The sequence below is a fragment of the Streptomyces sp. NPDC001515 genome (assembly GCF_053597115.1).
On the sequence record NZ_JBSFHN010000017.1, the window covers coordinates 56,273 to 111,950 of the forward strand.

Annotated in this window: 53 protein-coding genes (1 of these 53 only partly in view); 21 read left to right on the top strand and 32 right to left on the bottom strand. The window is 72.9% G+C overall.

Going from position 1 to position 55,678, the window contains the following annotated elements:
• The 10 genes from ACWCXC_RS19260 to ACWCXC_RS19305 all read left to right on the top strand — a co-directional run.
• Positions 1-333 carry the final stretch of a DegT/DnrJ/EryC1/StrS family aminotransferase gene (locus tag ACWCXC_RS19260; protein WP_450682551.1) on the top strand. 828 nt of this gene lie to the left of the window's left edge, so 333 of the gene's 1,161 nt are visible here — the last part of the coding sequence; the start codon falls outside the window, past its left edge; its stop codon occupies positions 331-333.
• A complete protein-coding gene (locus tag ACWCXC_RS19265) occupies positions 330-1,454 on the top strand; it encodes a DegT/DnrJ/EryC1/StrS family aminotransferase (protein WP_450682552.1) in 1,125 nt (374 codons plus the stop codon). The genes ACWCXC_RS19260 and ACWCXC_RS19265 overlap by 4 nt, the downstream gene beginning before the upstream one ends.
• Before the next feature lie 5 nt (positions 1,455-1,459).
• A complete protein-coding gene (locus ACWCXC_RS19270; protein ID WP_450890032.1) occupies positions 1,460-2,362 on the top strand; it encodes a sugar phosphate isomerase/epimerase family protein in 903 nt (300 codons plus the stop codon).
• Positions 2,355-3,662: a M20/M25/M40 family metallo-hydrolase gene (locus ACWCXC_RS19275; protein WP_450682554.1), complete on the top strand. Its 1,308-nt coding sequence runs from the start codon at positions 2,355-2,357 to the stop codon at positions 3,660-3,662. Before ACWCXC_RS19270 ends, ACWCXC_RS19275 begins: the two co-directional genes overlap by 8 nt.
• Positions 3,663-3,737: 75 nt before the next feature.
• On the top strand, positions 3,738-4,859 hold the full coding sequence (locus ACWCXC_RS19280) for an Ldh family oxidoreductase (RefSeq protein WP_450682555.1): 1,122 nt from the start codon (positions 3,738-3,740) through the stop codon (positions 4,857-4,859).
• A gap of 87 nt (positions 4,860-4,946) precedes the next feature.
• Positions 4,947-6,260, top strand: a complete 1,314-nt coding sequence (locus ACWCXC_RS19285) for a Gfo/Idh/MocA family protein (RefSeq protein WP_450682556.1) — start codon at positions 4,947-4,949, stop codon at positions 6,258-6,260.
• Entirely contained in the window at positions 6,257-6,934 is a 678-nt protein-coding gene (locus ACWCXC_RS19290; protein WP_450890033.1) for a phenylalanine--tRNA ligase beta subunit-related protein, read from the top strand. The genes ACWCXC_RS19285 and ACWCXC_RS19290 overlap by 4 nt, the downstream gene beginning before the upstream one ends.
• Before the next feature lie 142 nt (positions 6,935-7,076).
• The gene (locus tag ACWCXC_RS19295) at positions 7,077-8,567 is read left to right on the top strand and encodes an anthranilate synthase component I family protein (RefSeq protein WP_450890034.1); all 1,491 of its coding nucleotides are present in this window, start codon (positions 7,077-7,079) and stop codon (positions 8,565-8,567) included.
• The gene (locus tag ACWCXC_RS19300) at positions 8,564-9,163 is read left to right on the top strand and encodes an anthranilate synthase component II (RefSeq protein ID WP_450890035.1); all 600 of its coding nucleotides are present in this window, start codon (positions 8,564-8,566) and stop codon (positions 9,161-9,163) included. The genes ACWCXC_RS19295 and ACWCXC_RS19300 overlap by 4 nt, the downstream gene beginning before the upstream one ends.
• Positions 9,133-9,798: a flavodoxin family protein gene (locus ACWCXC_RS19305; protein ID WP_450682560.1), complete on the top strand. Its 666-nt coding sequence runs from the start codon at positions 9,133-9,135 to the stop codon at positions 9,796-9,798. The genes ACWCXC_RS19300 and ACWCXC_RS19305 overlap by 31 nt, the downstream gene beginning before the upstream one ends.
• Before the next feature lie 40 nt (positions 9,799-9,838).
• On the opposite strand, the gene ACWCXC_RS19310 is transcribed toward ACWCXC_RS19305, so the two are convergent.
• The 8 genes from ACWCXC_RS19310 to ACWCXC_RS19345 all read right to left on the bottom strand — a co-directional run bounded on the left by ACWCXC_RS19310 (position 9,839) and on the right by ACWCXC_RS19345 (position 18,922).
• Positions 9,839-11,110: an amidohydrolase family protein gene (locus ACWCXC_RS19310; RefSeq protein WP_450890036.1), complete on the bottom strand. Its 1,272-nt coding sequence runs from the start codon at positions 11,108-11,110 to the stop codon at positions 9,839-9,841.
• Positions 11,100-11,810 (bottom strand): hypothetical protein, encoded by a 711-nt coding sequence (locus ACWCXC_RS19315; RefSeq protein ID WP_450682562.1) that lies wholly within the window; start codon positions 11,808-11,810, stop codon positions 11,100-11,102. The genes ACWCXC_RS19310 and ACWCXC_RS19315 overlap by 11 nt, the downstream gene beginning before the upstream one ends.
• Positions 11,807-13,219 (bottom strand): phenylacetate--CoA ligase family protein, encoded by a 1,413-nt coding sequence (locus ACWCXC_RS19320; RefSeq protein ID WP_450890037.1) that lies wholly within the window; start codon positions 13,217-13,219, stop codon positions 11,807-11,809. Before ACWCXC_RS19320 ends, ACWCXC_RS19315 begins: the two co-directional genes overlap by 4 nt.
• Positions 13,220-13,398: 179 nt before the next feature.
• Positions 13,399-13,998, bottom strand: a complete 600-nt coding sequence (locus ACWCXC_RS19325; RefSeq protein WP_450682564.1) for a phosphoribosylanthranilate isomerase — start codon at positions 13,996-13,998, stop codon at positions 13,399-13,401.
• 86 nt (positions 13,999-14,084) lie between these two features.
• Positions 14,085-15,356, bottom strand: a complete 1,272-nt coding sequence (locus ACWCXC_RS19330) for an MFS transporter (RefSeq protein WP_450682565.1) — start codon at positions 15,354-15,356, stop codon at positions 14,085-14,087.
• The gene (locus ACWCXC_RS19335; RefSeq protein ID WP_450682566.1) at positions 15,343-16,626 is read right to left on the bottom strand and encodes an ATP-grasp domain-containing protein; all 1,284 of its coding nucleotides are present in this window, start codon (positions 16,624-16,626) and stop codon (positions 15,343-15,345) included. The genes ACWCXC_RS19330 and ACWCXC_RS19335 overlap by 14 nt, the downstream gene beginning before the upstream one ends.
• Before the next feature lie 71 nt (positions 16,627-16,697).
• Complete coding sequence (locus ACWCXC_RS19340; RefSeq protein ID WP_450890038.1) at positions 16,698-17,909, bottom strand: ATP-grasp domain-containing protein; 1,212 nt, start codon at positions 17,907-17,909, stop codon at positions 16,698-16,700.
• Positions 17,906-18,922: a Gfo/Idh/MocA family protein gene (locus tag ACWCXC_RS19345; RefSeq protein ID WP_450890039.1), complete on the bottom strand. Its 1,017-nt coding sequence runs from the start codon at positions 18,920-18,922 to the stop codon at positions 17,906-17,908. The genes ACWCXC_RS19340 and ACWCXC_RS19345 overlap by 4 nt, the downstream gene beginning before the upstream one ends.
• A gap of 259 nt (positions 18,923-19,181) precedes the next feature.
• Here ACWCXC_RS19345 and ACWCXC_RS19350 point away from each other — a divergent pair, with 259 nt between their 5' ends.
• Positions 19,182-19,952 carry a 3-oxoacyl-ACP reductase family protein gene (locus ACWCXC_RS19350; protein WP_450682569.1) on the top strand — a complete coding sequence of 257 codons (771 nt, stop codon included), beginning with the start codon at positions 19,182-19,184 and terminating at the stop codon, positions 19,950-19,952.
• A gap of 188 nt (positions 19,953-20,140) precedes the next feature.
• Here the strand turns inward: ACWCXC_RS19350 and ACWCXC_RS19355 are convergent, their stop codons facing one another.
• The 13 genes from ACWCXC_RS19355 to ACWCXC_RS19415 all read right to left on the bottom strand — a co-directional run bounded on the left by ACWCXC_RS19355 (position 20,141) and on the right by ACWCXC_RS19415 (position 34,083).
• Entirely contained in the window at positions 20,141-21,817 is a 1,677-nt protein-coding gene (locus ACWCXC_RS19355) for a phytoene desaturase family protein (protein WP_450682570.1), read from the bottom strand.
• An 88-nt stretch (positions 21,818-21,905) separates the two neighbouring features.
• The gene (locus ACWCXC_RS19360) at positions 21,906-23,024 is read right to left on the bottom strand and encodes a beta-ketoacyl synthase N-terminal-like domain-containing protein (RefSeq protein WP_450682571.1); all 1,119 of its coding nucleotides are present in this window, start codon (positions 23,022-23,024) and stop codon (positions 21,906-21,908) included.
• A complete protein-coding gene (locus ACWCXC_RS19365; protein ID WP_450682572.1) occupies positions 23,021-24,244 on the bottom strand; it encodes a beta-ketoacyl-[acyl-carrier-protein] synthase family protein in 1,224 nt (407 codons plus the stop codon). Before ACWCXC_RS19365 ends, ACWCXC_RS19360 begins: the two co-directional genes overlap by 4 nt.
• Positions 24,237-24,503 (bottom strand): phosphopantetheine-binding protein, encoded by a 267-nt coding sequence (locus ACWCXC_RS19370; RefSeq protein WP_450890040.1) that lies wholly within the window; start codon positions 24,501-24,503, stop codon positions 24,237-24,239. The genes ACWCXC_RS19365 and ACWCXC_RS19370 overlap by 8 nt, the downstream gene beginning before the upstream one ends.
• Positions 24,504-24,578: 75 nt before the next feature.
• Positions 24,579-25,013 (bottom strand): ester cyclase, encoded by a 435-nt coding sequence (locus ACWCXC_RS19375; protein WP_450682574.1) that lies wholly within the window; start codon positions 25,011-25,013, stop codon positions 24,579-24,581.
• Positions 25,014-25,114: 101 nt separating this feature from the next.
• Positions 25,115-25,819 (bottom strand): 3-oxoacyl-ACP reductase FabG, encoded by a 705-nt coding sequence (gene fabG, locus ACWCXC_RS19380; protein WP_450682575.1) that lies wholly within the window; start codon positions 25,817-25,819, stop codon positions 25,115-25,117.
• Between the two features lie 91 nt (positions 25,820-25,910).
• The gene (locus ACWCXC_RS19385) at positions 25,911-26,570 is read right to left on the bottom strand and encodes an HAD-IA family hydrolase (protein ID WP_450682576.1); all 660 of its coding nucleotides are present in this window, start codon (positions 26,568-26,570) and stop codon (positions 25,911-25,913) included.
• Between the two features lie 6 nt (positions 26,571-26,576).
• The gene (locus ACWCXC_RS19390; protein WP_450682577.1) at positions 26,577-27,623 is read right to left on the bottom strand and encodes an AfsA-related hotdog domain-containing protein; all 1,047 of its coding nucleotides are present in this window, start codon (positions 27,621-27,623) and stop codon (positions 26,577-26,579) included.
• 84 nt (positions 27,624-27,707) lie between these two features.
• Positions 27,708-29,150: an MFS transporter gene (locus ACWCXC_RS19395; protein ID WP_450682578.1), complete on the bottom strand. Its 1,443-nt coding sequence runs from the start codon at positions 29,148-29,150 to the stop codon at positions 27,708-27,710.
• Positions 29,147-30,226, bottom strand: a complete 1,080-nt coding sequence (locus ACWCXC_RS19400) for an SMP-30/gluconolactonase/LRE family protein (RefSeq protein WP_450890041.1) — start codon at positions 30,224-30,226, stop codon at positions 29,147-29,149. The genes ACWCXC_RS19395 and ACWCXC_RS19400 overlap by 4 nt, the downstream gene beginning before the upstream one ends.
• 424 nt (positions 30,227-30,650) lie before the next feature.
• On the bottom strand, positions 30,651-32,186 hold the full coding sequence (locus ACWCXC_RS19405) for a DUF2637 domain-containing protein (protein ID WP_450890099.1): 1,536 nt from the start codon (positions 32,184-32,186) through the stop codon (positions 30,651-30,653).
• 166 nt (positions 32,187-32,352) lie between these two features.
• Positions 32,353-33,126: a DUF3558 family protein gene (locus ACWCXC_RS19410; protein ID WP_450890042.1), complete on the bottom strand. Its 774-nt coding sequence runs from the start codon at positions 33,124-33,126 to the stop codon at positions 32,353-32,355.
• Between the two features lie 156 nt (positions 33,127-33,282).
• The gene (locus ACWCXC_RS19415) at positions 33,283-34,083 is read right to left on the bottom strand and encodes a DUF3558 domain-containing protein (RefSeq protein ID WP_450682581.1); all 801 of its coding nucleotides are present in this window, start codon (positions 34,081-34,083) and stop codon (positions 33,283-33,285) included.
• Between the two features lie 170 nt (positions 34,084-34,253).
• Here ACWCXC_RS19415 and ACWCXC_RS19420 point away from each other — a divergent pair, with 170 nt between their 5' ends.
• Positions 34,254-35,447, top strand: coding sequence for an RtcB family protein (locus tag ACWCXC_RS19420; RefSeq protein ID WP_450682582.1), 1,194 nt, complete (start codon positions 34,254-34,256; stop codon positions 35,445-35,447).
• 55 nt (positions 35,448-35,502) lie between these two features.
• Here the strand turns inward: ACWCXC_RS19420 and ACWCXC_RS19425 are convergent, their stop codons facing one another.
• The 3 genes from ACWCXC_RS19425 to ACWCXC_RS19435 form a co-directional block, all read right to left on the bottom strand.
• Positions 35,503-36,387: a hypothetical protein gene (locus ACWCXC_RS19425; protein ID WP_450890043.1), complete on the bottom strand. Its 885-nt coding sequence runs from the start codon at positions 36,385-36,387 to the stop codon at positions 35,503-35,505.
• Positions 36,388-36,560: 173 nt separating this feature from the next.
• The gene (locus ACWCXC_RS19430) at positions 36,561-37,319 is read right to left on the bottom strand and encodes an SDR family NAD(P)-dependent oxidoreductase (RefSeq protein WP_450682584.1); all 759 of its coding nucleotides are present in this window, start codon (positions 37,317-37,319) and stop codon (positions 36,561-36,563) included.
• A 54-nt stretch (positions 37,320-37,373) separates the two neighbouring features.
• Positions 37,374-37,709, bottom strand: a complete 336-nt coding sequence (locus ACWCXC_RS19435) for a YnfA family protein (RefSeq protein ID WP_450682585.1) — start codon at positions 37,707-37,709, stop codon at positions 37,374-37,376.
• Positions 37,710-37,769: 60 nt separating this feature from the next.
• Here ACWCXC_RS19435 and ACWCXC_RS19440 point away from each other — a divergent pair, with 60 nt between their 5' ends.
• A complete protein-coding gene (locus tag ACWCXC_RS19440) occupies positions 37,770-38,252 on the top strand; it encodes a MarR family winged helix-turn-helix transcriptional regulator (RefSeq protein WP_450682586.1) in 483 nt (160 codons plus the stop codon).
• 37 nt (positions 38,253-38,289) lie between these two features.
• Here ACWCXC_RS19440 and ACWCXC_RS19445 read toward each other — a convergent pair whose 3' ends face one another.
• From ACWCXC_RS19445 to ACWCXC_RS19465, 5 genes are all read right to left on the bottom strand, one after another.
• Positions 38,290-39,048 (bottom strand): Mut7-C RNAse domain-containing protein, encoded by a 759-nt coding sequence (locus tag ACWCXC_RS19445; protein WP_450890044.1) that lies wholly within the window; start codon positions 39,046-39,048, stop codon positions 38,290-38,292.
• A 71-nt stretch (positions 39,049-39,119) separates the two neighbouring features.
• Positions 39,120-39,959 carry an SDR family oxidoreductase gene (locus tag ACWCXC_RS19450; RefSeq protein WP_450890045.1) on the bottom strand — a complete coding sequence of 280 codons (840 nt, stop codon included), beginning with the start codon at positions 39,957-39,959 and terminating at the stop codon, positions 39,120-39,122.
• Between the two features lie 103 nt (positions 39,960-40,062).
• Positions 40,063-40,923, bottom strand: coding sequence for an AraC family transcriptional regulator (locus ACWCXC_RS19455; protein ID WP_450682589.1), 861 nt, complete (start codon positions 40,921-40,923; stop codon positions 40,063-40,065).
• 84 nt (positions 40,924-41,007) lie between these two features.
• Positions 41,008-41,289, bottom strand: coding sequence for a hypothetical protein (locus ACWCXC_RS19460; RefSeq protein ID WP_450682590.1), 282 nt, complete (start codon positions 41,287-41,289; stop codon positions 41,008-41,010).
• Positions 41,290-41,537: 248 nt separating this feature from the next.
• Complete coding sequence (locus ACWCXC_RS19465; protein ID WP_450682591.1) at positions 41,538-42,119, bottom strand: hypothetical protein; 582 nt, start codon at positions 42,117-42,119, stop codon at positions 41,538-41,540.
• Positions 42,120-42,249: 130 nt separating this feature from the next.
• On the opposite strand from ACWCXC_RS19465, the gene hemL reads away from it, so the two are divergent.
• From hemL to ccsB, 7 genes are all read left to right on the top strand, one after another.
• The gene (gene hemL / locus ACWCXC_RS19470) at positions 42,250-43,566 is read left to right on the top strand and encodes a glutamate-1-semialdehyde 2,1-aminomutase (RefSeq protein ID WP_450682592.1); all 1,317 of its coding nucleotides are present in this window, start codon (positions 42,250-42,252) and stop codon (positions 43,564-43,566) included.
• Entirely contained in the window at positions 43,563-44,252 is a 690-nt protein-coding gene (locus tag ACWCXC_RS19475) for a histidine phosphatase family protein (protein WP_450682593.1), read from the top strand. The genes hemL and ACWCXC_RS19475 overlap by 4 nt, the downstream gene beginning before the upstream one ends.
• Positions 44,253-44,537: 285 nt before the next feature.
• Positions 44,538-45,800, top strand: a complete 1,263-nt coding sequence (locus ACWCXC_RS19480) for a hypothetical protein (RefSeq protein WP_450890046.1) — start codon at positions 44,538-44,540, stop codon at positions 45,798-45,800.
• Positions 45,801-45,867: 67 nt separating this feature from the next.
• Positions 45,868-46,476, top strand: coding sequence for a TlpA family protein disulfide reductase (locus tag ACWCXC_RS19485; protein ID WP_450682595.1), 609 nt, complete (start codon positions 45,868-45,870; stop codon positions 46,474-46,476).
• A gap of 4 nt (positions 46,477-46,480) precedes the next feature.
• Entirely contained in the window at positions 46,481-47,242 is a 762-nt protein-coding gene (locus tag ACWCXC_RS19490; RefSeq protein WP_450682596.1) for a cytochrome c biogenesis CcdA family protein, read from the top strand.
• A 6-nt stretch (positions 47,243-47,248) separates the two neighbouring features.
• A complete protein-coding gene (gene resB, locus ACWCXC_RS19495) occupies positions 47,249-48,973 on the top strand; it encodes a cytochrome c biogenesis protein ResB (protein WP_450682597.1) in 1,725 nt (574 codons plus the stop codon).
• Positions 48,970-50,052, top strand: a complete 1,083-nt coding sequence (ccsB, locus tag ACWCXC_RS19500; RefSeq protein WP_450682598.1) for a c-type cytochrome biogenesis protein CcsB — start codon at positions 48,970-48,972, stop codon at positions 50,050-50,052. Before resB ends, ccsB begins: the two co-directional genes overlap by 4 nt.
• A gap of 60 nt (positions 50,053-50,112) precedes the next feature.
• Here the strand turns inward: ccsB and ACWCXC_RS19505 are convergent, their stop codons facing one another.
• From ACWCXC_RS19505 to ACWCXC_RS19515, 3 genes are all read right to left on the bottom strand, one after another.
• On the bottom strand, positions 50,113-51,678 hold the full coding sequence (locus tag ACWCXC_RS19505) for an ABC transporter substrate-binding protein (RefSeq protein ID WP_450682599.1): 1,566 nt from the start codon (positions 51,676-51,678) through the stop codon (positions 50,113-50,115).
• Positions 51,671-53,761 (bottom strand): hypothetical protein, encoded by a 2,091-nt coding sequence (locus ACWCXC_RS19510; protein ID WP_450890047.1) that lies wholly within the window; start codon positions 53,759-53,761, stop codon positions 51,671-51,673. The genes ACWCXC_RS19505 and ACWCXC_RS19510 overlap by 8 nt, the downstream gene beginning before the upstream one ends.
• Positions 53,762-53,880: 119 nt before the next feature.
• Positions 53,881-54,282, bottom strand: a complete 402-nt coding sequence (locus ACWCXC_RS19515; protein WP_450682601.1) for a PLD nuclease N-terminal domain-containing protein — start codon at positions 54,280-54,282, stop codon at positions 53,881-53,883.
• A 262-nt stretch (positions 54,283-54,544) separates the two neighbouring features.
• Here ACWCXC_RS19515 and ACWCXC_RS19520 point away from each other — a divergent pair, with 262 nt between their 5' ends.
• A complete protein-coding gene (locus ACWCXC_RS19520; protein ID WP_450890048.1) occupies positions 54,545-55,387 on the top strand; it encodes an MHYT domain-containing protein in 843 nt (280 codons plus the stop codon).
• Positions 55,388-55,678 lie beyond the last annotated feature (291 nt).

Sequence of the window (55,678 nt, forward strand, 5' to 3'; positions counted from 1 at the left end):
GCCCCGCTCGCCGGGACCGTCACCACCCCGTGGATGGCCCCGGCCAAGAACCCGAGCAACCAGGTCTACTACGTCTACCTCATCGAGTGCGACCGCCGCGACGAGCTGGCCGCCTACCTGGAGGAGCACGGCGTCGGCACCGAGGCGTACTACCCGCGCCCGCTGACCGAGCAGCCGCTGCTCGCCCCGCTGCCCGGCTCCCGCCACCCCGTCCCCGTCTCCGAGGCCGCATCGCGGCGCGCCCTGGCGCTGCCCCTCTACCCCGACCTCACCGACCAGCAGGCCGACCGCGTCGCCGCCCTGGTCCACGCCTTCTACGGAGCCGCATCGTGAGCACCGCCATCCCCTACTTCGACTGGTCCGCCCGCTCGGCCGACTGGGTCGACGACATCGTGGAGGTCTTCCAGGAGGTCGCGGAGAGCGACGAGTTCATCCTCAAGTCGCGCGTGGAGCGGCTGGAGGCGGAGATCGCCGCCCGCACCGGCGCCGCCCACGCCGTCGCCGTCGCCAGCGGCACCGGGGCGCTCACCGTGGTCCTGGCCGCGCTCGGCATCGGCGAGGGCGACGAGGTCGTCACCCCCGCGTTCTCCTTCGTCTCCACCGCCTCCACCGTCGCCCTGCGCGGCGCCCGCCCGGTCTTCGCGGACGTGGAGTACGGGACCGGGCTGCTGGACCCGGCCGCCGCCGAGGCCGCCGTCACGGACCGCACCCGGGCCCTGCTGCCCGCCTACCTCTTCTCCGGCTCCCCGGACATGGCCGCCTTCACCGAGCTGGCCGGCCGGCGCGGGCTGCGGCTGATCGAGGACAGCGCGGTCGCGCTCGGCGCCGAGGTGGACGGCAGGCCCGCCGGCCGGCACGGCGACGCCGGGGTCTACTCCTTCTTCCCCGCGAAGCCCGCCGGAGGCATCGGCGATGCCGGGATGATCGTCACGGACGACCCCGAGATCGCCCGCGTCGCCCGGATGCTCCGCAACCACGGCCAGCCCGCCGGAAAGCGCTTCTACCACGAACTCCTCGGCTTCAACTGCCGGATGGACGAGCTGACCGCAGGCTTCCTGCTGCGCAAGCTGCCGCACCTGGACGGTCTGCTGGAGCGCCGCCGCGCGATCGCCGCCGTGTACGAGGAGGGGCTGCGCCCGCTCGCCCCGGCCCTGCTGCCGCCCCCGGCCGGCTTCGGGGGACGCGCGGTCTACACGTACGTGATCCGCTCCCAGGAACGCGACGCGCTGCGCTCCTACCTCGCCGGGGAGGGCATCGAGACCGCCGTCTACTACCCCCGCCCGCTCCACCTCCAGCCCGCCTTCGCCCACCTCGGCCACGGTCCCGGCGACTTCCCGGTCGCCGAGCGGCTGTCCCGCGAGGCGCTGGCGCTCCCGCTCCACCCCGACATGGCCCCGGGCGCCGCCGAGCGCGTCGTCGCCGCCGTCCACCGCTTCCACACCGCCGGGAGGTGACCACGATGTCCGCGCACGAGCCCCTGACCATCACCCCCGACCGGCTGTGCGGCATCGGCGACGAGGCCGCCGCCGATCTGGCCGGCCAGCTCGCGATCCACCACGAACTGGGCATGGAAGCCATCGAGTTGCGCACCGTCGACGGACTCGGCCTGCACGAGCTGTCCGTCGGCGACGCCGCCGACCTCGCCCGGCGCACCATCGTCGCCGGACTGCGGGTGCCGGTCGTCGACACCCCCGTCGGCTCCTGGTCCACCACCGTCGCCACCTCCATGGACGACGAACTCGCGGTCCTGGAGCGCTCCGCCCGCGCGGCGGCGCTCGTCGGCTGCGACCGGCTGCGCGTCATGTCGTACCCCAACGACGGCCGCCGGGACCGCGAATGGCGCACCGAGGCGCTGCGCCGGATGCGGCTGCTGGCCCGGGAGGCCGAGCGGCTGGGCGTCACCCTGCTGCACGAGAACTGCCAGGGCTGGGGAGGCCGGAGCGCCGAGCACACCGTGCGGATGCTGGAGGAGGTCGCCAGCCCCCGGCTGCGGCTGCTCTTCGACACCGGCAACGGCCTCGCCTACGGCTACGAGTCGCTGCCCTTCCTGCGGCGGGTGCTGCCCTGGGTGGAGCACGTCCACATCAAGGACGGCGTCCGGACGTCCGCCGGGGCGGAGTTCACGCTGCCCGGCGAGGGCACCGCCGAGGTCGCCGCCTGCGTACGGCTCCTGGAGGAGCACGGCTACCGGGGCCACTACAGCCTGGAGCCGCATCTGGCCCACATCCCGCACCTCGGCGTCGAGGGCGACCCGGCCGCCCTGGCCGACGGCTACCGGGCCTACGCGCGGCGCTGCGCCGCCCTGCTCGGCATCGACACCACCGGCATCCACACCTACTGGGAGGGCAGCCACCATGGCTGAGACGGCCCGCACGATCCGCACCGAGGACGGACTGGCCCCCGCCGACCTGGAGTGGCTGACCGATCTGATGGCCGTGGACACGGTCTCCCCGCTGGAGGGCGGGCCGCTGGACGGCACCGCCCGCGCCCAGCAGGTCTTCCTGGCGGGGGCGCGGGCGCGCGGATTCCGCACCGCCCTGCACCGCTCGCCCGCCCCCGAGCTGCTGGACCGCCCCGAGGTCCCGGCCCCGGTGCGCGAGGCCGCCGCCCGGGACCTGCCGGCCTTCCTGGCCGGGCAGCCCGCGGTCGTGGTGGCGTACGGCTCGCCGCAGCCGCAGGAGCGGCGGATGGTCGTCAACTTCCACATGGACACCGTCGGCCCGCACGTGCCGCCGCGCCTGGAGGGCCGGGTGCTGCACGGCCGGGGCGCCGTGGACGACAAGGGCCCCGGGGTCGCCGCCGCCGTCGGGGTGGCCGCCGCCTTCGCCGAGGACCCCGGTCTCGACGGCCGGATCGAGGTGCAGATCGCCTCGGTGCCCGGCGAGGAGGGCGGCGCGATGGGCACGTACGGCACCCGGGCCCTGATCGACGCCGGATACACCGGCCGGCTGATGGTGTTCGCGGAGCCGACCGGGAACACCTTCATGGACGGCTGCACGGCCGCGATGACCCCCCGGATCACCGTGCTCGGCCAGGACTCCACCGACGACCACCCCGCCGACGGCCACAACGCCACCGTGCTGCTGGGCTTCCTCGCGGACTTCCTCGCCCGCCGGCTGGGCCCGCTGGCCCACGGCATGGGCGCCAAGCTCTGCGTCTCCGGCCTGCACACCGGCACCGCCCACAACCGGGTGTACGGCGGCGGCCAGTTGCTGATCAACATCGCCTACCCGGCGACCGAGCAGGCCGAACTGCTCGCCGCCTCGCTGGAGGTGCTGATCGAGGAGGCCCGTACCGAGTTCGCCCATCTGCACGCCCACGACCCGTTCAGCCGGCGCACCGTCAAGGACTGGCGGCGGATCGTCCGCCTGGACTGGCTGAAGCAGGGGCTGCCGACGCTGAACAACCGGGACGCCGACGCCGAACGGATGCTGCACACGGCCGGGTTCGTCCGCCACGACGGCCTCGCCGACGGCTCCGCCTTCACCTGCGACGCCATCTGGGCCCCGGGCCCCGGCCGGTACGTCGTGGCCTGCGGCCCCGGCCGGCTGGACGCCAACGGGGCGCACACCGCCGACGAGTTCGTCGACCTCGACGACCTGGACAGCTACGCCCGGCGCGTCAAGGACCTGGTCCACGCCTTCGCCGCCCGCACCGCCTGAACCGCCCTCACCGCCCGAACCACCCCGCACCGCCCTCTTCCCGCGCCGCCCGACCCCAGACCCGAAGGATCCGCCATGACCAGCACCGTCCGCGTCCCGCTCACCGAGCTCACCTCCTTCGTCCGCGACGTCCTCGCCCGGTGCGGGCTGAACGCCGACGCCGCGCGGACCGCCGCCGACGTCATCACGTACGCCGACGCGCACGGCTTCACCACGCACGGCACGAACGGGCTGGTGAACATCTACGCCCCCCGGCTGCTCGACGGCCGGATCGACCCCGACGCCGTGCCGCACGTCGTGCAGGAGACCGCCGGGGCCGCCCTGCTCGACGGCGACCGGGGGCTCGGCCTGGTCACCATGGACCTGGCCATGGACATCGCGATGGCCAAGGCGCGCCAGACCGGCATCGGCATGGTCGCCGTTCGCAACAGCACCCACTTCGGGAGCGCCGGCTACTACACGCAGAAGGCCGCCGCCGCCGGGCTGATCGGGCTGGCCATGACGAACTGCGGCGCCCAGGGCGTCGCCCCGCCGCTCGGCGGCACCGTGCGGATGCTGGGCACCAACCCGCTGAGCGCCGCCGTCCCGGTGACCGAGGGCGCCCCGTTCGTCCTCGACATGTCCACCACCGTCGTCGCCACCGGCAAGATCAAGGCCGCCCACCGCGAGGGCCAGCAGGTGCCGCAGGAGTGGCTGGTGCGCCACGACGGGACCCCGACCTCGGACCCGGCCGACTTCATGGCCGAGGAGGCGGACGTCGCCTGGCTCGGCGGGCCCGCCGCCACCGGAGGCGCCAAGGGCTTCGGACTCGCGCTGCTGGTCGACCTGTTGTGCGGTCCGCTCTCCGGCGCCGCCTACGGCCCGCGCCCCGGGGTCCTGAAGGGCGAGCCGGCCGGGGACGACAACGTCGGCCACACGGCGATCGTCATCGACCCCTCGGCGTTCGGCTCCGCGCACGCCATAGCCGCCGAGAACCGGACCCTGCTCGACACCGTCGTGAACTCCCCGGCCGCCGCCTACGCCACGCGCGGGGTCACCTACCCGGGCGCGCCCGAGGCCGAGCGGTACGCGCAGTCGCGGCAGGAGGGCGTGCTGCTGCCCGGCCCGGTGGCCGAGGGGCTGGCCGTGCTCGCCGGTGAACTGGCCGTGGCCGCGCCCGCCGCGCTGACCGGCCGGGTCCTGGAGCCCGTGGCCTGACGGCCCGTACGCCCCCTTCCCCGAACCCGTACCACCCCTCCCCGCCCCACCCGCCCCAGCTCAGCGACCGGAAAGGACCGGACCGTCATGCGTATCGGAGTCATCGGCGTCGGCGTCATCGCCCCCTTCTTCCTCCAGGCCATCGAGGACGACCCGCACCTGCGGCTGTCCGCGGTCTGCGACCTCGACCCGGCCAAGCTCACCGGATTCGACGCGGGCGTGGCCCTCTACACCGACCACCGCGAACTGCTCGCCTCCGGGCGGGTGGACGGCGTCGTCGTCACCCTGCCCAACCACGCGCACGCCCCCGTCGTGGCCGACGCCCTGCGGGCCGGGGTGCACGTCTGCTGCGAGAAGCCGCTGACCGTCGCCGCCGAGGACGCCCGGCATCTGACCGCGCTGGCCGAGGAGTACGACACCACGCTGTTCACCGCCTTCCACCGCCGCTACAACACCCACGTGCGCCGGCTGGCCGACCTGCTGCCCGACCGCGCGCTCATCAGCCACGTCACCAGCCGCTACCAGGAGCGGATCGAGGAGCACACCGGCTCCGACCGCTGGTACCAGGACCTCGACCGGTGCGGCGGCGGCTGCGTCATCGACAACGGCCCCAACGCGCTGGACGCCCTGGAGACCGTCCTCGGCCCGCTCACCCTGACCGACGCCGTCATCGGGGACGTCCGCTCCGGAGTCGAGTTCTGCGCCGAACTCTCCCTGGCCACCGCCGACGGCATCCCCGTCGCCGTCGATCTGGACTGGGCGCTGGAGACCGGTGAGCGCAAGGACATCACCGTGCACCTCAAGGACGGCCGGGAGCTGCGCGCCGACATGCTGGACGGCTTCGAGGCGTTCAAGTCCTCCCTCGACCACGAGTACGCCGGCATCATGGCGGACTTCCACCACACCGTCCGCGAGGGGCGCGAGGGCCCGGACCGGGGCCCGCACATCGTCGATCTCGTGGAGGAGGCGTACGCCATCGGCCGCACCCGGGAGGAGCGGCTGCGGATGTCCGCCAAGGAGCCGGTCTCGGCCAACCTGGTGAAACTGCTGTTCCACCGGCGCACCGACCGGGGCATGCGGCTGTCGCCGTGGCGGTCGCGCTGTGTGCGCGCCGGTGACGTGCACGAACTGGTCACCACCACCGACCGGCCCACCGACACCGGCGACCGCGTCGACCACGTCGGCTTCCTCGGCTTCGCGGAATTCCCCGTGGGGGTGGTCATCGACCGGGGCGACCTCGTGGTGGGCCCGGCCGGGCCGATCGGACGGGTGGCCGGATTCGACGAGTGCCACGCCCCGAACCACTACAACATCCTCATCGACACCGAACGGGTTCTGACCGCCGAGGACCTGAACCTGCACGCGCTGGACACCCTGACCTTCTCCGGAGGAACCCGATGACCGTCACGCACGGCACCCCGACCTTCCGCAAGGCGGACGTCACCCCCGAGGCCCGCGCCCTCGTCCCGGGCGTCCACGTCCTGACCCTGGAGGCGGACATCGGCCCGGCCGGCCCCGCCCCGGCCGAGGACGTCTGGACCGAGGCGCACACCCGGTGGACCGGAGCCAGCCGCGCCGAGGTGCGCAACGCGCCGCACGTCGCCGCCTACCGGGAGCTGAGCCGGCTGATCGGCGCCCACCCCGACAAGCGGCCCCCGTCCGTGCAGGCGCTGATCGACCGGGGCCTGCGGGCCAAGCCGCTCGGCGCCTGGCCGCGGATCAACCCGGCCGTGGACGCCGTCAACGCGGTGGCCGTCCGCACCCTGGTCGCGCTCGGCCTCTTCGACCGGGACATGCTCGACGGCGAGGTGACGCTGCGGCTCACCGACGGCACGGAGGAGTTCATCGCGCTCGGCGCGGACGGCCCGGTGACCCTGGAGGCGGGCGGGCTGGTCCTCGCCGACCGGGCGCGGGTCCTCTCGCAGTTCGCCCACCGCGACGGCGTGCACCAGGCCGTGACCGGCGGGACCCGCCGCGTCCTGCTGCTGGCCTGCGCGGTCCCCGGGGTCAGCGAGGACGCCTGCCGGGACGCGCTGCTGGAGGCCGCCGCGCTGCTGCGCGGCACCGCCGGGTAGGGGCCCGCGGTGACGTCCCGGGCCGGGCGGGCAAGTGGTCCGCCCCCGCCCCGGGACAGTGGACTGCCGGGCGCACCGGTGCGATTGGTTGGCTGGCGGTACGCCGCTGACGGACCCACGCACCGGAAAGAGACCGCCCACGATGACCATGACCGCAGTCGAGCCCGCCGCCCCGCCCCGGGCGGTCCCCGCACCGCTGCGGGTGACCGTGGAGCGGACCCCGCTGCCACCGCACACCCCGCTCGCCCTGGGCACCGCGCTGCGCCGGCTGCTCGGCGAGGACCAGGTCTTCCTCTTCGAGAGCCTGGCCGGTCCCGACGAGGACTGCCGGGTCGCCGCCGTCGGCGCCGAGGCCCTGGCCCGGTTCACGGTCCGGGAGGGGAACGTCGCCCTGGACGGGGTGCCGGAGCTGGTGGAGCGGCTGAGCCCGCTCGCCGCGCGCGGCGCGGGCAGCGTGCGCGCCCTGCTGGACGGGCTGAACGGCGCCTTCGCCGTGGACACCGACGTGCCCCCCGACCGCCACGCCTTCGGCTTCCTCGCGGTCCTCGGCTACGAGGCCGCCTGGCACCTCGAAGAGCTGCCGCCGCTCGCCCCCGGCCACGACCCGGAGATCACCCTCACCCTCTTCCGGTACGTCGTCACCTACGACCTGGAGACCGGCGAGCAGCACCAACTCCTGGCGCGTGCACCTGAGTTCGGGGAGCGCGGGCTGCTGGGCGACGATCTGACCGCGCTGGTGCGCTCCCTGCCCGACGGCGATCCGGGCCCCCTGCCGCCGGCTCCCCGGGCGCACGCCGTGCGCGGCACCGTACGCCGCGAGGAGTTCACCGCGCGCGTTGAGCGCTGCCTGGAGCACATCCGGGCCGGCGACGTCTACCAGATCCAGATCGGCCACCGCATCGAGGTGACCACCCCGCTGGACCCCGTCGACGCCTACCGCAGGCTCCGGGCCGGCAACCCCTCGCCGTACATGTACCTGGTGCCGTGGGCCGGGCGCACCCTGATCGGGGCCAGCCCCGAGCTGCTGCTGCGGATCGAGGGCCGGACCCTGGCCATGCGGCCCATCGCCGGGACCGCCGCGCGGTCCGTCGACCCCGCCGAGGACGCCCGCCGGGTGGAGGCGCTGCGCGCCGACGAGAAGGAGCGCGCCGAGCACATCATGCTCGTCGACCTCTGCCGCAACGACGTGGCCCGGGTCTGCGTCCCCGGCAGCCTCGCCGTCGAACGGATGATGGCCGTCGAGCACTTCGCCCACGTCCACCACCTGGTCTCCACCGTCCGGGGCGAGCTGGCCGAGGGCGAGGACGTCTGGTCCGCGCTGCGCGCCACCTTCCCCGCGGGCACCATGACCGGGGCGCCCAAGGTGCGCGCCATGGAGCTGATCCAGGAGATCGAGGGCCGGCCGCGAGGCGCCTACGCCGGCGCGCTGGGCCTCATCGACGTACGCGGCCGGGCCGCGACGCTCGCCCTGTGCATCCGCACCGCCGTCCACGACCCCGCGAGCGGGTCCTACGCCCTCCAGGCGTCCGCCGGGGTCGTCGCCGACTCCTCGGCCGAGGGCGAATGGCGCGAGACGCTGATCAAGATGGGCGCCGTGTACACCGCCCTGACCGGTGAGGAGCCGGCCGCATGAGGATCCTGCTCGTCGACGCGCGGGACAGCTTCGTCCACATCATCGACCACTACCTGCGCGAGCTGGGCGCCCGGACGGACGTCGTCACCGCCCTCGCGCACACCCCCGCCGAACTGGCCGCCCGCCGCCCCGACGCCGTGGTGCTCGGCCCCGGCCCCGGACACCCGGCCGACTCCGGCCATCCGGAGCTGGTGCGGCACTTCGCCGGACGGGTCCCGGTGCTCGGCATCTGCCTGGGCCACCAGGCCATCGGACTGGCCTACGGCGGCCGGATCGAGCGCGCGGCCCGCACCGTGCACGGCAAGACCAGCCGCCTCGACCACGACGGCACCGGCGTCTTCACCGGCCTCGCCGACGGCACCGAGGTCACCCGCTACCACTCGCTCGCCGTCGCCGACCCGCTGCCCCCGGCCCTGGAGGCCACCGCACGGGCCCGCGAGGACGGCTGCGTGATGGGGCTGCGCCACCGCGAACTGCCCGTCCAGGGCGTCCAGTTCCACCCCGAGTCCATCACCACCCGGACCGGGTCCGCCTTCCTCAGCAACTTCCTCGAAGGGATACCGCCATGGTCGACCGCGGCCCGTGGGCGTCGATAGCCGCCCTCAACGGATCGGAACGCCCCGACGGACTCACCGCCCGGGTGCTGCGCATGCTGGCCGCTCAGGCGGCCGAGCACGGGGTGCACCTCGATGTGATCCCGCTCGCCGAATACGACATCGGGCCCTGCGGCCCGTGCGGCGACTGCAACGTCCGCACGCTGCCCTGCGCCCAGGACGACGACGTGCCCGCCCTGGTGGACCGGCTGATCCGGGCCGACGGGGTGCTCTACGCGGCCCCCGTGCACGGCTTCGGCCTGGCCGGGGCCATGCAGAACTTCATCGAGCGGGCCGGGGTCGGCCATCTGCGGTTCGACCGGCCGCTCGCCAACAAGGTGGCCGGCGCGGTCGTCACCGGCCGCCGCTACAGCCACGACCGGGTGTACGGGCAGCTCATCGACAACATCCTGCTCAACCGGATGATCGTGCCGGGCAGCGGCTTCCCCGCCTTCGTGCACGACCAGTTCGCGCCCGGCGAGGACACCGAGGGTCTGGCCGCCGCGCGCGGGCTCATGGACCGCATGATCGACCTGCTGCGCATCCTGCTCCTGCCGCACAACGGACGCGGCGACACCGCCCGGCTGCTGTCGCTGCCCCGCAACGAACGGGCCGGGCTGCTCACCCCCGCGGGATGAACGGCCCGGCCCGGAACGCGGACGGCCCGGCGGCGCGGCCTCAGCCGGCCGGCGGCGCCACCGGCCCGGCCACATGGCGCCCGCCGATGAGCACCGTGCGCAGCGCGGACCGGTCCTGGAGGACGGTGAGGTCGGCCGCCGGATCGCGGTCCCAGACCACCAGATCGGCCAGCCGCCCCGGGGCCACCACCCCGGCGTCCGCCCCGCGCCCGGCCAGCTCCGCACCGTTGGCGCAGGCCCACTTGAGGACCGTCTCGGGCGCTATCCCGGCGCGCTCCCCGTACATCACCAGCTCGTCCGCGTACGTGCCGTGCGGGGTCCAGGCGAAACCGAAGTCGTCGCCCGGGACGATCTTCAGCCCCAGCTCCTCGGCCCTCGGCAGGAAGCGCAGGGTGTTCTCGATCTCGTCCCGGAAGTCCAGGGACTCCAGATAGTCCGGGGCCTTGCCGAAGCGCTCGCCGAGCGCGAGGAGACGGTCCGGCTGGAAGAGGCTCGGCACCACGAAGATCCCGCGCTCCGCGATCTGCTCCAGCGCCCGGTCGTCCGCGTACGTGGCGTGGTCGATCACGTCGACCCCGGCCGCCAGCGCGTTGCGGATGCCCTCCAGACCGCGCGAGTGCGCCCGCACCCGGGCCCCGCGCCGGTGCGCGGTCTCCACGACCGTGGCCAGCTCCTCGCGGGTGAACAGGAGTTCGTCGGAACGGGCGTTGGGGAAGGTGTCGTCGCCCGAGGAGAAGACCTTGATGATCTCCGCGCCCTCGTCGATCTCCTCCTCGGTGTACTTCACCAGATCGCCCAGCACGTCCACCACGGGCATCAGCTCGCGCGGCATGCGCTCCTTCAGCTCCGGCGAGCGGCGGCCGGGCGGCCCCGAGACCATCAGGTCCCGGCTGCACGGCGTGATGCGCGGCCCCGGGATCGCCCCGGCCTCGATGGCGTTCTTCAGCGCCATGTCGATCCCGGCGACCGAACCGGCCCCGACGAACGCGGTGTAGCCGCAGTCCAGCAGCCCCGCCGCGTGCGCCCCGGCGTGCAGCGCGACCTCGGGCACCCGGTACTTGAACAGGGTCTCGCGCCCGGTGGTGACGTTCACGTACGCGATGTGGGTGTGGCCCAGCGTCATGCCGGGCAGCACCGTGGCCCCGCCCAGCTCCCAGCGGGCGAAATCGCCCTCGGCGGGCGCCTCTCCGGCCGGCAGCACGGCCTCGACGCGCTCGCCGGAGACCAGCACGGAGCGGGCGGGCAGCGAGGCGCGGCCCAGCCCCTCCTGGACGGTGACGTCGTGCAGCAGGAGTCGGCGCTCAGTGGTCACGGTGGGCTCCCGGGACGGCGGACGGACGGGGGAGGACGGCGGGCCCGAAGATCAGCCACACCATGGGGACGCCGGGCCGCGAGACCTGGAAGCTCAGCCGGTGCGCGGCCCGGCCCGGCTCGTTGGTGATGGCCGCGTCCGCGCGCCCCTCCGCGACCAGCTGGGCCGCGTGGATCGTGGACTCGGCGGGCACCCAGGCGATGTCGTAGCCGCCCCGGCCGCCCTCCGCCCCGTCGAGCAGTTCGACCAGGCGCCGGGTCTCGTGCAGGGTGGCGAGGCGCAGGATGCCCTCCCGCAGCCCCGGCGGCCGGGCGGCGATGCCGTATTCGGGCGTGGGGGTGGAGAAGGTGGCGTCCAGCCGCAGCCGGGGCGACCAGAAGAAGCGGGTCGCGCATTCGGCGGCGGCGGGCACCAGGGCGTAGGCGGGGCCGCCGCCGCTGCTCACGGCGGCCAGCAGCTCCTCGAAGGAGTCGTAGGGCACCGCGTGCACGTCCGGTCCGCCCAGATGGTTGAGCCGGTAGCCGAGCCGGTCCAGCGCGACCATCGAGGTGGTGCCCCGGGGACCGAGCGTGCCGACCCGCAGGATGCCGGGGCGCAGCAGCGGTGAGTGGGGTATGCGGGCCGGTTCCCACAGGATCGGGAACGGGGTGGTGTCGGCGTCCGAATCGAGGCCGAGGGTGCGCAGCAGGGGCTCGGTCATGACCGGTGCCCCCGGGCCCCGGCGAGCCGGCGGGCGGCGGCCGTCTCGTGGTCGACGGCGGTGCGCCGGTCGTGGATGCGCGCGGCCTTCCAGCTGACGAAGGCGCCCGTGGTGGTGACCGGGTCCAGCGCCTCGGGCAGCTCCACCCGGCAGCGGACCCCGAGCGCGTCGGCGACCCGCGCGGCGTGCGCGGCCTCCAGCCCCGGTTCGGCCCCGCCGGGCAGGTCGAGGCGGACGGTGACGATGTCCTCGCCGTGTCCGTCCCGGTCGATGACGACCTGGTAGCCGAGGCTGTGGTCGATGCGGCGGAGGACGGCCTGCTCGATCTGCCAGGCCTGGAAGCTGTGCCCGCCGAGGACGATCCGGTCCCGGGTGCGGCCGACGACCCGGACCACCGGGCCCCGGATGCCGCAGCCGCAGTCGTTGTCCGCGAGGTGGACGAGATCGCCGGTGCGGTAGCGGATCAGCGGCTTGATGCCGTCGATGAGCATGGTGACGACCAGTTCGCCGGTGCCCCGGTCGCCCAGCGGCGCCCCGGTGTCCGGATCGACCAGCTCGGCCAGGTAGTTGGGTTGCGCCAGGTGGAGCCGGCCCCGGGCGCAGGCCGAGGCGACGACCAGCGTCTCCTGGGAGCCGTAGAGCGCGTTGTAGGTCCGCGCGCCCCACGCCTGGTCGATCTGGCGGGCCAGGTCCGGCGTGCACATCTCGCCGGTGACGAGGAAGACCTTCACGGCGAAGTCCCGGCGCGGGTCCAGTCCCTCGGCGCGGGCGGCGGCGGCCAGCGAGAGCGCCACGTTCGGGGTGCAGAACACCACGTCGAGCGCGAGGTCCCGCATCAGCTGGAGGGCCTTGGGGAAGCCGATGACGGGGGAGTAGGGCCAGATCTTCGCGACGGCGCAGCCGAGGTTGCGGGCCACGTCGCCGAGGGTGTCGCCGAGCGAGTGCACCTCGGTGGGGCCCATCACGCCGACGCGCGGGGCGCGCTCGCCGAAGACGTCCGCGAAGATGTTCCGCCAGCCCTCCGTCACCTGGGCGTTGGAGGCGATCACCTCACGGGCGTCGCGCGGACAGGGCGTGGCCGGGCCGGTGGTGCCGGTGGTCTCGTAGTAGAAGCACGCCTCGTCCAGATCGCGGCTGAGCACATCGCCCATGGCCGTGCGCAGATGGTCCTTCGTGGTGAAGGGCAGGGTGCGCACGTCCGCCAGTTCCAGGGTCTCCGCCCGGACCCCGGCCAGGTGCTTCGCGTAGAACGGCGAGCCGTCCTGGGCGAGCGCCACGACCTCGCGCAGCTGCCCCCGCGCCCAGGCGCGCCACTCCTCCTCGGTCAGACGCCCCGATGTGTACCGCTCGTGCAGGCTCAGATAGCGCTCGATGAACTCACGATGCTTCCCGGAAGCGGGCAGCCACATGGATCCCCCAGAAGGTTCGGCGGGTGCGGTGGACGGATGCCGTGCACCGATGGCGGGTGCGCCCGTACGCGTCCGGGAGACGGCCATCCGATCGTGCACGGCGCACCGCCGCCCCCTCAATCCGCCTTAGGTGACAGCGCGTCCGCTCAAGGAGGCACCGCCCTCGGGGGAGGCGGGGGTCAGCCCGCGGCGCGGGCCGCCGCCACGAACCGGGCGATCAGGGCCGGGTCCTTCACCCCCCGGGCGGCCTCGACCCCGCTGGAGACGTCCACGCCCCAGGGGCGCAGATCGCTGACGGCCGCCGCCACGTTGTCCGGGCCGAGCCCGCCGGCCAGCAGCCAGGAGCCGGTGGGGGCGGCGCCCAGCGCGGCCGGGTCCCAGCGCTCCCCGGAGCCGGGCCGGGGCGAGTCCACGATCAGCAGGTCCTCGCCGTACGCCCCGGTCTCCAGCGGTGCCCCGCTGCCCGGAGAGGTGGCCCGGACCAGCCGGAAGCCGTCGGCGCGCAGCGCCTCGAAGTGCTCCGGGGGCTCGTCGCCGTGCAGCTGGACCGTGGTGACTCCGGCCTCGGCGGCGGCCTTGCGGACCTCGTCGAGCGGTTCGCCCCGGAACACCGCGACGGTGGCGATGCCCTCGGGGACCAGGGCCGCCAGGGCGCGGGCGGTGTCCGGGCCGACCCGGCGGGGGCTCGGGGTGAGGACGAAGCCGACGGCGTCGGCACCGGCCTCGACGGCGGCGGCCACGTCCTCGGGGCGGCTGAGGCCGCAGACCTTGATGTACACGTTTCCTCCTGGATCCGGAACGGGGGGCGGGTCGGGGGCGGGACCATGCTGCCAGGGGCCGGAGGGCCCCGGGCGCGGCCGGCGGCTCAGGAGCGCATCGCGCTGCGCGAGCAGAGGAAGACCAGCGCGGCGGCGGTCAGCCCGCCCGCCGTGAGGGCGAGCGCGGCACGCGGCCCGGCCGCGGCGGCGAGCAGTCCGCCGAGCAGCCCGCCCAGCGGGATCACCGCCCAGGTCAGGAAGCGGAACGTGGCGCTGACCCGGCCGATCAGCTCGGGCGGCACGGTCGCCTGGCGCAGGGTGATTGAGTGGATGTTGAAGACCGCGATGCCGAAGCCGTTGAGGACGTAGCCGGCGCCGAGGAGCACCTGCCCGGTGGTCGAGCCGGGGGCCAGCGGCAGCAGCAGGGTCGCGGCGGAGGCCACGAGCATCCCGGCCACCATGGCCCGGCCGACGCCGAGGCGCTCCCCGAGCCGCCCGGCGGACAGCGCCCCGCCGAACGCCCCGACGCTGCCGGCCGCGATGATCACCCCGAGCCCGGCCGGGCCGAGGTGCAGCTCCCGGATGCCGTAGAGCGGGAAGACGACCAGGACCACGTCCCAGAGCAGGTTGTACAGCGAGGCGTGCACCATGATCACGCGCAGCAGCCGGCTGTTGAGCGTCATCCGCAGCCCCGCGACGATCTCCCGGCGCACCGAGGGACGGGTCCCCTCAGGACGGGCCGGCGGTTGTTCCGGGGTGCGGATGCGCAGCAGCATCGCGGCCGAGAAGAGATAGCCCAGGCAGTCGACGAGGATCGCCACGGGCGCGGTGAGCACCTGGATCAGCGTGCCGCCGAGGCCCTGCCCGGCGGTCTCCGCGACCGAACGGCTGGCCTGGAGCTTGCTGTTGCCCTCGACCAGCCGCTCCTTGGCGACCAGCGAGGGGACGTACGCCTGGTAGGCCACGTCGAACAGGGCGGTGAGGACCCCGGTGGCGAAGGCCACCGCGCACAGCGCCCAGACGCCGAGCCCGCCGAGCCAGGCCAGCAGCGGCACCGCGGTGAGGATCGCGGCCCGCCCCAGGTTGGCGGCGATCAGCAGCGGGCGGCGGCGCACCCGGTCGGCCAGCACCCCGGCGAACAGCGTCACGCACAGCACCGGCAGGTACTGGGCGCTGTTGAGCAGCCCCAGCTGGGCCGGGCCCGCGTCGAGCAGCACGATCGCGGTGACGGGCAGGGCCAGTTCGGTGACCCGGGAGCCGAGCAGCGAGACGGTCTGCCCGGCCCACAGCCTGCGGAAGTCGCGGTGGTGCCAGAGCCCCCGGGGCGGCTGCCCGGACGCGCCGGGTCCGGCCCGGTCGAGGAGGTCAGCCGAGGTCATGGGAGACCTCCGGGACGCCTCGGACGCCGGCCGCGACGGGCCGCCGCTCCTCGTGCGGGTGCCAGTCGAGCCGGTAGGCGTCCAGCGTCCGCCGGATCGCCTCGTCCACCTGGGCGGAGGTACGGGCCCGGAAGCGGAAGGTCCCGGCGGTGTGGACGGCGCCGCCGTTGCCGCTGAGCACGGTGCCGGGCGGCGGCAGCGTCTCGCCGTACAGCGCGGGCACCGTCCCCACCAGGGAGGTCACCGCGTCCACGACGGCCGGGCGGACCGGCGGTTCCGGCATCATCAGATAGCCCGCGACCGGCCCGGCCAGGTCCATCGGCGGGACGCCCGGGTCCTCGCCGAGCTGCACCCGCGCGGAGGCGGCGACGAGATCGACCCCGTACACCTCCTCCCAGACGAAGCGGACCTGGCCGCCGCCGGCCCGTGCGCCGATCTCCAGGAAGACCAGCCCGTCCTCGCCGTCGGGCGACGGGGTGCGGAAGACCTCCAGGTGGAAGACGTCGTCGGTGAGGTCCAGGGCCGCGCAGACGCGTTCGGCGAAGGCGGTCACCCGGGCCTCGAAGACCGGGTCGTCGTTGGCGACGGAGCTGAAGGCCGTGCCGGTGGCGAAGTCCAGGCAGCTGCCGCCGCACCGCCAGGCGCGCGAGGTGAGCAGCCGCCCGCCCCGGACGACGCCGTCGATCTGGTAGAGCACCCCGTCGACGAACTCCTCGCACTGGGCGTCCGCCAGATCGGCGCCGGGCAGCAGCGCGTCCAGCTGTCCGGCCGAGCGCACCACGTGCACGCCCTGGCTGTCGGCGCCCGCGCGCGGCTTCAGGACGAAGGGATAGCCGTGGTCGGCCGCGAACTCCCGGACCAGGGCCGCCGTCGGCGTCTCCCGGAAGGCGGGCACCCGCAGTCCGGCCGCCGCGACCAGGCCCTTCATGACGACCTTGTCGCGGACGGCGGCGACCTCCTCGGGGCCGCGTCCGGGGATGGCGAAGCGGCGGCGGATCTCGCCGGCGGGCTCCAGATCGAATTCGGACAGGGCCAGGACATGGGTGAACGGTCCGTACCGGGCGATCAGCCGGGCGGTCTCGGCCAGGACGGCCGCGGTGTCGGAGAGATCGGGCAGGACGCTGATCGCCTCGGCCCGCTCCGCGTCGAGCGGGGCCCGGCCGGCCGGGGTGGTGAGATAGGCGATCCGGTCGGTGGTGTGGTCCAGATAGCGGTGGTACTCGGCAAAGGAGTTGGTCCAGCGGTTGATGATCAGGACATGGCGGTTCATCGGGTTCTCCGGAGGGTCAGGGACGGTGGTGCGGGGGGTGCGGGGGCCGTGGGCCGGGGGCGGACAGGGGGTCAGCTGAAGGTGACGGCGTGCTCGGCGCGGCGCAGCAGACCGGCCGTCTCGCGGTACGAGTCGCCGGCGGCCAGCACGTAGCCGAGCCGGCCCGACGAACTGCCCGGGTCGGGCAGCGGACTGCCCGGGGGCAGCAGGACGCCTATCTCCCGCACGCGCGGGTCGGAGGCCAGCAGCGGATCGACGCGGAACTCCCGGTACGCGGTGAGGCCGGGGCGCAGGAAGTAGCGGATGCCGGCGCGGGCGCCGGTGCGCGGCGCGGCCGGTTCGGGGTTGGGCAGGCCCAGATAGGAGCGGAGCATGATCTCGTACAGGTCGTGGCCGCAGGCCAGCCGCAGCAGATCGGGGATGCGGTCGCCGGGCAGCCGGGCCGCGACCTCCATCAGCAGCGGGCCGCGCGCGGACATCCGCAGTTCGGCGTGGAACGGGCCGATGGAGAGGCCGACGGCGGCCAGCACCCGGGTGATGTAGGCGCGGACGGCGGTGGCGACGGACGGCTTCAGCCGGGCCGGCACGATGTGCCCGACCTCGACGAAGTGCGGCTCCGCGCCGAGGATCTTCTCGGTGATGCCGAGGATGTGCGTCCGGCCGTCCTCGACGTACCCCTCGACGCTGTACTCCGGCCCCTCGACGTACTCCTCGACCAGCACCAGCCCCGCCCCGCGCGCGCCGGGCACCCGGGCGGCGCGCAGCGCGCCCCGGAAGGCGTCGACCGCCTCCGCCGCCGACGCGGTCCGGCGCACGCCGAGACTCCCCGACTGGTCCACGGGCTTGACCACGCAGACCGGCCCCAGCTCCGTGTGGGCGGTGGCCGCCGAACGGGTGTGGGAGACGGCCCGGTAGCGGGGCTGGTCGAGCCCGGCCGCGTCCAGCGCCCGGCGCATCCGGTGCTTGTGGCGCAGCGGTTCCACGCCCGCCGGGTCGATGCCGGGCAGCCCCAGCATCGCGGCGGCGCGCGCGGCCAGTTCGACGAAGTGCTCGAAGCCGGGGAGGACCGCGTCCAGCGGGGACTCGGCGTGCAGCGCGCGGACGGCGTCGAGCGCGGCGGCCCGGTCCAGGGTGTCGGCGGTGACGATCCGGTCGGCCTTGCCGGGGTCGGCGCCGGGCTCGGTGCCGGAGGTGAGGACGAGGACGGTGTGTCCCAGCTCGTGGGCGCGCGTGACCAGTTCCAGGCCCGACGAGCGCGGCTCGATGATCAGGACGGTGCTCACGCCGCCTCCTGGGGGAGGGGCGCGCCGGCCCCGGCGAACGCGGCGGCGCGTGCGGTGTCGAGGAGTTCCATGGACTCCAGGTGGAGGGCGAGATCGCTGCGCGGGGCGGGGCGTTCGCCGCGGAAGTGGGCGTAGGCCTGCTCGATGAAACGGGTCAGCGGGGCGTCCTGGACGACCTGGTGGACCGGGCGTCCGGCGATGCGGACCTGGCCGAAGTCGTCGTCCCCGGAGACCGGGTAGTCCGCCACGAGCGTGCCCTCGGTGCCGTGGACGTGCAGCCGGCGGCGGCGCACCGGCGAGCCCAGATCGGTGTACAGGGTGGTGGTGACCCCGGAGGTGTGGCGCAGGACGACCTCCGCGCCGCCCAGCCGGGCGAGCCGCCCGGTGGGCAGCGGCAGGTCCCAGCCGCGCGACTCGGTGACCTCGGCCACCGGGCCCGCCAGATGCAGCGCCAGCAGCAGCTGGTGCGGCAGCTCCACCTCGAAGGCGCTGCCGTGGCCCCGGGTCTCCAGCGACCGGCGGAAGCGGGGCTTGCTCTGTTCCATGTGGTACGAGACCGGCGTGCCGATCGCCCCGGCCGCGATCAGCTCCTCGGCGGCCTCGGTGACCCGGCTGGCCGGCCAGACGCTCATCGGCAGCACCTGGGCCCCGGTGGCCTCCACCAGCTCCACCAGGTGCGCGGCCTCCTGCACGGTGTGCGCGATCGGCTTCTCCAGGATGAAGCGCTGGGCGCCGGCGCGCAGCAGCTCCTCCAGGCAGTCCCGGTGCGCTCCGGGGGGAACCGCCACATGGAAGACGGCGTCGGACGCCCGGTGCCCGGCCGCCCACAGCGCCGCCACGGCACCGCGTACGTCCGGCACCCAGGTGCCCCCCGCCACCTCGGCGGGGCGCGGGTCGACGGCGATCACCGCCGACCGGCCGCCGGTGAGATCGCGCAGTGCCCGGTGGTGCAGATCGCGGCCCGCGTGTCCGTATCCGACGATGACGGAAGGTGAATTGCCTTTCTTCCTCATCTGTTTACCGCCCTTCGCTGTCGTGGTGAAAGGAGCTTCGCAGCGGGCCTCGAAGGGCGGCCAGGCCAATTCCCGCGACCGGCGGCGGACCACTTGAAAGGGAGTGCGGAGACAACGGAATACCCCGAAAGGAACACCGCCGCCGCCGAGGTGGTAGTGGTCGGGACCCCTGTTCGGCCCCCTCGCTGGATAGCCTGGCGGGCGTATTCGGGAATTCCCGGACCCTTGAATTCCGCCTTTCGGAGAAGGAGTCGATTCGATGAGCCTCGAAGGCCGGGCCGCCCTGGTCACCGGTGGATCCCGCGGAATCGGGCGGGCCATCGCGCTCCGCCTCGCGGCCGACGGTGCCGCGGTCGCCGTGAACTACCGCTCCCGCAAGGACGAGGCCGAGCGCACGGTGGAGGACATCACCGCGCTCGGCGGCCGGGCGATAGCCCTGCGGGCGGACGTCTCCGACCCGGACGAGGCGCAGCGGCTCGTGGACGAGGCGAAGGACGGCCTCGGCGGACTGCACATCCTGGTCAACAACGCGGGCGTGGCCCGCGACGGGCTGCTCTTCGACCAGGCGCCCGAGGACTGGTGGGAGGTGCTGAAGGTCAACGTCGGCGGCGTCTACCACTGCACCCGCGCGGTGGCCGCCCACTTCATGTCCCAGCGCGAGGGCAACGTCGTCAACATCTCCTCGGTCATGGGCGAGGGCGGCTGGGTCGGCCAGTCCAACTACTCCGCGTCCAAGGGCGCGGTGAACGCCTTCACCCGGGCCGCCGCCATCGAGCTCTCCCGCTTCGAGGTCCGGGTCAACGCGGTCCTCGCCGGCTTCACCGCCACCGATCTGATCGGCGGGCTGCTGGAGAAGGACGGCGGCCGGTCCATCAAGCGCCAACTGCCGCTGCGGGAGTTCGCCACGCCCGAGCAGGTGGCCGGCGCGGTCTCCTTCCTCGCCGGCGAGGACTCCGGGTACATCACCGGCGAACTGCTGCGCGTGGACGGCGGCTGGGCCGCCCAGCTCGGCCTCGGCCGCGCCAAGTAGCACCGAGGGGCCCGTACTCCGGAGATTCCGGTACGGGCCCCTTCGCATGCCCGCCGCCGGACGCAAGCGGTACGCCGGGCGCGCAGAGACCATCGGGAACGGACTCGGAGGACCGCCGCGCGTGCGGACAGCCGGGAGAGCCCCGGGGGGACATCCCCCCGGGGCTCTCCCGCACCACCGCCGCCGGATCAACCGATCCGGGCCAGTCCGCGCGCACCGCGCCGCCGGGCCCCGCGCGACACGGCCAGCGGGTCCCAGCCCTCCGCGCGCTCGGGCAGCAGGTCCGGATCGCCCAGCCGGGCGCCCCGGTGGACCTCGGCCATCAGGCCCCGGCCCAGGAGCTGCCCGGCCAGCGCCATCCCGCCCACGGCGGAGCCGGTGATCCCGGTCCCGTGCCGGGTGTTGGTGCCGACCATGTGCAGGCCCTCGATGGTGGTACGGGTGTCGGGACGGCTGCCCGTACCACCCCATTCGGCGAGCCCGTAGGGGGTGCCGCCGGTCGCGAGGGTGTACCGCTCGTGGGTGATCGGCGTCGCCGTCTCCAGGTGCACGATGTGGTCGCGGAACGGGCCGAGCGCCTCCTCGGCCGCGCTCAGCATCGCCTCGGTCAGCTCGGCCTTGCGCTCCTGGTAGCCCCCGTTGCGCCGGTAGCGCTCGCCGGCGGCCGGGCCCTGGTTCACCCCCCAGTAGTCGTAACCGGGCGGACTGAGCGTCATCACCTGGAAGTTGCTGTGCCCGGGCGGGCAGACCGCCGGGGTGCCCGGGTCCTTCAGCGAGGCGAAGGAGGCGAACAGGAACGGCACCGGCGTGATGCTCTCCTTGGCCACCTGCTCGTAGTACTGCTCGATGTCGTCGTCCCGGTACCACCAGAGATTGGCGTTGGGCCGGGCCGGCAGCTCCCGGTCCAGGGCGATGTAGAGCGTCGCCAGCGGCAGCGCCATCTTCGCCTGCCGGGTCCGTGACACCACCCGGCGGCCGAAGTGCTCCTCGCCCACCAGATCGAGCACGGTCCGGGTGTAGTCCGCGTTGGAGACGACCAGCGGGGCCGCGTGCACCTCGCCGTCCGTCATGCCGACACCGGTGACCCGGCCGCCCTCGACGAGGATGCGCTCCACCCGGCTGCGGGTGCGCAGCTCCCCGCCGTGCGCCTCCAGCGCCTCCACCAGCGCGGCGGCCAGCACCTGCCCGCCGCCCTCGGGGTAGTACGCGCCCCGCAGATAGTGGTCGGTGACGGCCGCGTGGGTGGAGACGGCGGCCTGCCGGGGCCCCATCCCGTAGTTGGGCGACTGCGCGGCCAGCACCGTCCGCGCCCGGGGCGTCAGCCCGCAGTGGTCGAACAGCTCGGACAGGGTGCGGCGGCCCCATTCGGCCGTGACCGGGGTCCGCGCCAGCAGCTCGGCCAGCGACGCCTCCCCGTCCGACAGCATCATCGAACGGGTCTCCGCCGCCACCGCCGAACAGATCCGGGTGAACCGCTCGATGCCCGCCCGCTGGGCCGGGAGCGCCTGCGTCAGCCGCTTGGTGTACGCGTCCCAGCCCACCGGCACGTCCATCGTGAGGCCCGGCAGCTCGATCCGGTCGAAGCCGCCCCGGTCCATCTCCCGGTACGTCACCCGCCCGTCGAGCCCCAGCCCGGAGAAGATCGCCGGCAGCACCCCGCCGGGCCCGCAGTCGCCCAGGTAGTGGACGCCCACGTCGAACTCGTAGGCCCGGCGGCGGCGGAAGACATGGCTGTTGCCCCCCGCCACGTCGTGCTGCTCCAGCACGAGGACGCGGCGCCCGCTCGCGGCCAGGTACGCCGCACACACCAGGCCGCCCATGCCGCTTCCGACGACGATGGCGTCCCATTCATCCCGCTGCACCATGAAGCTTCAACCGTCCTGTTCTCGTGGGGTCTTTCCTTCGGAAAGGCCCTGGGCGGGGCCCCGGTCCCGTGGTGATCGTGAGCGGGGGTCAGATCCGTTCGCGGACGACGAGCGCCCCGGTGTTGCCGTCGTGGCCGACCGAGGTGATCAGCCCGGTCCGGGCGGTCCGGCCGCCGGACGTGTTCTGCCAGTGGGCGATCAGCGCGGCGAGCTGGAGCGCCCCGCCCGCGCTGTACGTCTCGCCCAGGGCCTCGGTGACCCGTACCGGCTCCGGCAGCCGGCCCAGCACGCGGCGCACCGCGCGCTCCTCCAGCCGGTCCAGCCCGATGTGGTCGCCGGCGCCCAGGGAGACGTCGGTCACCTCCTCGGGGGCCACCCCGGAGCGCTCCAGCGCCCGCTCGACGGCGCGCGCCAGCCCGGCGGAGAGCCCCTGCCGCGCCCCGGGCCGCCCGCGCACCCCGGTCCAGCCGTGGAAGCCGACCTCGCAGGCCAGCAGCTCGGCGAGCACCGGCTCGTCGGGGCGCTCCCGGTCCCGGACGACGAAGACGGCACTGCCCTCGCCGACCGGGGCGGACTCGCGCAGGGTGCCCGCGTGGTGCCAGGCCCAGGCGGCCGGGGCGCTCAGCTCCTCCGCGCCGCCGACGAGCAGTTGCTCGGCCCGTCCGGCCGCCATGGCCAGCCGGGCGTGCCGGAAGGCGTAGAGACTGGCGCTTCGGCCCCCGGCGACGGTGGCGTTGAGCCCCTTCAGCCCGTGCCGGATCGCCATCTGCCCGGCACTGCAGTTCATGACGCTGCCGGCGAACTTGCCCGGGTTGATCAGATAGGGCTTCTCCAGCGTCAGCGTGTCGTACAGCAGGTCCGAATAGCCCGCGATCGACCCGGTGTTGGTGGCGAGGACGACCCCGCTCCTGGCCGGGTCGGTCCCGGCGGCGGCCGGACCGGCCGCCTCCAGGGCCTGCTTGCAGGCGACCAGTCCGAGACCGGCCAGCCGGTCCAGGATCTTGGTGCCCCGGCGCCCGAGGTGGTCGGCGGCCCGGAAGCCCTCGACCGGGCGGACCGGGCGCGGCGGGTAGTCCGTGTCCCCACCGGCCGCGGGGGCCGGGGCGGCGACCGGCGCGGCGGCCAGCGGCGCCAGTCCGTAGCCCGCGCTGGAGACCACCCCGACGCCGACGACCGGCAGGGGCTGCACGGGGGCGGCCGTGGTCACAGGTACCTCCCGAGGATGGTGATGACGTTGTTGCCGCCGAAGGCGAAACCGTGGTTCTGGACGATCTCCACCCGGGCCTCGCGGCCCCGCCCCGGCACGCAGTCCACGCCGGGCCCCAGCTCCGGGTCGGTCTCGACGAGGTTCGCGGTGGGCGGCAGGAAGTCCTCCGCCAGGGCCGTGCAGCAGGCGATGGCGCCGAAACCGCTGGCCGCGCCCATGGTGTGGCCGAGCATCGACTTGATGGAGCTGATCGGCGGCGGGCGCTCCCCGAAGACCTGGCGCACGGCCCGGACCTCGGTGGCGTCGTTGGTGGGGGTGCCGGTGCCGTGGGCGCAGATGTAGTCGATCTGCTCGGGGACGACACCGGCGTTGCGGTGGGCGGTCCTGATGCACTCGGCGATGCTGGTGGCGTCGGGATGCACCATGTGCGAGGCGTCGCAGTTGGCGGCGTAGCCCAGCACCTCGGCGTAGATCCGGGCGCCCCGGGCGAGCGCGTGGTCGAGCGGTTCCAGGAGCAGCGCCGCACCGCCCTCGCCGGTGATGATCCCGGAGCGGTGGGCGTCGAAGGGCTGCGGCAGGTCCTTGGCCATCGCGCCCAGGGCGTAGAACCCTGCGTGGGTCAGCCGGTTCACCGAGTCGGCGCCGCCGGCCAGCATGAAGTCGGCCTCTCCGAAGCGGACCATGTCGTAGGCGTAGCCCAGCGCGTAGTTGCTGGCCGAGCAGGCGGTGGGGATGGTCTGGGCGTCGCCGCTGAGGCCGAGTTCGGCGTTGACGGCGCCGGCGATCTGCCCGGCGGGCAGCTGGCCGATCAGACGGGGCTCCAGGCCCTTGAGGCCCTGGGTGACCCACTGGCCGCCCAGGCTCTGGGCGACCGCGGACTCACCGCTGGTGGTGCCCATGATGGAGCCGGACCGGCTCGCGGAGAGCAGATCGGGGTCGAGGGCGGAGTCCTCGACCGCCAGCCGGGAGGCCGCGGCGGCCAGCAGCGCGCTGCGGCCCCAGCGGTCCGGGTCGAGGTGGCGGAGGAGGGCGGAGGGGTCGAAGTCCTCGACCTCGGCGGCCTTGCGGCTGGGGAACGGGGTGGCGTCGAAGCTGCGGGCCGGCCCGATGCCGACCCGGCCCGCCCGGAGGGAATCGGCGAAGTCCCGCACACCGATTCCCACCGGGCTGACCGCTCCGAGTCCCGTGATGACGACTCGGCGCAGGGTCGGCTCAGGCATTCCGCGCGCATCCCTCGACGGCGAGGAGCAGCGCCCGGAGCGTGGTCAGGGACTCCAGCTCCTCCTTCGGAAGAACGAAGCCCAGCTCCTTCTCTATGCGGGAGACGACGGTTATCAGCGTGAGCGAGTCGCTGTCGTAGTCCTCGATGAACAGACCGTCGTCGGTCAGCTCACCCTCCTCCAGCTCCAGCTCCTCGTTGACGATGTCGATGACGTGGCTGCGCAGTTCGGCGTCCAGTTCCACGGTCTGCACGGTCATGACGGGTCCCTTCGTAACGCGAGATAAGTGACGGACTGACGGTTTGACGGATCGAACGGACGGGCCGGTGGCGGGTCAGGCGGAGGCCGGGACCGGCGGCTTGAGGGAGACGGCACCGATCTGGCTCAGCAGGAGCAGGTCCTGGCGGAAGCCCCAGTGCTCGACGACCTTGCCGTCCTCGATCCGGTAGATGTGGGTCTGCTCGACGTCCACGTCGCGGCCGGAGGCGGGGAAGCCCAGGAAGTCACCGGTGTGCTTCCCGGTGAAGCGCAGCCGCAGCACCGCGCGGTCGCCCTCGGAGAAGCTGTCCAGGTGCGACCAGGTCGCGCCCTCGAACGCGCTGTGCACCCAGCGGGCGGTGCCGAGGTAGCCGTACGGGCCGTTCGGCACACCCGGCTGCGCCTCGTGGTCGACGAAGCCGTCGGCGACGTACGCGAGCGCCGCCTCCTCGCTCAGGTCGTTGAAGATCAGGCCCATGTTGATGGAGAGGTCGAGTGCCTCGCTGCTCATGGCGTACTCCTTCGGTGAGGGTGGGGGGATCGGAGGGTGGAACCGTGGGGGGACCGGGCCCGGGACGGGCCCGGCACATCTGTGGGGGCGGGGGACCGGGCTCAGTGCCCGGCGCCCAGACCGCCCGTGACGGGGATGACCCCGGCGGTCACGTACGAGGCGTCCTCGCCGGCCAGGAAGCGCACGGCGGCGGCCACCTCCTCGGGGGTGCCGGTGCGGGCCAGCGCGGTCCTGGCCAGCGCCGCCTCCCGGCGCGCGTCGGTGACGTGCTCGACCATGTCCGTCTCGATCATTCCGGGCGCCACCACGTTGACCGTGACGTTCCGCCGGCCCAGCTCGATCGCCAGCGACCGGGCGAAACCGATCAGCGCGGCCTTCGCGGAGGCGTAGTTGGTCTGCCCCGGCGCACCGGACATGCTGTTGATGGACGACATGTAGATCAGCCGGCCCCAACGGGCCTTGATCATCGCCGGGACCACCGCACGGGTGATCGCGACGGCCGCCTCGAAGTTGGTCTCCATCACGGCCCGGAAGTCGTCCTCCGGCATCCCGATCAGCAACTGGTCGCGCGTGATGCCCGCGTTGGAGACCAGGATCTCGACCGGCCCCTGCTGGATCGCCACCTCCTCGACCGCCGCCCGGATCTGAGCGCCGTCGGTGACGTCGCACCGCACCGCGAAGAAGCCGGGCGGCGGCTCGCCGTTGCGGTAGGTGATGGCGACCTTGTGGCCCTCGGCCGCCAGGGCCCGCGCGGTGGCGAGGCCGATGCCCCGGTTGCCACCGGTGACGAGTACGGAGCGACTCATGGGTGCTTCCTCCTCAGGGGGCGCACGGCGCCCCGCGGACGGGACCGGATCACGGTCGGGGTGGTGGTCGGGAACGGGGCCGGGCGGCGCCTCACGCCAGGCCCTCCCACAGGGCGGCGAGCTGGGCGCCCGCGGTCTCGGCGTCCGTGAACAGGACCGCCTGCCAGCCGGCCGCCTCGGCGCCCGCGCAGTTCTCCGGCAGGTCGTCCACGAGCACACAGCGGTGCGCGGGAAGCCCCGAACGCCGCTCGGCCAGCGCGAACATGCCCGGCGACGGCTTGCGGTGGCCGACCTCGAAGGAGAGCAGTACGTCGTCCCAGAGCGCCTCGGGCTCGATCATCCGCCGCCAGTACGGGTCCCAGGCGGGCACCATGTTCGACAGCATCCCGACGAACGCCCCGCGGTCGCGCGCCTTGCGGAGCTGGGCCACCCAGGCGTGGTTGGTCTCCCGCCCGTCGAACCAGGCGTCCGCCATCGTCGTCAGCCGCAGCGTCACCCCGTGCTCGGCCTCCAGCACGTCACCGATCTCCTGGAGCCACTCCTCCTCCGTCACCAGAGGCGTGTCGATCGGCAGCATGATGTCGCTGGTGCCGTACCGGGCGGTGACCGTGGCCAGCGCCCGCCCCAGCACCGCCTGGTCGAGCCCCATCGAGGCGCAGAACGTCTTCATCGTGTGGGCCAGCGGCGGAGTCAGCACCCCGCCGAAGTCCGACCAGACGGCCATGGGCGGTGCGGTGGTGGTCCCGGACATACCGGCTCACGCTCCTTCGACGGACGGGGTGCGGACGGGGGCGGGGGAGACCCGGGTGACATCGGCGACCGTGACCGTCAGATCCGCGATCTCCTCCGCGCCCTGCCGGAAACGGACCCGGATCGCGTACCGCCCCTCCCGCTCGGGCGCCCGCGTCGCGGTCGCCGTCAGCGGCACGTCCAGCTCCGCGAACCGCTGGAAGCCGCCCTCGTAGCCGACCGCGCACAGATCGGCCGACGTGGACGCCGCCCGCTCCGTCCCGGCCGTCAGCAGCGCCAGCTGCCGGGCCGCCTCCACCAGCGTCATCGCCGGCAGATGGTCGTAGGCGTGGTCGAACAGCGCCGGATTGTCGAAGCGCGGCACCACCGGCGCCGCCACCTCCTCCGCGGAGAACTCCGGCACCCCCAGCACCACGTTGAGCGGGTTGTCCCGCCCCACCAGCTCCGGCGCCACCCGCCGTACCGCCCGGGTGTCCTCGGTGAAGTCGGTGCTCAGCGGCGCCGGAGTGCCGCGCTGGGCGTGGCGCAGGATCTCGTTCTCGTCCCCCTTGAGGAAGAGCACGTCCATCGAGTGATCGGCGACGTGCACCTCCCCCAGGAAGATCCGCTGCTCCAGCCGGCCCTTGCGGTACCGCCCGCTGTGCCGCGCGGTCTTGCCGAAGAAGTCGGTGTCGACCCGGGGCGCGCCCGGCTCGGCGCCGATCCGCAGCGCCGCCAGGTCGCGCACCTCGAACCGGAAGGCGTGCACGATCGCGAGCGTCCCGGCCGGCACCCCCGCGTTCGTGTGCGAACCGGCGATCGCCGCCTGCCGCCCCGCCTCCAGCAGCAGCAGCGAATCGTGCGGCTTGGGCCGGGTGCGGTGGTCGCTGTAGTAGAGGTGGGTCAGCGGCAGATGGATGCCCGCGGTCACCGCCATCGGACGGACGGTCCTGACGTCCGTGACGAAGACCTCGGATATCGCGGACCGGTGCGCGAGCGAGCGCTCGATCGTGCGCCCGTACTCGACGGCGGGGGCCGCGCTCGTCGCGGACTCCTCCAGCACCTGAGTGGTCATCGGAAACCTCCAAACCTGTTCTCGGGACGGGCAGTACGGGCGGTACGGGGGATGGCTGCGGTACGGAAGGGGCGGCCCGGCGCGTCAGTGCGCCGCGACCCGCACCTGCTCCTGGCGCTCGGCGTCCGCCAGATCACCGGCCCGCTCCGCACTGCGCCGGATGAACAGCCCGCTCAGCGCGCCGAGCATCACCACGGCCACCCCGATCCACAGCGCGGCCTCCAGCCCGTCGGTGAACGCCGAGGCCGGGTCGCCCGAGGTGTTCGAGGCCACCTGACGGCTGAACACCGTGGTCAGCGCCGCCACACCGAGCGCACCGCCGAACTCGCGGCTGGTGTTGTTGGCGCCCGACGCCTTGTTCTGCTCGTTCTCCGGCACCGCCGAGATCACCGTGGCCGGGTTGCCGGCGAAGACCAGCCCCATGCCGATCCCGGCCAGCGCCAGCGCCGGCACCATCGCGGCGTACCCCACGTCCGGAGTGACGACCAGGGCGATCCAGCCCAGCCCGATCCCCTGGAGCGCACAGCCCGCCGCCTGGAGCACCCCGCCGCCGATCCGGTCCACGAACTGGCTCGCCACCGGCACCACGAACATCGGCGCCAGCGTCCACGGAATGGTCCGCAGCCCCGCCTCGAACGGCGAGTAGCCCATCGGGCCCTGGAGGAACTGGGTGAGGAAGAAGATCGAGCCGAAGACCCCGAAGTACATGGTGATCGACACGACGTTGCTCAGCACGAAGGCCCGCGCCCGGTACATGTGCGTGGGGATCAGCGGGCTCTTGCTGGACCGCTCAGAGACGATGAACGCCACCGCCAGGACCACCGTCAGCGACAGCCCGATCAGCGTGTTCGGACGGCCCCAGCCGTGGTCCGCCGCCGAGACGATGCCCCAGACCGCCGAGACCACCGAACCGGTCACCAGCACCATGCTCGGCACGTTCAGACTGCGCTCACGGCCCCGGCTCTCCGAGACCGCCCACAGCGCCAGCGGCAGCGCGATCACACCGACCGGCACATTGATCCAGAAGATCCAGCTCCAGTCGATCTTCTCGGTCACCAGACCGCCGGCCAGTGGACCCGCCGCGATGCCGAGGCCGTTGACGCCGCCCCACACACCGACCGCGAGATTGCGCTGCGCCCGCGAGACCGCGCCCACCGCCAGGGTGAGCGACACCGGAAGGATCGCCGCCGCGCCCGCGCCCTGCGCCACCCGGGCGATCACCAGCGTCACGACCGAACCGGCCATGGCACAGGCCACCGACGACGCCGTGAACAGGGCCACACCACCGAGGAACACCCGGCGCCGGCCGAACCGGTCACCCAGCGCCGCACCGGCCAGCAACAGCCCGGCGAACGCCAGCACATAACCGTTCATCACCCACTGGAGCTCGGACTGCCGGACCTCGAAGTCCTTGCCGATCTCGGCGAGCGCGTTGGTGACCACCAGATTGTCCAGCGACACCATGAACATGGGCAGAGAAGTGGCCACCAGACCCCAGAGCGGGCCGCGGCCTCGGGTTTCCGTCATCGGATCGTCCCCTTGCTGATGGAGGAGGTGCTGCTCGTGGAGGAATGGCTCGCGGGGGAGACGGGCAGGCGGAGCAGGACGATCCGGTCGGAGGTCTGCCCGACCAGGACCGTGCCCACCTCACCGCTGAGCACGTAGTCGCCGTACGGGGTCACGGCCACCGTCGTCGGACCGGCGGCGGGCCAGTCGTCCACCCGCGAACGGACCCGCGCGCTGCGCCAGCCGTCCTTCGAGTCCACGACCGTGACGGCGTCGACCCCGCCCGGCGCACCGACGTTGGAGCCGATGTCATTGGTCACGACGATCAGCGAACCGTCCGGACGCAGGGCCAGTCCGTCCGTGCCCACCAGGGGCTCCGGCAGCCGGACCTCGGCGACCCGGTGGCCCGGCCGGGCGTTCGGGGAGATCTTGTACATGACGCCGTTGTCGTAGCGCAGCGCCAGCAGATAGCCGTCCGGGTGCCAGGTGATCCCGTTCAGCCCGACGACGTCCGCCGCGAACCGGGGGTCGGACACGACCGGCGTGACCCGGCCCCGGAGGTCGATCCGGTTGAGCGTCTGCGACACGGAGTCCGTGACGTAGATGTTGCCCTTCGGGTCGAAGGTCAGATCGTTGGCGAAGGTACGGGGCAGCCCGCGCGCCACGTCGATGCGGCGCTGGAGCTTCCCGCTGTCCAGGGCGTAGACGGCCACGCCCGAGGTCGGCGGCTGGTCCCCGACCTCCAGACGCTGGCGGATCCAGAAGTCGCTGTACGCGACCAGGATGCGGTTGCGGGCGACGTCCACCCGGACGCCGAGCGTCGAGACCATGCCGAGGCTCGGCGCCAGCTCGGTCACGGTGCCGTCCAGCCGGATCACCGAGAGGGTGCCCTTCAGGGCGGAGCCGACCAGGAAGGCGCGGCGCGTGGGGTCCCAGGCGACGCCCTCCGGGTAGACGTCGGTCGCCCGGGTGTCGATCACGGCCGGACCGGCATGACGGCCGGCGACCGCGGCCGCCGTGGAGGGGGCGGCGGCCAGGGCCGGGGCCGGCAGGGCTATCGGCGCGATCGCCGTGAGAACGGCCGCGGAGGCGAGCACGGCTCTTAGCGGAAGGGCGCGGGACACGGTGTTCCTCTCATTGACGGAGCCGGCGGAATTCACTGTGCGAAGCGGACGAGGGGGAAAGGCGCGCACGGATCGTTCGGAAGCCGACGAAGGAAGGACGGCGAAAAGCACAACGGACCGAAAAGACGAAAGGGTGACGCGAATGTGCGGCGACAGAGAATGCCTGGTAGGGGGGTGGTTCCTGGGTCGGGGAACCGGCCTTCGCGCTGTCGTGCCGTGCCGTGGTTCGTATTCATTTGCGGTACGTCCACGAATCTAGGCGGGCCGCGCGGCGAAATGTAGAGGACCTAGGACGCATCGGCCGTGCCCCTTAAGAGACATCGCCCCGGGCAGCACGGAGGGCCGTCACCCGCTCCTGCGGGTGACGGCCCTCGTCGTTCGTGCGCGGTTCAGCGGATCACGCGATGTGGTCCGCCTCCTGCTCCTGGTGGTAGCGGTTCTTGAACCCGTGCATCAGCTGCCGCAGCAGCGCCAGGCTGCGCGGGTGACGCACATTGTGGGCGTCCGACAGATGTATGTCGAGCACCTCGATGCTCGGATACGTGTTGTTCTCCCGCACGAACTTCGCGAACACCTCGTACGCCAGCTCGCTGAACTCGGCGTCCTCCTGCGCCCACTTCTCGGCCCACTCCTCGGCCGCCTCCGCGACCGGCACCGGCTCCTCCTGGACCGCCGGGGCGGCGGCACCCTGCTCCTGCGTGGAGACGGGCACCTGCGCGGCCAGCGGCTCCTGCACCGCGATCCGCTCCCGCGCGACGACCGGCCCCGGCACCTGCTCCTGGACCGGCACCTGGGTCTGGTCCTGGACCGGCATCTGCACCTGCGTCTGCGTCTGGACCGGCACCTGCCCCTGGACGGGCACCTGCATCGGCCCCTGCACCGGGACCGCGCCGATCGTGCCGACGTCCCCCAGCGGACGCATCCGCCCGCCCGGACCCGTGGGAACCATCACCGGGGAGGGTTCGAGCCCCTCGACATAGGACGGGTCGTACGCCCCCGCGTACGCGTCCATCTGCGCCTGCGTCGCGAACCACGGGTTCTCGGCGGAACCGGCGTCGGGGTCGCCGGGGCCGGCGGGCTGCTGCTGAGGCCCCTGCCCCACGAACTGCTGCGGGAGCTGGTGCTGCTGGACCTCCGGCCCGGCGTCCCCCTCCTGCCGCGGCGCGGCGGCCAGTTCGGGCTGCGCGGGGACGGGGGCGGGCGCCTCCACGGCGGCCGGGACCGGGGACGGGGGCAGCAGCACCGGCTCCACCCCGGCCGCGGCGAGCCCGGCCGGACCCGTATCGGCCAGCGGCACACCGTACTTGGCCAGCCGCAGCGGCATCAGGGACTCCACCGGCGCCTTGCGACGCCAGTTGCGCCCGAACCGGGCCTGGAGCCGGGCCTGGTAGATCAGCCGGTCCTGTTCGAGCTTGATGACCTGCTCGTAACTGCGCAGCTCCCACAGCTTCATGCGCCGCCACAGCCGGAACGTCGGCACCGGCGACAGCAGCCAGCGGGTGAGCCGCACGCCCTCCATGTGCTTGTCGGCGGTGATGTCCGCGATCCGGCCGACCGCGTGCCGGGCCGCCTCGACGGCCACGACGAACAGCACCGGGATCACCGCGTGCATGCCGACGCCCAGCGGATCGGGCCAGGCCGCCGCGCCGTTGAACGCGATCGTCGCCGCCGTCAGCATCCAGGCCGTCTGCCGCAGCAGCGGGAAGGGGATGCGCAGCCAGGTCAGCAGCAGGTCCAGCGCGAGCAGCACACAGATGCCGGCGTCGATGCCGATCGGGAAGAAGTACGAGAAGGTGCCGAAGCCCTTGTCGATGGCGAGTTCGCGCACGGCCGCGTACGACCCGGCGAACCCGATCCCCGCGATGAGCACCGCACCGGCGATGACGAGCCCGATGAGTATCCGGTGCGTGCGTGTCAACTGCATCGCGGCCACCCGCGATCCCCTCCCCATATACGTTTCCGGCGGGCACAGCCTGGCACACGCCCGGCCGGGGCGTCGCGCGGGGAGGGGCGAAGCCCGGCCCCCGTACGGGAACCGGGCTTCGCGCGTCCGGGCACGGACCCGGCCGCCGGCAGCCGGGCGGGCGCGTAACGGGAGGTCAGCCGGTCTTCGCGGACGCGGAGGGCTTCGCCGAGCCACTGGGGGCGGTCGACGCCCCCGCGTTGGCGTCGGCGACCGAGGCGACGGCCTCCTTCGCCGCCTTCTGGGCGCCCTTCAGGATGTCGGCGCCCGAGGGCGTCTTCGCGCCCGCGTACCCCGCCCCGTTGTAGTTGACGGTGACGACGACGTTGCCCGTACGGGCGATGACCGTCGCGTACTTGAAGTCCTCACCCGTCTTGCTGAGGTCGTACGTGATCGCCGTCGCCTGCTCGCCGAGCCCGTCCACGGGGACGGTCGCGAGCTTCTTCGCGCCCTCGGCCGTCTGCGCCTTGGCGACCTGCTTGGTGTAGTCCTCGGCGGCCCGGTCGGCACCGCTGCCGAGCGCCTGGTCGGAGGCGGAGCGGGTGAAGCCGACGTCGAGCCAGCGGTACTGGGAGCCCTTGACGCCGTTGTCGTCCAGACCGTTCCAGGAGCAGCCGCCGCGCGCGGCGGCGTCGGAGGACTTGCTCCGGGTGCCGCTCTTGGTCTTCACGGAGGGCACCAGGGAGGTGACGGTCTTGGCGGAGACGGACCGGCACGGATCGGGCAGCTCGGCGAACCTGGCCGGCGCGACGGCCGGCGCCGTCTTCGACGGCTCGGGCGCGGCGGACGAGGACGCGGCGCCGTCCTCCTTCCCGCCGTCGGAGTCCGACGAGCAGCCGGCGACGACGAGCATCACCGGAACGGCGGCGCAGGCGAGTATGCGGGCGAGTCGCGGAGCTGATCGGTGCATGGTTCCTTCACTCGGGTGGCGCGGCGGGTCGGGCTGCCAGACGGTCGGGGACGGTGTTCCGGAGGGCCACGGTACGACGGACGGACGCCGGATGCCGCCTCGGCGCCGGGCCGCGCGGACCGGGCCCGGGGCCGGCGCGGCGCTCCGGCGGCGGCGTCATTCGCTGAAGCGGTCGACCAGTTTCTGGCCCAGTGCCTGGGCCTTGTCCTGGAGTTCCGCGCTGTCGGGGACCTCGGTGGGCAGGGCGGGCTGCACGGTGTACGCGATGGTGACGATGACGTTCGATGTGCGGAACACCACGCTCACCGTGCGGTGCCGCGCGGTGGAGCCGGCGCGGGTGAGCACGTCGTCCAGGAACGCGCTGTCCCCGAGCGAATCGAGCACCCGGGGCCGCAGGTCCTCGGCGGGCACCCCGGCGGTCCCGTCCGCCCCGGCGCTCGGGGTGGCCCCGGGCGCCGCCGTGCCGCTCCCGCCGCCGTCCCCGCCCTTGGTATCCCCCGTGTCCCCGCTGTCGGTCGTGAGCCCGGACGCGGGCAGATCGGCGGCGGCCTCCTTCTTCGCGTACACCTCGCGGGCCCGGTCGTCGTCGCTGACGGCCGGGTCGTACGAGACGACCCGCTCGAAGTCCACCGAGAGGCTGCGGGAGCCCTCGGCGGCGTCCGACTTCCACGCGCAGCCCACCCGCCGGTCGGTGTCGAAGGTCCCGGCGGGCGTCCCCTCGTACACCTTCTCCTGCTGGGCCTCGGGCAGTTGGGCGGCGCCCGGCAGGAGGTCCTTCAGGGTGCTGAGCGAGAGGGCGCGGCAGGGCTCGGGGAGCGTGCGGTACCTGCCCGGCGGGGCGGCGGAGGCGGCCAGGGTGCCGGGCTTGCTGTCGGTGGTGGACGCGTCGCCCTCACCGCCGGCACTGCAGCCGGCGACGAGCACGGCGATCAGCACGGCGCCGGGTACGTACGCCATTCGTCGCACGGTCCTGGGCTCCCTTCGCGCGAAAAACGGTTGCCGCCCGATGGCGGCCGGTGGAGACAATGTGTATCGCACGCGCTGCCGCGAACGCCGGTCGGCCGACTCTTTTGCCGATCTTGGTGCCGGTTTTGCGCTTTCAGACTTTTCGGGGGAATCGAGGGATTATGTCGTATGTAGAGGTACCGGGTGCGAAGGTTCCCATCCGGATGTGGACCGATCCGGCCTCCGTCGAGGACGTCGCGATGGCCCAGCTGCGCAATGTCGCCACCCTGCCGTGGATCAAGGGCCTCGCCGTCATGCCCGACGTCCACTTCGGCAAGGGCGCGACCGTCGGCTCCGTCATCGCGATGCACGGCGCGGTCTGCCCGGCCGCCGTCGGCGTCGACATCGGCTGCGGCATGTCCGCCGTCAAGACCTCCCTCACCGCCAACGACCTCCCCGGCGACCTCTCCGGCCTCCGCTCCCGCATCGAGCGCGCCATCCCCGTCGGCCGCGGCATGCACGAGGACCCGGTCGACCCGTCCCGCCTCCCCGACCTCGCGGCGGTCCGCTGGGACGACTTCTGGGCGCGGTTCGACGGAGTCGCCGAAGCGGTCAGGTTCCGTCAGGAACGGGCCACGAAGCAGATGGGAACGCTCGGCGGGGGAAACCACCACATCGAGGTGTCCCTCGACGAGGACGGTGCCGTCTGGCTGACGCTGCATTCCGGTTCGCGGGCCATCGGCAAGGAGCTCGCCGACTTCCACATCGGACAGGCGCAGAAGCTGGCGCACAACCAGGGCCTGGTCGACCGCGATCTGGCCGTCTTCCTCGCGGACACCCCGGAGATGGCGGCCTACCGCAACGACCTGTACTGGGCGCAGGAGTACGCGAAGTACAACCGCGCCGCGATGATGGCGCTGATGAAGCACGTGGTCCGCAAGGAGTTCAAGAAGGCCAGGGTCTCCTTCGGACAGGAAGTCAGCTGCCACCACAACTACGTGGCGGAGGAGCGGTACGAGGGCATGGACCTGCTGGTCACCCGCAAGGGAGCGATCCGGGCGGGCGGCGGCGAGCTGGGCATCATCCCGGGCTCCATGGGCACGGCCACGTACATCGTGAAGGGCCTCGGCAACGAGAAGGCGTTCAACTCCGCCTCCCACGGCGCCGGCCGCAGGATGAGCCGCAACGCCGCCAAGAAGCGCTTCTCGACCAAGGACCTGGAGGAGCAGACCCGGGGCGTGGAGTGCCGCAAGGACTCCGGCGTCGTGGACGAGATCCCGGGCGCCTACAAGCCGATCGAGCAGGTCATGGACCAGCAGCGCGACCTGGTCGAGGTCGTCGCGAAGCTGAAGCAGGTCATCTGCGTGAAGGGCTGAGGCGTGGGCGGGAGCCGGTGCGGGGATCGTCCCGTGGCTGCCGCCCACGCGCCGGTCAGCCCGTGGACGGCAGGCCGGTGGGAGCCGGAGCCCGGCCCGATTTCAGCCGCCACAGACGGACGGAGCAACTGGCCACGGTCCGGTCGAGTTCGGGCGCCGCGAGGTCGGCGCTGTCGAGCCGGAGGAGGACGTCGTCCTCCCACGGCTTCCAGCGACGGTTCGTGCCGCGTGGCTTCGTTCCCGGAGGGCGCTGCCAGGCACGGACGGCCGACGCGGCCTCCTGCTTGCGGCTCAGCGCGAGGGAGCCGGGGTAGTAGAGGTGATCGACCAGGCCGACCGCGGCTTCCATGGTGTACATGACGTTGTAGACGCCGTCGCGCGTGTTGCGCGAGATGATGCGCCGGGCCCCGGTGACCTTTTTCGCGTAGAAGCAGAGGTAGGCCCCCACGGCCGTGCTGGCCGTGGTCAGGGAGATGAAGGGAATCCCCTGGCCGGTGAGGCCGACCGAGCCGTCGGCGTCGATGACGCCGCGAAGGTAGTCACGGGCCGAGAAGTCGACGCGGGGCGGGGTGATGCGCCGCGATTTGCGCCCGTAGGGAACGCCCAGTCCGTGGATGGTGGACCGGGCTTCGAGCGCGCAGACGGTCCAGATCGCGGAGTGGTGCCGTTCGGAGAAGTTGGTGGACCGGATGCGCTCGGTGATGCTGCTGTTGTACGGGGTCAGCTGCTGGAACTGCCGGAGTATCGCGATGTCGCGCACATTGATCTCGACGCTCAGACGGCCCTTCCGGCCCGTTCCGGCGTGGAGATGCCCGTCGGCCTGGATGAAGCCGAACATGTAGGCGTACCGGCCGTCGGTGAGGTCCATGAAGCCGGTCGTACGGGGTGAAAGAGCGCCGAGTTCGAAGAGTGCGGGCGCGCTAGGGTCGTGCTCAGCCACGGGAAGCCCACTTCCTTGGTGGTGAGGCTCTCGGCCAGGACCGTTATCCGGCCGGGAGCCGATCTGCGTGAAGGTGCGTCGACCGTAGGCAGGGAGCACGTCGGGATTGCGGTGGATCGAGCCGATTCCCTCGAACGAGTGGCCGGAGTGTTCGAGCCCCGGCCCCCGTCGTCCTAGGCCGTCCGGTGCACCTTCGAGTTGGAGGCCTGGGCGCGGGGGCGGACGACCAGGAGGTCGATGTTGACGTGGCTGGGGCGGGTGACGGCCCAGGTGATGGTGTCGGCGACGTCGTCGGCGGTGAGGGGGGCGTCGACGCCGGCGTAGACCTTGGCGGCCTTCTCGGTGTCGCCCCGGAAGCGGGTGGTGGCGAACTCCTCGGTCCGGACCATGCCGGGGGCGATCTCGATGACGCGGACCGGGGTGCCGACGATCTCCAGGCGGAGGGTCTCGGCGAGGACGTGCTCGCCGTGCTTGGCGGCCACGTAGCCTCCGCCGCCCTCGTAGGTGCCGTGGCCGGCGGTGGAGGAGAGGATGACCACCGTGCCGTCGCCGCTCGCGGTGAGGGCGGGGAGGAGGGCCTGGGTGACGTTGAGGGTGCCGATCACATTGGTCTCGTACATCCGGCGCCAGTCGTCCGGGTCGCCGGTGGCGACCGGGTCCGCGCCGAGCGCCCCGCCGGCGTTGTTGACGAGGACGGCGAGGGAGCCGAAGGCGGTGGCGAACTCGTCGACGGCGGCGCGGTCGGTGACGTCCAGCTGGTACGCGGTCGCCTGGTGGCCGGCCGCGTTGATCTCGGCGGCCAGTGCCTCGATGCGGTCCTTGCGGCGGGCGGTCAGCACGACGCGGTGGCCGGCGGCCGCCAGGTGCCGGGCGGTCGCGGCGCCGATGCCGCTGCTCGCTCCGGTGACGACGGCGATGGGGGTGGCGGCCATGGCGGGCTCCTCGGACAGCGGATCGGTACGGGGCCAAGGATAGGCAGCGGCCGCTCAGTGGTCGCGCGGGGCGTACATGATCACGGCCATGCCGGCCAGGCAGATCAGCGCCCCGGTCACGTCCCAGCGGTCGGGCCGGTAGCCGTCGGCGACCATGCCCCAGGCGATGGAACCGGCGACGAAGACCCCGCCGTACGCGGCGAGCACCCGGCCGAACTCGGCGTCCGGCTGGAACGTGGCGACGAAGCCGTAGGCGGTCAGGGCGAGCGCGCCCGCGCCGATCCACGCCCAGCCCCGGTGGTCCCGGACTCCCTGCCAGACCAGCCAGGCGCCCCCGATCTCGAAGAGGGCGGCGAGGACGAAGAGCGCGAGGGAGCGGGCCACGGACATGGCAGCAGGGTGTCATGCGGGGCGCGCCCCCAGGTATTCCCTGCGCCGTACACTCTCTGCATGCCGCAGAAGTCATCGCCCCGCCGCAGCGCCCTGCTGGCCGAGCTGGCCGTCACCTCGCGCCGCTACATGGCGTCGTACGCCCTGTTCAACCAGGCCGTGGCCGACCGTCTGGGGCTCCACCCCACCGACCTGCAGTGCCTCAATCTGCTCGGTCTGGAGGAGCGGCCGGTCACCACCGGCCGGATCGCGGAGCTGACCGGGCTCACCACCGGATCGGCCACCCGTCTGGTCGACCGGCTGGAGAGGGCCGGCTTCGTGACCCGCGCCCGGGACACGGCGGACCGGCGGCGGGTGCTCGTGGCGCCCGTGCCCGAGCGGATGGCCGAGGTCGGGGCCGTCTGGCAGCGGCTCTCGGGGCCCTGGGACACCCTCTTCGAGCCGTACGACGACGACGAGATCGCGCTGCTCATCGGCCATATGCGCCGGACCGTGGAGCTGAGCGCCGCCCAGATCGCGCTGTTGCGGGAGGGCGCGGCCTAAGCCGTGCGTGCCGGACGCCGCCGAGCAGGCGGGACTTTCACCACGCGCCCTCAGCGGTGCCCGCCCGGCTCGTGCCGCCGAAGTCGCGTACCGCTTCCGAGACGATCGTCTCCAGGCGGGCGTGGTGGGCGCCGCGCCAGTAGACCCGGCCGCAGTCGGCGCACTGGGCGAAGACGTCGTAGGAGCGCTGGGTGCCGGCCTCCAGCCGGTCCCCGACGGAGTCCTTGTCAGCGTCCGCGAGGGGGCCGTTGCACGCGGTGCAGCGGGTCCAGGGGGCGAGCGGCGGGGCGAACCGGCCGAGCACGTCGCGCAGTTGCTCATCGGGCCGGTCGCTGTAGACGTAGGCCCCGGCCCAGATCTCCCGCCGGTGCAGCAGTCCCCGGTCCCGGGAGAGCAGCACCCGCCGCTCGCGTGCGGAGAGCGCGGCGAGGGCGGGGTCCCCGATGTCCTCGCTCTCGTAGGCGGCGTCGACGCCGAGCAGCCGCAGCCGCCGGGCGAGGGTGCCGAGGTGGACGTCGAGCAGGAAGCGCAGGGGTGCGCCGGGGACCCGCTGGGGGCGCTGGACGGCCTGTACCTCGATGTGTTCGCCGGCCGCCGGGATGTGGGCGGCCGGGACGGCGCGTCCGTCGGCGAGGAGCCGTCCGGCCTCGGTGAGCGGGACGCCGAGGGATTCCACGACGTGGCCGAGGGTGGACGCGCCGTCGGTGGTGACGGTGGTGCGTCCGCCGCGCCGTGCGTGGGCGACGAAGAGCCGCAGCTCGGGGGCGACTTCGAAGGTGATCTCGGGTCCGTTCACCCGGCCAGGATGCCATCGGGCCCCGGGGGCGGGCCACGGGGTTGTGGCGGGGCGGGTGCCCGCCCCGGTTCTCAGGGGCGGAACGCGTCGGCGTGGTCGGCGGCCCAGGCGGCGAACGTCCGGGCAGGGAGGCCGGTCAGCTCCCGGACGGTGTCGGTGACCTCGGCGGGCAGGCCGTCGGTGGTGGCCTGGTAGTCGAGCAGGGCCACGGCGATGTCCTCGGGGACGAAGGAGGCCACGGAGTCCAGCCAGGTCTCGCGGGTGACGGGGCGCATGCCGACCGGGTTCCCGCAGGCGCGGCCGACGGTCTCGACCTGGTCGGCGACGGTCATGGAGGCGGGTCCGGTGAGGTGGTACGCGCCGCCGCGCAGGCGGGGGTCGGTGAGGACGGCGAGGGCGGATGCGGCGACGTCGGCCTCGTCGACCGGGCTGGTGCCGCTGTCGGGGTAGGGCAGTTCGACGGGGCGCCCGGCGCGGAAGGCGGCGGACCACTGGCGTGCGTTGCCCGCGAACGCGCCGGGGCGCAGCAGGGTCGTGGCGAGGGGGGAGCGGATCAGGGCCTGTTCCACGGTGTGGTGGAGGGCGGCGACGGGGTTGGCGATGGGGTCGGGGGCGAGGACGGAGCTGGAGGAGAGCAGGACGATGTGCTCGACTCCGGCGCGTTCGGCGGCGGTCGTGAACGCGGTGATGTGGGAGGGCTCGGCGTAGAGGAAGACGGAGTCGACGCCCTCCAGGGCGGGGGCGAAGGTGGCGGGGTCGCTGAGGTCGCAGGCGACGGCGGGCACGCCGTCCGGGAGTGCGAGTTCCCGGGGGCGGCGGGAGGCGGCGCGCACGCTACGGCCGTCGCCGTGCAGGAGCGTGACGAGGGCGGAGCCGACGCGGCCCCGGGAGCCGGTGACGAGTGTGGTCATGGGGGAGGGGTCTCCTCGGATGCGGGGTGGGGTGGCGGGTCCGGGCCGCGTGGCGGCCCGACGGGTTTCACTGTGCCACACATAAGCTGCGTCACGCAGATGATTATCCGGGAGGTTCCGCGTCCGGGTGCCGGGCCGGCCCCTCAGGGTCCGCGAGCGCGGTCGGCGGTACCCCGAGCGTGGCGGTGAAGTCCCGGACCAGATGGGCCTGGTCGCTGTAGCCGAGGTCGGCGGCGAGCGCCGCCCAGTCCACCCCGGGTCCGGACTCGGCCCGTTCCAGTGCCTCGTGGATGCGGTAGCGGAGGATGACCCACTTGGGCCCGACGCCGACGTACGCGGCGAACAGCCGTTGCAGGGAGCGCACCGACACGCCCTCCGCGCGGGCCAGTCCGTCGACGCGGCGGACCGTGCGGTCGGTGCGCACCAGCTCGGCCAGGGCCATCGCCCGGTGGGCCTGCGGGTCGGGTGCGGGGCCGAGCGCCAGCAGATACGCGTCCAGCGCCGCGACCCGGGCGTCCTCGTCCCCGGCGTCCAGTACCGCGGAGGGCGGGGCGGGCGGGGTGAGGACCCCGGCCGCCGGGAGCCGCCGCCCGGTCCACCGGGACACCGGCGCGCCCGGTGCGAAGGGCCGGAAGCCGCCGGGCCGGAACTGCACCCCGCAGACCCGTCCGGTCTCCTCCAGCCGCTGGGTGAAGAGCCCGAGACCGATCCCCGCGACCTCGGCCGATCCGGCCTTCCGGTCCCCGCAGCCGGCGTAGCGGCCGAAGACCAGGTTCACGCTCGGGTGCGGGACGAGCCGGGAGTCGTACGGCTCGGGCAGGTCCCAGTCGATCAGCCAGTAGTGCTCCAGATACGGCCGCAGCTCCGGGGCCGGCATCCGGCGGCGGAAGCGCACCCGCGCGAACAGGGCGGGGGCGTCGACGATGCCCCGGGTGTCGCGCCGGGGGCCCTGGGGATCGGACATGGCGGCAGATCCTAGGGGCCGCCACTGACTGCGGCCCGGCGCGGCACGGCGCGGCGCTGCGGGCTCCCTGTTACGGCTACGGCGCTACGGGCGCGCCCTGGCCCGCTCGCGGTCGGGTGCCGGGGCGGCGCCGGGACGGGCCTGCGCCCCCGGTCCGTCGTACAGCCCCTCGACGGTGCCGTAGGCCGCGTCCACGATGCGTTCGGCGTCCCGGAGCATGGCCTGTTCGGCCAGCCGGGCCGCCTGGTGGGTGTACGGGGACGGGGGCGCCGGGTGGCGTCGCCGCCACCAGGTCTCGGCCAGGGCGTAGAGGCCGCTGGCGAAGACCAGCACGGGAATGGACAGCGCCAGCAGAATGTCGCCCACGGCAGACCTCCCTCGATGTCGGTGCCCCGTGCATCGGCAGGTCCGGCAGGTCAGCTGAAGATCATTCTTCGGCCAATGAATGGCCGGAATGTGGTGGCCAGGAAGCGTTCTTCGTGCAGGTCGGAGCCGTGGGCGCGGTGGCTGGACCGTGTGTTCGGCGGGAGGTCCCGGACCGGGCCGCGCGTTCGGCGGGAGTGTGTTCGGCCCGGCGGTCGCGGACGGGCCGGGCCGCGGGGTGGGTCCGGTGCCTACGGCCACACCAGGCAGTACGCCTGGTGCCCCGCGTCGTGCAGCCGGTGGCTGAAGTCCTGCCACTCGTGGAGCAGCTGGTACACGTTGAACGCGTCGCGCGGGCCGCCCCGGTCCGGGACCGTCGACCAGATGAAGGCCGCCGCGCCGACGGACTCCTCGCCCACGCCGCGCAGCGGGTCCACCACGGTCATGGGGAGCTTGACCACCGCGTAGTCCGGGTGGAGGACGACCAGCTCCAGCGGCGGGACCTTGTGCAGAGGTATGCCCTGTATGCCGGTGAGGACCATCGCGGCCACCGTCTCCGGCTTGATCTTGGTGAACATCCCGCCCATGCCCAGCTCGTCGCCGCCCAGCTCCTCCGGGCGCATGGAGATGGGCACCCGGGCAGCCGTGGCGCCGTCGGGCGCGCCGAAGTACTTGTAGGTCACCCCCACCCGGCCGCTCCTGCCTCCGGCACCCGCCAGCCGCGCGTCACCGGACGGCACGTCCTGTTCGCGCTCGCGCCGGTGCCGGCCCCGCCGGGCAGGCTCGGGCCCCAGGCCGTCGGTGCCCTCGCCCACTCCGCCACCGCGATGCATATCTCATCCACCCGACTACTTAACTAGGAGACACAGCCCCCGCCGCGCAACCCGATCATCGTGTCAGTGACCTCCCCCGCGGGAGTGCGGTGAAACACCTGTCCGCAACTCCGTCCGCGGCTCTGACACCATGGCATGTGTGAGCTTTCCCTATGACGCCCCAGTTTCGCAGACGCTTTTCGACCGCGCGTCCCTCGTGACGCCCGGCGGCGTGAACTCTCCCGTCCGTGCTTTCCGGGCCGTGGGCGGTACGCCCCGGTTCATGGTGTCCGGTACGGGTCCGTACCTCACGGATGCCGACGGTCGTGAGTATGTCGACCTCGTGTGCTCGTGGGGGCCGATGATTCTCGGCCATTCCCACCCCGAGGTCATCGCCGCAGTCCAGGAGGCCGTCGCCCGCGGCACCTCGTTCGGTACGCCGGGCGAGGGCGAGGTCGCGCTGGCCGAGGAGATCGTGGCCCGGGTCGAGCCCGTGGAGCAGGTGCGGCTGGTGTCGTCCGGCACCGAGGCGACCATGTCCGCGATCCGCCTGGCCCGCGGTTTCACCGGCCGGCCCAAGGTCGTGAAGTTCGCCGGCTGCTACCACGGCCACGTGGACGCGCTGCTGGCCTCCGCCGGGTCCGGGGTGGCCACCTTCGGGCTGCCGGACACGCCCGGGGTCACCGGCGCGCAGGCGGGCGACACCCTCGTGCTGCCGTACAACGACCTGGAGGCCGTACGGGCCGCCTTCGCCGCGCAGCCGGGCGAGATCGCCTGTGTGATCACCGAGGCGTCCCCGGGCAACATGGGCGTCGTCCCGCCGCTGGACGGGTTCAACGCGGGGCTCAAGGAGATCTGCGCCGCCAACGGCGCGCTCTACATCTCCGACGAGGTCATGACCGGTTTCCGTACCTCGAAGGCCGGCTGGTTCGGCGTCGACGGGGTGCGGCCCGACCTGATGACCTTCGGCAAGGTCATGGGCGGCGGCTTCCCGGCCGCGGCCTTCGGCGGGCGCGCCGACGTGATGGCGCACCTGGCCCCGGCCGGCCCGGTCTACCAGGCGGGCACGCTGTCCGGGAACCCGGTCGCGACGGCCGCCGGGCTGGCCCAGCTGCGGCTGCTGGACGACGCCGCGTACGCGAAGGTCGACGCGGTCTCCGCGGAGATCCGGGGACTGGTGAGCGAGGCCCTGGCCAAGGAGGGCGTGGCGCACACCGTGCAGGCGGCGAGCAACATGTTCTCCGTCTTCTTCACGGAGGGCCCCGTGCGGAACTACGAGGACGCCAAGCGGCAGGAAGCCTTCCGCTTCACCCCGTTCTTCCACGCGATGCTGGCGCAGGGGGTCTACCTCCCGCCGTCCGCGTTCGAGTCGTGGTTCGTCTCCACCGCCCACGACACCCGGGCCGTCGAGCGGATCGCCGCCGCGCTGCCCGCCGCCGCCCGTGCCGCATCGGAGGCCACCGCATGAGTGACAAGAGCAGCGCCGACCTCACCGTCGTCCATCTGATGCGCCACGGGGAGGTGCACAACCCGGAGGGCGTGCTCTACGGGCGCCGTCCCGGCTACCACCTCTCCGAGCTGGGCCGGAAGATGGCCGACCGGGTCGCCGAGCACCTGGAGAAGCGCGACATCACCCATGTCGTCGCCTCCCCGCTGGAGCGGGCCCAGGAGACGGCGACGCCGATCGCCGCCACGCACGGGCTCGACCTCGCCACCGACGAGCGGCTGATCGAGGCGGCCAACGTCTTCGAGGGCAAGACCTTCGGCGTCGGGGACGGCGCGCTGCGCAAGCCCGACAACTGGAAGCACCTCACCAACCCGTTCCGGCCGTCCTGGGGCGAGCCGTACATCGAGCAGGTCGTGCGGATGATGGGCGCCCTGGACGCGGCCCGCGACGCGGCGCGCGGCCACGAGGCGGTCTGCGTCAGCCATCAGCTGCCGATCTGGATCGTCCGCAGCTTCGTGGAGCGGCGCCGGCTCTGGCACGACCCGCGCAAGCGGCAGTGCACGCTGGCCTCGCTGACCAGCTTCACGTACCGGGGCGACAAGATCGTCTCGGTCGGGTACACCGAGCCGGCCCGGGATCTGGTGCCGGCGCACCTGCTGGCCGGGGCCAAGCCGGTCAAGGGTGCGTCGAAGGGGTTCGGCGCCTGACCCTTCTCGCGGCGGGACCGGAGGCGGATGGCCGGGAGCGGATGTGATCGCTCCCGGCTCGTTTTTGCTCAGGAGTGAGCCCGACCGGGCGGAATCCGGTCATCCCGTGTTTCCCTTCGCGAGGTTCGGTGCGGTTTCGGCGTAGGTCTGGTGTTCGGTCATCGCCGCGCCCTGGTTCCGTAAAGAATTGTGTGTTAATTCGAGGAACCTCCGTGTTGCGCCGCCCATCTAAGTCATTGCCAGTTTGTATGGACTTGAGGCAATACGACCGGAGATGGGAACCGCATGCGCGACATCAGCCGAAGGGGTTTGCTCGGAGCCGGACTCGGGGCGGCCGCCGCCGTCGGGGTGGCGGGCTGCGGTTCCTCGGGTTCGCCGGAGACCGGCCGGACCGCACCGGACACGGGGGCCCGGGGGGAGAAGGGCGCCGACGGCGCGGTCAAGGGCAGGGCACCCGACAAGAAGCACGTCCGTGCGATCGGGGACGGTTCCACCGCCGACACCGGCAAGCAGCCGCGCCAGCCGGCCGCCCCGCTGCCGCTGGAGCCCGGCCAGACGCCCCCGCAGTTCGTGATCTTCTCCTGGGACGGGGCCGGCGAGGTCGGCAACGGGCTCTTCCCGCGATTCCTCGAACTCGCCGAGCAGCACGACGCGTCGATGACCTTCTTCCTCTCCGGGCTCTATCTGCTGCCCGAATCGAAGAAAACCCTCTACCGTCCGCCGGGCAACCCCGTCGGCGCCTCCGACATCGGCTATCTCACCGACGGCCACATCAAGGAGACGCTGAAGAACGTCGGCCGGGCCTGGCTCGCCGGCCACGAGATCGGCACGCACTTCAACGGCCATTTCTGCGCCGGTTCCGGATCGGTGGCCAACTGGACCGCGGACCAGTGGCAGAGCGAAATCGACCAGGCGGTCTCCTTCGTCACCGAATGGCGCACGAACACCGGCTGGACCGACCTCGATCCACTGCCCTTCGATTACCGCAAGGAACTCGTCGGCGGGCGCACCCCCTGTCTGCTCGGACAGGACAATCTGCTCCCCACCGCCAAACGGCTCGGCTGGCGCTACGACGCCAGTTCGCCCGGCGGCACCCAGGTCTGGCCCAGCAAGCGCATGGGCGTCTGGGACCTGCCCCTCCAGGGCATCCCCTTCCCCGGGCACACCTTCGAGGTGCTGTCGATGGACTACAACATCCTGGCCAACCAGTCGCGGAATTCGACCCGGGGAATGCCCACCCGCTATCCCGGCTGGCGCGACCAGGCCACCCAGTCGTACATCAAGGGATTCCAGCGCGCCTACGAGACGAACCGCGCGCCCTTCTACATCGGAAATCACTTCGAGGAGTGGAACGGTGGTATCTATATGGATGCCGTCGAAGGGGCGCTCAAGCACATCGCGGGGAAGCCGGATGTGCGCCTCGTCTCCTTCCGTCAGTTCGTCGACTGGCTCGACGTACAGGATCCGGCGGTGCTCGCCAAGCTCCGTACGCTCCAGGTCGGCGAGGCGCCCGCGGGCGGCTGGAACTCCTTCTTTAAACGCGCCTGACAACGGGCTTTACGGGCACGGAGGGGGGTGCCCAAGATCCCCGAAACCGCCATGCGAAACTTTTCACATGAGCCATGGCCGCGTACCCCGACGCCGCTTCACCCTGCTCGCCGCCCCCGCGGCGGCCGTCGCGCTCGCGTTCACCCTGAGCGCGTGCGGATCCGGCAACACGACCAGTGGCGGCGGCGACACCAACTTCGTCACCGGCACCACCGGCATCTCGACCGCGGCCCGGGGCGAGCGGGCCGACGCCCCGAAGCTCGACGGCGAGACCCTGGACGGCAAGCAGCTCGACCTCTCCGCCTACAAGGGCAAGGTCGTCGTCCTCAACGCCTGGGGCTCGTGGTGCGCCCCCTGCCGGCTGGAGGCGAAGTACTTCACCAAGGTCGCGAAGGCCACCGCCGACCAGGGCGTCCAGTTCGTCGGCGTCAACACCCGGGACCCCGAGCGCGCCCAGGCCATCAGCTTCGAGGAGAACTTCGGGGTCACCTACCCGAGCTTCTACGACCCGACCGGAAAGCTCCTCCTCCGCTTCCCCAAGGGCACGTTCAAGCTCCAGTCCATCCCCTCGACCGTGGTCATCGACCGCGAGGGCAAGCTCGCCGCCCGCTACGTGGGCCCGCTCGACGACACCCGGCTGCGCGAGATGATCGACCCGCTGATCGCGGAGAAGTGATCAGGTGACCGCCCTCGCCGTTGTCACCCAGAACGAGACGGTTCTGAGCGGAGCGCTGCTGGCCGCCCTGCCGCTGGCCCTGCTCGGCGGACTCGTCTCCTTCTTCTCGCCGTGCGTCCTGCCGCTCGTCCCCGGCTACCTCAGCTACGTCACCGGGGTCAGCGGCGCCGATCTGGCCGACGCCCGGCGCGGCCGCATGGTCGCCGGCGCCTCGCTCTTCGTGGCCGGCTTCACCGCCGTCTTCGTCTCCGGCGGCGCCCTCTTCGGCTACTTCGGCGACACGCTCCAGGCCAACAGCGGCCCGCTCACCAAGGTGCTCGGCGTCCTGATGGTCCTCATGGGGCTCTTCTTCATGGGCCTGATGCCGTGGATGACGCAGCGCGAGTTCCGCATCCACAGGAAGCCGGTGACCGGCCTGGTCGGGGCGCCGCTGCTCGGCGCGCTCTTCGGCATCGGCTGGACCCCGTGCCTCGGCCCGACGCTCAGCTCCGTCTCCATCCTGGCGATGGACCAGGGCACCGCCGGACGCGGGGCGATACTGACCGTCGCGTACTGCGCCGGTCTCGGTCTGCCCTTCGTGCTCGCCGCCGTCGCCTTCCGCAAGGCGCTCGGCGCGTTCGGCTGGGTCAAGCGCCACTACGCCTGGGTCATGCGCATCGGCGGCGGCATGATGATCGTGACCGGGCTGCTCCTGCTGACCGGCGCATGGAGCAGCATGATGCAGGAACTGCAGGGCTGGTCGTCCGGCTTCCAGGTGGGGATCTGAGTACCGATGAGCAAGACCACGTCGAACGCCACTGAGGAGCGGGAGGAGCGGGACGGCACGTCCGATCTGGGCGCCGCCGGATCCCAGCTCTCCACCGCCCCGCGCGAGGAGTCCCCGGCGAACCTCCCCGCCATGGGGGTGATCGGCTGGATCCGCTGGTTCTGGCGCCAGCTCACCTCCATGCGGGTCGCCCTGATCCTGCTCTTCCTGCTCTCGCTGGGCGCGATCCCCGGCTCGCTGATCCCGCAGAACAGCGTGGACCAGCTCAAGGTGGAGACGTTCAAGAACACGCACACCACCGTCACGCCGCTCTACGAGAAGCTCCAGCTCTTCGACGTCTACAGCTCGGTGTGGTTCTCCGCGATCTACATCCTGCTGTTCGTCTCGCTCATCGGCTGCATCGTGCCGCGCACCGGCACCTTCGTCGGCCAGCTCCGCAGCCGCCCGCCGGGTGCCCCCAAGCGCCTCACGCGGCTGCCCGCGTACACCACCTGGCGCACCGCGACCGAGCCCGAGCGGGTCCAGGAGGCGGCGGTCGCGATGCTCCGCAAGCGCCGCTACCGGGTCCACTCCACCGGGGACGCCGTCGCCGCCGAGAAGGGCTACCTCCGCGAGGCCGGCAACCTGGTCTTCCACGTCGCGCTGATCGTGATGCTGGTGGCCTTCGCCGTGGGGCAGCTCTTCAAGTCCGAGGGCGCCAAGCTGATCGTCGAGGGCGACGGTTTCTCCAACACGATCACCCAGTACGACGACTTCAAGTCCGGCTCGCTCTTCGACAACGACGGGCTGACCCCGTTCAGCTTCACCCTGGACGACTTCAAGGGCACCTACGAGCGCAGCGGCCCGCAGATCGGCACGCCGAGGACGTACGAGGCCCACATCACCTACACCGAGGGCGCGTACGGCACGCCGCGCAAGAGGGTCGTCAAGGTCAACGAGCCCCTCGTCGTCGACGGCACCAAGGTCTACCTCAACGCCCACGGCTACGCCCCCGTCATCTCCGTCAAGGACGGCCGGGGCAAGGAGGTCTACAAGGCCGCCGTGCCGCTGCTGCCCCTCGACAACAACGTCACGTCGAGCGGTGCGGTCAAGGTGCTGGACGGCTACCGCGACAAGAACGGCAAGAAGGAGCAGCTGGGCTTCCAGGCGTTCTTCGTGCCGACCTTCGCCGGCAAGGGCAAGGGCACGATGTGGTCGCAGTTCCCGGCCGCCGACTTCCCCGTCCTCGCGCTCAACGGCTTCCACGGCTCGCTCGGCGTCGACTCCGGCATCGCGCAGAACGTGTACCAGCTGGACACCACGAAGATGAAGCCGTTCGAGGACGCGAAGGGCAACAAGCTCAAGCAGCGCCTCCTCGTCGGCGAGACGATGAAGCTGCCGGACGGGGCCGGCTCCATCACCTTCGAGGGCCTTCAGGAGTGGGCCAGCTTCCAGATCTCCGAGCAGCCGGCCAGTGGCTGGGCGCTCGGCGGGGCGGTCGCCGCGATCGCCGGGCTCGCCGGTTCGCTGTTCATCCAGCGGCGCCGGGTCTGGGTCCGGGCCGTGCGCGGAGCGGACGGGGTGACCGTCGTCGAAATGGCGGGGCTCGGCCGCAGCGAGTCCGCGAAACTTCCCGAGGAGCTGGCCGGTCTCGCGGTCACGCTCAACGCCGAGGCGCCCACCGCGCCCGACACCGAAAAGGACGCCGACGAGGCGTCCACCGCAGAGCCTGCCGAAGGGGCTGAGAAGTGAATCTCGCCGCCGCGACCAATGAGAACCTGGCGCACACCAGCAATGTGCTGATCTATTCGTCGATGGCCGTCTACACCCTGGCCTTCTTCGCGCACATCGCGGAATGGGTGTTCGGCAGCCGCAGCAAGGTCGGCCGCACCGCCGCCGCGCTGACCCCGGAGCAGGCCGCGGCCGGCACGGTGAAGGTCCGGGTGGCGCAGAAGGGCGGCGGCACCGCCGTTCTGGAGCGCCCGACGATCGTCACCCGGTCGGCGCCGGGCTCCCGCGACGTCCCGGACGGGCCCGGCGCCGCCGGCGGCACCTTCCAGGGCGACCTCTACGGGCGGATCGCGGTCTCCATGACCGTGCTCGCCTTCCTGATCCAGGCGGGCGGCGTCATCACCCGCGCGATGTCGGTGCAGCGCGCCCCCTGGGGCAACATGTACGAGTTCTCCATCACCTTCTCCACGGTGGCGGTCGGCACGTACCTGACCCTGCTCGGCCTGCGCAAGAACGTCCGCTGGATGGGGCTGATCCTGGTCACCGCCGTCCTGCTGGACCTCGGCCTGGCGACCACGGTCCTCTACACCTCCAGCGACCAGCTGGTGCCCGCGCTCCACTCGTACTGGCTGTGGATCCACGTCTCCACGGCGATCATCTGCGGCGCGGTCTTCTTCATCGGCGGCATCGGCACGCTGATCTACCTGTTCCGCGACAGCTACGAGAACAAGATCGCCAACGGCGGGGAGCCGGGCACCTTCGCGCACTCGGTGCTCTCCCGGATGCCGTCCGCCTCGACGCTCGACAAGTTCTCGTACCGGATCAACGCGGCCGTCTTCCCGCTGTGGACGTTCACGATCATCGCGGGCGCGATCTGGGCGGGCGACGCCTGGGGCCGCTACTGGGGCTGGGACCCCAAGGAGGTCTGGTCCTTCATCACGTGGGTCGCCTACGCCTGCTATCTGCACGCCCGCGCCACCGCCGGGTGGAAGGGCCGCAAGGCCGCCTATCTGGCGCTGATCGCCTTCGGCTGCTGGATCTTCAACTACTACGGCGTCAACATCTTCGTCACCGGCAAGCACTCCTACGCCGGGGTCTGAGCCCCGACGCCACGACGGCCCGGTCCCGCGCTCGCGGGGCCGGGCCGTCTGCGTACGCGGTCAGCGGGCGGACGCCGGGGGCAGGCACTGCTCGGCGGGCGGCTTCCCCTCCGGCCAGGCCAGGGCGGCGAAGCGCTGGTGCGGCGGGTCGGGGGCCAGCTCCACGACGGGCACGGCCTTGTTGTACGGGTTGCCGTGGTTGTCCAGGCAGATCCAGCCGCTCGCCCCGCGCACCCGCAGCGAGCCCTTCACCCGGGGCCACTGGCCGCCCACGTCCGCCAGGTCCGGGAGCCGCTTGCCATCCGTGGTGGCGCGCCGGACGGCCGTCACCGCGAGGGTCATGGCGTCGTGGGCGATGATCACCTGTCCGTCGGTCAGATCGTCGTGCGCGGTCGGCCCGATCGGTCCGGCGGGGGCCTTGCCGACCTCGGCGAGCAGGGTGGTGAACGCGCGGTAGTCCTCCGCCGAGCCGCCGGTCGGCCGCTTCTTCCCGGCGGCGGCCGGGGGCCAGGCGTCCGGGTGGGCGAGCGAGGCGTACCGCACGGTGACCTTCCGGCGCAGCGCGTCCCGGTCGAGCTTCCTGTCGTCGCCCAGGTACGAGCCCTCGTCGCCGGTCAGGACGGTGAAGCCGCGGCTCTGGCAGCCGCGGGCGCCCAGCGCGTTGACGAACTGCCGGAGCTGGACGTGGCGGCCGGCGAAGAACACGGTGTCGGCGTCGGTGTCGCAGATCAGATGGGTGATCTGCTCGAAGGTGTTGGCCGTGGTGCCCTCGTCGTAGGGGTCCTCGCGCGAGGTGAACAGCTCCGGTTCGTACCGTGAGCCCTTCAGCAGGGTGCTGAACGCCGACTTCAGGGTGTCGGTGTAGTGGTCGCCGCGCCGGGTGTCCTGGACGAGCAGCGCCTTGTCGGCCTTCACCTCGCCGAACGAGGCGAGCGCGCGGGCCTCGTCGCTGTTGGTCGGCGAGACCCGGGCCAGTCCGGGGTACGGGTCGCCGGCCGGGCCGTTGGCGATGTCGTCGGCGGTGATGGTGGAGCCGACGACCGGGATTCCGGCCCCGGTCAGCTCCCGTACCGCGTCCTTGGCCTGGGTGCTGCTGATCGCGACGCCGGAGACCGCGCGGAGCCGGTCGGGGGCGCCGGTCATCGACCGCAGCCGCTCCACCACGGGACGCCAGAGCAGGCTGTTGCTCCCGGTGTTGGCGAGCACCACCCGGATCTGCGGGACCTGGCCGTTGGCGTGGTGGTTGGCCCGGTACTGCGCGGCGAACGCGCCCTGGAGCTCGTGCAGCACCTTGGTCTTCATGGAGGCGTCGGTGGAGGTGAGCGGGAGCAGCAGGGCCACCGTCGCGTACCGGCCGGGCTTCAGCGCGGCGTTCTCCCGGCCGATGGCGGCGGCGACGGCGGTGAGCTGGGACTGCCCGAAGTCGTATCCGTCGCCGGAGACGCCGACGCACTCCTCGCTGCCCTGCGGGCGGGCGATGCCCGGGGCGCAGGAGCGGTCCTCGGGGGCGGTGAGGCGGTCGATCCCGTACCAGCCGGTGGAGACGAGGAGCGCGCCCGCCACCACGGAGGTGACGATCTTCTGCCGGGTCGTCCACCAGAGGCGGTAGCGCAGCGGGTTACGCATGCGGGCCGCCCCCGTCCGGTGCGGCGCCCGGGGGCATGGAGGGGGCCCGCCATTCCCGCAGATCGCGGGGCCAGTGGGTGGCCGCGTCCCAGAGCACCGCGTGCCCGGTCGGGTGGCGGCCGGACAGCTGCCGCAGCTCGTGCGCCATTTTGTCGATCACCTCGTCGTCGGGCAGGGCCAGCGGATCGGACAGCAGCCAGACGGCGTGCAGCAGCCGGCGCAGTTGCAGCTGGAGTTCGGCGGCGCGTTCGTCGAGTCCGGCGAGCGCGGCCCGTTCGTCGTCGGACGAGGGCTCCCGGCCCAGGGCGACGTCCCGCCGGGGGTCGGGTCCGGTGCGGCCGGGCGGTCGCGGGTAGGGGGCGGAGGCGATGAAGCGCAGAGTGCCCAGCCAGCTCAGCACGTCCGGCCGGGCGAACCGCACCCGCAGATGGGTCACGCAGTCCTCGGCGGCGCCCAGGACCAGTTCCTGGTGGAGCCGGTGCGGTTCGCTCGGGCAGGCGCCGCCCGCCGCGTACGCCGAGCGCAGGGTCTCGTGGACGGCCCGCCAGACCGCGTGGTCCGGCGGATCGCCGTCCTGGAAGCGCAGCCGGTGGAGCAGCAGGGCGCGCAGCAGCGGATCGCCGACGAAGTGGTCCGGGTCCGCGGGCCAGCCCTCGGAGCGCAGGGCGTCGCGCACCCGCAGCGCCACGTCGCCGTCGAGTCGGCCGCGCAGCCGGGCCGTGGCCAGCAGCCGGGCGGAGTCCTCGCCGTGCGCGGCGGCCAGCACGCTCAGCACGTCGGCGCGCTGCCCCGGCAGCAGCCGCTCCAGCAGTTCACCGGCCACGCGCAGGGGCGGCCGGTCCTCGCGCAGTTCCACGGTGCTGTCGAGCAGCGCGCCGGGGACCAGGGTGCCCGGCTCGGGTGCCTCGCCCGCCGCCTGGGCCAGCAGGGCCACCCCCAGCGGCCGGCCGCCGGTCAGCCGGTGCACTCCGCGCGCCAGTCCGGCGGGGGTGCGTCCGCGCGGATCGTGCCGGTCCAGTGCGGTGCGGACGTGCTCGGGGTCCAGCGGGGTGAGGGCCACGGCGAGGATGCCGGAGGTGACCTCGGTGGACCGGGTCCAGTGCGAGGCGTGGGCGACCTCGGGGAGCCGGTGGCGCACGGCGTGGCTCAGTCCGGCGTGGTCCCGGACGCGGGAGGTGGCGATCACCGCGATCCGGTCGCGGACCCCGGCCGCCCGCCGGCGCAGCAGCGGTTCGAGGAGCTGCCGGCCGAGCGGGGTGTGGGCGTTGTCGAGGAGCAGGAGGGGCCGGCCGCGCCGGGCGCCGCGCGCCAGTCCGCCGTACGCCTGCACCAGGTCCTCGACCAGGGCGAGGACGAGGTGGTCCTGGGCGCGGCGGCGCAGGTCGCCGCCGCGTTCGAAGTCGACGGCGAGCTGCCGCAGCCCGATCCGGCCGTTGCCGCCGGCGTGCGGATAGCCGCCGTACCACTGGGCGGTGCGCCGCTGGAAGCGGTTGAAGGACTCCTCCAGGACGGTCTCGACGGTCGCCTCGGCGATCATCCCGGCCATCGGGGCCATCGCGTCGAAGGCCCCGGCGGCCAGTTTGGTCAGGACCTTGGTGACCCAGCCGGTGGCGGCGTCGCCCCGGCTGTCGACGGTGGCCAGGACCGGGCCGAGGGACTGGAGGTCGCGCTGGGCCCGGGATTCGTCCTCGCGCCGCCAGGAGACCGAGGCGACCGCGACCAGGCCGAGGCTGAGCCGGGGGAAGGGGACGGGGCGGGCGCCGTGCACCCGGGCGGTGAGCTGGGTGGCCAGTTCCGGCAGGACGGCGGTGACCGGGGTCCAGGCGGGGCCCGGGTCCAGAGGCGGGCGGACGTTCTCGCAGTCGGCCAGGGCGAGCGGGGTGATCTCCCGGTAGAGGGTGCGCAGCTGCTTGAGCGCGGCGGTCTTGCCCATGCCCCGGCCGCCGGTCAGCACCACGACGGGCGGGTCGTCGCCGTGTTCGGGGGTGACCCGGCGGGCGCCGTGCGGGGTGAGGCCGGTCAGACGTGCCGCGAGCCCGTCGTCGTCGAACAGGGCCTCGCGCCCGTACAGCTCGCGCTCCACAGAACCCCCAGCACCGTTCGGCACGACGATCTGTCACACCGTCAACACCAGGATATCGGGCGGGTGTTGGAGGGCGGTCAAGATTTTCGAACGATCGGCTACGGGGCGGGGCGGCGGGCTCAGGTGCCGGGCGCGGGCTCCCCGGGGCCGGTGCCGCCCTCGCGCCGGCGCAGTTCGTCCTCGCGGCGGCGCAGATCGGCCTCCCAGTCCTTGAGGACCTCCTCGTCCTTCGCGTTCTCCTCCTTGAGGGACTTCAGGAACTCGGGGTTGTCGTCCGGCGCCACCCACCGCTGGCGGTGGTTGCGGTGCCATTCGGACGGGGTGCGGCCGCCGGCCGGCACCTCGCGCATCTTGCCCGCGGCGAGCCACACGATCGGGCCGACGATCCAGAACAGCAGGATGATGAAGACCCAGGCGATCTTGGGAAGATGCTTGGCCTCGTCCTCAGGGGTGTTCAGGCAGTCGATGAACGCGTAGATCGTCAGGGCGAGCGGCAGGAGATACATCAGAGCCCGGAGCATGGTGGAAAGGTCCCCCCGCGGAGAGTCGGCGGGGCGTCGCCCCGACCCGGTGACGCGCCCAGAGTAACGGGTGACGCGGCCACCGCTTTCTTTGTGAAAAGCCGCATAGCCGTCCCCGCAGTGATAATCACCATAAGATCCGAAGTTCAGGATATCGAGCCCCATGTGATTGATTGAGCGGCGCGGTGCGCCGTCCGCGACCGCTTCGACCAGCCGTTCCCGGTGCCACAGCCCGACGGAACCACGAGAAGGGGATCGCGTCGTGGCTGCCACGGTGACCGAGTTCCACTACGGCGCGGTGACGCCCGTCGCCGCCTATCTGATGGCCTGCCTGGGGTCCGCGCTCGGACTGCGCTGCACGGTGCGTTCGCTGCGCCGGGGCGACCGGGGCCGGAAGAACGGCTGGCTGTCGCTGGCCGCCGTCTCGCTGGGCTGCGGCATCTGGACGATGCACTTCATCGCGATGATGGGATTCCGCGCCGAGGGCTCGGACATCGCGTACGACACCCGGCTGACCGTGCTGAGCCTCCTCGTCGCCATCGCCGTCACCGCCGTGGGCGTCTTCCTCGTCGGCCATCTGGGCTCGCGGCCGAAGGTGCTGACGGCGGCCGGGGTGTTCACGGGGCTCGGGGTGGCGGCCATGCACTACATCGGGATGGCCGCGATGACCGTGCACGGCAGCATCGACTACGCGGCGCCGACCGTGGCCCTCTCGGTGCTGATCGCCGTGGTCGCCGCGACCGCGGCGCTGTGGGCGGCGGTCACCGTCCGCGGGCTGTGGTCCAGCCTCGGGGCCAGCCTCGTCATGGGCGTCGCCGTCACCGGCATGCACTACACCGGCATGGCCGCCGTGAGCGTCCACGTCGACGCCTCGGCCGGCGGGTACGTGCAGTCCTCGGTCGACCGGATCGCCTTCCTGCTCACCATGGTCTCCGGACCCGTCGTCATGCTCGTCGTCGCCGCGACCGTCGTCATGTTCGACCCCGATCTGGTCCTCGGCGACGACCGGGTCCCCACGCTCGGCGCGGACGCGGTGCCGGGTGCGCGCGGGGGGTACGGGGAGCGGGCGTCCACCCGCAACGGCGTTGCCGGCCGGTACAGGTGACGGTACGTCACACATTTCGGCCGAACATGCTTCCGAGCTGCGTCATCTCTTGACGAGTCCCTGACCATGAGTATGGTCTAGACCTGGGACCCAGTGGGTTCCGAGGTGAGTCACGGCTGTCCTCACGCATCCGTGGCGCGCGAAGGGATCAGCGGGGCGGCGCCCCCCTCGCCACCGGCCGCATCCGTGTGCACGTCGCGCCCGGCACCCAGCCGGTCGCGTCGGAGTCGCGGGTGCGGGCGCTCCTGATGCTGCCGTCTCCCCGCGGCAGCCCCTTCAGCGAAGAAGGAA

Excerpts from the sequence above, each read along its gene's own strand:
- ACWCXC_RS19270 (WP_450890032.1), top strand. The coding sequence starts at position 1,460 with ATGTCCGCGCACGAGCCCCTGACCATCACCCCCGACCGGCTGTGCGGC.
- ACWCXC_RS19275 (WP_450682554.1), top strand. The coding sequence starts at position 2,355 with ATGGCTGAGACGGCCCGCACGATCCGCACCGAGGACGGACTGGCCCCC.
- ACWCXC_RS19280 (WP_450682555.1), top strand. The coding sequence starts at position 3,738 with ATGACCAGCACCGTCCGCGTCCCGCTCACCGAGCTCACCTCCTTCGTC.
- ACWCXC_RS19285 (WP_450682556.1), top strand. The coding sequence starts at position 4,947 with ATGCGTATCGGAGTCATCGGCGTCGGCGTCATCGCCCCCTTCTTCCTC.
- ACWCXC_RS19290 (WP_450890033.1), top strand. The coding sequence starts at position 6,257 with ATGACCGTCACGCACGGCACCCCGACCTTCCGCAAGGCGGACGTCACC.
- ACWCXC_RS19295 (WP_450890034.1), top strand. The coding sequence starts at position 7,077 with ATGACCATGACCGCAGTCGAGCCCGCCGCCCCGCCCCGGGCGGTCCCC.
- ACWCXC_RS19300 (WP_450890035.1), top strand. The coding sequence starts at position 8,564 with ATGAGGATCCTGCTCGTCGACGCGCGGGACAGCTTCGTCCACATCATC.
- ACWCXC_RS19305 (WP_450682560.1), top strand. The coding sequence starts at position 9,133 with ATGGTCGACCGCGGCCCGTGGGCGTCGATAGCCGCCCTCAACGGATCG.
- ACWCXC_RS19315 (WP_450682562.1), bottom strand. The coding sequence starts at position 11,810 with ATGACCGAGCCCCTGCTGCGCACCCTCGGCCTCGATTCGGACGCCGAC.
- ACWCXC_RS19320 (WP_450890037.1), bottom strand. The coding sequence starts at position 13,219 with ATGTGGCTGCCCGCTTCCGGGAAGCATCGTGAGTTCATCGAGCGCTAT.
- ACWCXC_RS19330 (WP_450682565.1), bottom strand. The coding sequence starts at position 15,356 with ATGACCTCGGCTGACCTCCTCGACCGGGCCGGACCCGGCGCGTCCGGG.
- ACWCXC_RS19335 (WP_450682566.1), bottom strand. The coding sequence starts at position 16,626 with ATGAACCGCCATGTCCTGATCATCAACCGCTGGACCAACTCCTTTGCC.
- ACWCXC_RS19345 (WP_450890039.1), bottom strand. The coding sequence starts at position 18,922 with ATGAGGAAGAAAGGCAATTCACCTTCCGTCATCGTCGGATACGGACAC.
- ACWCXC_RS19350 (WP_450682569.1), top strand. The coding sequence starts at position 19,182 with ATGAGCCTCGAAGGCCGGGCCGCCCTGGTCACCGGTGGATCCCGCGGA.
- ACWCXC_RS19355 (WP_450682570.1), bottom strand. The coding sequence starts at position 21,817 with ATGGTGCAGCGGGATGAATGGGACGCCATCGTCGTCGGAAGCGGCATG.
- ACWCXC_RS19365 (WP_450682572.1), bottom strand. The coding sequence starts at position 24,244 with ATGCCTGAGCCGACCCTGCGCCGAGTCGTCATCACGGGACTCGGAGCG.
- ACWCXC_RS19370 (WP_450890040.1), bottom strand. The coding sequence starts at position 24,503 with ATGACCGTGCAGACCGTGGAACTGGACGCCGAACTGCGCAGCCACGTC.
- ACWCXC_RS19375 (WP_450682574.1), bottom strand. The coding sequence starts at position 25,013 with ATGAGCAGCGAGGCACTCGACCTCTCCATCAACATGGGCCTGATCTTC.
- fabG (WP_450682575.1), bottom strand. The coding sequence starts at position 25,819 with ATGAGTCGCTCCGTACTCGTCACCGGTGGCAACCGGGGCATCGGCCTC.
- ACWCXC_RS19385 (WP_450682576.1), bottom strand. The coding sequence starts at position 26,570 with ATGTCCGGGACCACCACCGCACCGCCCATGGCCGTCTGGTCGGACTTC.
- ACWCXC_RS19390 (WP_450682577.1), bottom strand. The coding sequence starts at position 27,623 with ATGACCACTCAGGTGCTGGAGGAGTCCGCGACGAGCGCGGCCCCCGCC.
- ACWCXC_RS19395 (WP_450682578.1), bottom strand. The coding sequence starts at position 29,150 with ATGACGGAAACCCGAGGCCGCGGCCCGCTCTGGGGTCTGGTGGCCACT.
- ACWCXC_RS19410 (WP_450890042.1), bottom strand. The coding sequence starts at position 33,126 with ATGCACCGATCAGCTCCGCGACTCGCCCGCATACTCGCCTGCGCCGCC.
- ACWCXC_RS19415 (WP_450682581.1), bottom strand. The coding sequence starts at position 34,083 with ATGGCGTACGTACCCGGCGCCGTGCTGATCGCCGTGCTCGTCGCCGGC.
- ACWCXC_RS19420 (WP_450682582.1), top strand. The coding sequence starts at position 34,254 with ATGTCGTATGTAGAGGTACCGGGTGCGAAGGTTCCCATCCGGATGTGG.
- ACWCXC_RS19430 (WP_450682584.1), bottom strand. The coding sequence starts at position 37,319 with ATGGCCGCCACCCCCATCGCCGTCGTCACCGGAGCGAGCAGCGGCATC.
- ACWCXC_RS19435 (WP_450682585.1), bottom strand. The coding sequence starts at position 37,709 with ATGTCCGTGGCCCGCTCCCTCGCGCTCTTCGTCCTCGCCGCCCTCTTC.
- ACWCXC_RS19440 (WP_450682586.1), top strand. The coding sequence starts at position 37,770 with ATGCCGCAGAAGTCATCGCCCCGCCGCAGCGCCCTGCTGGCCGAGCTG.
- ACWCXC_RS19450 (WP_450890045.1), bottom strand. The coding sequence starts at position 39,959 with ATGACCACACTCGTCACCGGCTCCCGGGGCCGCGTCGGCTCCGCCCTC.
- ACWCXC_RS19455 (WP_450682589.1), bottom strand. The coding sequence starts at position 40,923 with ATGTCCGATCCCCAGGGCCCCCGGCGCGACACCCGGGGCATCGTCGAC.
- ACWCXC_RS19465 (WP_450682591.1), bottom strand. The coding sequence starts at position 42,119 with ATGCATCGCGGTGGCGGAGTGGGCGAGGGCACCGACGGCCTGGGGCCC.
- hemL (WP_450682592.1), top strand. The coding sequence starts at position 42,250 with ATGGCATGTGTGAGCTTTCCCTATGACGCCCCAGTTTCGCAGACGCTT.
- ACWCXC_RS19475 (WP_450682593.1), top strand. The coding sequence starts at position 43,563 with ATGAGTGACAAGAGCAGCGCCGACCTCACCGTCGTCCATCTGATGCGC.
- ACWCXC_RS19480 (WP_450890046.1), top strand. The coding sequence starts at position 44,538 with ATGCGCGACATCAGCCGAAGGGGTTTGCTCGGAGCCGGACTCGGGGCG.
- ACWCXC_RS19485 (WP_450682595.1), top strand. The coding sequence starts at position 45,868 with ATGAGCCATGGCCGCGTACCCCGACGCCGCTTCACCCTGCTCGCCGCC.
- resB (WP_450682597.1), top strand. The coding sequence starts at position 47,249 with ATGAGCAAGACCACGTCGAACGCCACTGAGGAGCGGGAGGAGCGGGAC.
- ACWCXC_RS19505 (WP_450682599.1), bottom strand. The coding sequence starts at position 51,678 with ATGCGTAACCCGCTGCGCTACCGCCTCTGGTGGACGACCCGGCAGAAG.
- ACWCXC_RS19515 (WP_450682601.1), bottom strand. The coding sequence starts at position 54,282 with ATGCTCCGGGCTCTGATGTATCTCCTGCCGCTCGCCCTGACGATCTAC.